The sequence below is a fragment of the Desulfosalsimonas sp. genome (assembly GCF_046483245.1).
Classification (GTDB): domain Bacteria; phylum Desulfobacterota; class Desulfobacteria; order Desulfobacterales; family Desulfosalsimonadaceae; genus Desulfosalsimonas.
On record NZ_JAWODO010000141.1, the window covers coordinates 1 to 51,765 of the forward strand.

The following is a 51,765-nucleotide window of genomic DNA, read 5'->3' on the forward strand; positions in this document are numbered from 1 at the left end:
CCGTGGTTCTTGATCTTGAGACCGGCGAAATCCTTTTTGTCAATGAAGGCAAGGACGCTGAGGCAGTATTGCCTTTCTTGTACAAACTCAAACGAAAAAAGGTTCGGCTATCTGCAGTGGCTATTGACATGTCCCCGGCTTACATCAAAGCTGTCCGTGAAGTGTTCCCGGATGTCGATATTGTTCATGATCCCTATCATGTGGTGGCCATGGTCAATCAGGCCATTGATGAAACCCGCAGGGATATCGCCCGGGATCTTTATGAAACCGAGCGTCAATGCATCAAGGGAAGCCGGTTTCTTTTGCTCAAGGGCATGGAAAACCTTTCGAAAAATGGCTTTGATCGGTTGATGGATTTAACGGAAATCAATGAACCCCTTTATCTGGCCTATCTTTTGAAAGAAGATCTCCGCATGTTCTGGGCTTTCGACAATGCAAAAAGTGGCCGGAATTTCCTGGATCATTGGATCTCGCAGGCCAAAGATTTAGGCATAAAGCATTTTACCAAACTGGCTGAAACCATAGAGCGGCATCGACAAGGGCTTCTTGCTTATTTTAATCATCGGATCTCTACCGCTCCGCTCGAAGGGATGAACAATAAAATCAAAACACTCAAACGCCAAGCATACGGCTTCAGGGATAATTGGTACTTCAAGCTCCGATTATATTTTATTCACGAATCCATCCCGGCATTTCCCGGATGAATCATAAAAATTGACCTGAAGAGGAAATTATATCATGATCAGATCGGCGGCTTTTGTCAAAAAGCACATCTGCCACCAAGATATAGGCCCTTCACATCATATGGCAAAAAGCATTTTTTAAAACCTTTGATATCACATAACAGATGAGCTTTCAGACTTCTTTAAATACTAATACCGGCGTAATTCAAGAAACCATCAGCGGCATTGTGGACCGGGTTACATTTCATAACCCGGAAAATGGATGGGCGATCCTGCGCGTCCGCCCGTTTGACAACCCCCACCAAATTGAAACCGTAATTGTTCATCAGATGAAAGTCTTTGCCGGTGCTACCATGGAATTTAATGGGGCATGGACCTACCATAAACAATACGGACGCCAGTTCAAGGCTGTTGAGGCAATTGAAAAAAAACCCGCAACAACCGCCGCCCTTGAGAAATATCTGGGCTCAGGGCTGATAAAGGGTGTCGGGCCCAAAACCGCAAAGAAAATCGTCAACCACTTCGGGGAAAATACCCTTGATATTTTTGAAAACGACATTGAAAAGCTCGTTGAGGTCCCGGGAATCGCAAATAAAAAACTTGAGATGATCAACACTGCCTGGGTTGAACACCGGGCAATCCGCAACGTGATGATGTTTCTCCAGTCTCATGGCATCAGTACCCTTTTTGCCGTTCGCATTTACAAGGAATATGGCGATGATGCCATACAATTGGTAAATGATGATCCGTATCGGCTGGCCAACGATTTTTACGGCATTGGTTTCTTTTCTGCCGACAAGGTGGCGCTCAGTATCGGACTGGACAAAGACAGTCCCCAGCGAATCACCGCCGGCATAAAACATGTTCTGGCAGCCAGCAGGGAATCCGGGCATTGTTTTTTGACAGAGTCCCAGATCCTGAGTCAGGTGCAGGAGCTGCTGGAGTTAGATTTAACGGACAGGCTTGGTGATTACCTAAAACAGATGGAGCAAGACAAGCTGCTGATGGTCCGGGAGCTTGAGCTTTCCGATAAAACAGAGCGCTGCTTTTATTCAAAGTCCCTTTATTTTGATGAACTCTATGTCGCCACAAGACTCAGAAACATCGGCAACCCGCCCCAAGTGGATAAACAGCGCGTTGAGGACTGGATAAACCGATACTGTCAGGCAAACAAGCTTTCCTTGAGTGATGAACAGGCCCGTGCCGTAAAAAACATCGTGTGTGAAAAATTCTCCATTCTGACCGGTGGGCCCGGATGCGGCAAAACAACAACCACCCTGACCATTGTACGCCTTCTTGAGGCGATGAAGTTGAAAGTATTGCTTGCTGCCCCGACCGGCAGGGCAGCTCAGCGCATGACAGATGTAATAGGGCGTGAATCAAAGACCATCCACAGGTTACTGGGATGGAAGCTTGGGGGTTTCCAGAAAAATGAAGAAGATCCTTTAGATGTTGATTTTTTGGTTGTTGATGAATGCTCCATGCTCGACATCAGCTTGACCGCAGCTTTGCTCAAAGCCGTGCCGGCTACCAGCCAGGTGCTATTCATAGGTGATGCAGATCAACTTCCCTCGGTCGGTGCCGGAAACGTGATCAAAGACATGATTGCATCCTCTAAAATACCCTGTTTCCGTTTGACTGAGATTTTCAGACAGGCGCAAGCATCCCAGATTATCAAATATGCTCATCAGATTAACAGGGGAAACATGCCCCGCATCGACTCCCCCTTTGATAAACCCGAAATATGGCAAAATGGTACCGACTGCTTCTTTATGGATTCCGATGAAGCCACAAAGGAGCAAATCACTTTTATAAATAGGGTCAAGCGGCTGTTTGATACCCATGATCAGGAACATAAACCGGATGACAACCTCTATGAATTTCGCGTTAATGATGAACTTGCCCCTTATGAGACGGAAGTAACAGTCCCGAAGAAATTTCAGCATGTGAACGTGGAGGAGGTATACAATTCCCAGACCAGGGTGGAAGAATTGATAGCGGTATTAGAAAAGGTTCACCCGTGGTCCTCTCTGCACTATAACCTCTCGGCTTCTGATGTGATCCGCAAGCTTTATACTGAATGGATTCCGAAGTATTTTGGCAGTGATTGTGAAATACAGGTCCTTTCGCCAATGACCCGCGGGAGTTTAGGGACTGTCAGTATGAACCGAGTGATTCAGGAAACAGCAAATCCTGCAAGAGAGGGGATCAGCCAGTTAAAAGTGGGGGAAAGAATTTTCAGGCAGGGGGACCGGGTCATTCATAGAAGGAATAATTATGACCTGGGTGTTTTTAACGGGGACATCGGTGTTATCACCAAAATTGACAACCAGGAGCTCACTTGCAGAGTTGAATTTTTTCCAGATAGCCGGTGTGTTTTATATCAGAAAGAAAATATTTTCGAGCTGGATCTGGCTTATGCCGTAACAATTCACAAATCGCAGGGCAGCGAATTTGAAATAGTGATTATACCGGTGCTGACTCAACACTTTAAGATGTTTTTCCGGAATCTTTTGTATACTGGACTGACAAGGGCCAGGAAATATGCATTTTTTGTTGGGACGCGAAAGGCGTTGGCAATGGCAGTCAAGAATCAGGATATCAGTCAACGGCAAACGGCTTTGAAGGAGCTGATCTCAGCTTGATCATGGTATTTAAAGGTGTGAATGAATCCAAATCCCTTTGAAAAACCCGTAGAGGGGATGCTGCAGACCCGGATGGTAAAGGATACGGCAGTTCTAATGCAAAAAGCAGTAGAGGATTGCATTGAAAGCAACATCCTTATCAACAACCAGGCCGGCGGCAAAGCCCCTTTTATTGCACAGCGTATTGTTGAAGAATATTTGGCAAAATAGTCACGGTGCATGCCGGTGGTTTTTATTATGCAGCAGTCTCACAGATTTTTGATCTTTTGAGACGCGACATGGAGCCAGTACCAACTCTGTTAGAATCCTGGTACTTTTGAACCAAATTGGCTGAATTTTTTGAACTCATTGAACCTATTGAAGGAACGAAAAATCTATATAATCGGCTGATTTTAAAGGTAAAGCCACGTGTATCAAGGATTTTGTTTTTTGGGGGCGGAGAATATTCGAGTCTCGCCTCCGGCACCATTTTTTTGTTTTAACTTCAATGTGTTCATTTTTAATCACCCTTGGCGCAGCCTTTTTCCCGGCACCACGCCATTTTCCATAGCCCGGCTCATGGGGCGGTCACGGTGTTTTGGGCTATGAAATCTTTTCCGTATTTCTGGGCGGAAAAAGGAATTCCCGGCACCTGTATCCGGTAGGCAATAATGAGCACAAACATAACCGCAGAAAGGAGCCTCATATGAAAGCACTGATTATCTGTTTTTCCCAGACCGGCAATACGCACAAAATCGCAGAATGCATTTACCAGGGCATCACAGCGGCAGGAAGCCAATGTGAGATGAAGACCCTGAATGAGACAGACCCCGAATCCCTGTCCGAATATGACATCATAGGACTCGGATCCCCGGTGTTCTGGTATAAGGAGCCGCTCAATGTGCAGGATTTCATTGAGACATTGCCGGATCAAAATAGCCGGCACTGGTTTGTGTTCTGCACCCACGCCAACGTGATCGGCAATTTTTTCCCTTCCATCACAGAGAAGCTGACCAAAAAGGGCGCCAAGGTCATCGGATTTCACAACAGTTATGCGGATCTCACGGTTCCGTTTTATCCCTATCCCAGCTACACCACCGGCCACCCGGATGAAATCGACTTTCAGGAGGCAAAAGCCTTTGGCCACAATATCGTGGAGCGCAGCGTGCAGATTCAAAAAACCGGTGATGATGGACTGATTCCCGAGCCCGGCCCGGTGTCCTCCGAGGAGTGGATCGAGGAGAGCAAAACCATGACCAGGGAGAAAATCAGCCGGATCATACCCGAATTTACCATTAACACGGAAACCTGTATCCAGTGCCGCCTGTGCGAGGAAAACTGCCCGGTCGGCGGCATCGACATTGATGCTGAGCCACCGCGCATTCAGGATCCCTGCATTTATTGCTGGCGCTGCGTGAGCATTTGCCCGACACTATCGGTGGAGGCCGACTGGGAGCCGCTTGTGGCAATGGCGCCGGCCAATTACGCCCGGTACAGAAAAGAGCTGGAAAAGGCCGCTGCCCGAGGGGAATTTCGATGGCTCATTGATCCGGATACCATTGATCTCAATGACCCGCTTTATAAGCAATGGCAGCGGCAATTGAAAAATAAAGAAAACAAAAAAAAGAAATAACACAAACCCGCGGCGCAGCTATTGCGCGCGCAGGCGCTCAAGCAGTTTTGCGGAAGGATAACCGTCTGCGGCCAGATTATGGTTTTTCTGGAAGGCACGGATGGCAGCCCGGGTGCGCGGGCCCGGCACGCCGTCTGCCCTGCCGGCGTCAAAGCCCAGGCGGTTTAAGTTCTGCTGGATTTCCATGATCTGATTTCGCGAAAGGGTTTCATCGGGCGCATTCGGGTGGAAAAAAACCGGCGGCAGGCCAACAATGCGGTCTGCCAGGTGGCCTACGGATATGGCATAGTTCACAGACCGGTTCCAGCGCATTATCGCGCGGAAATTGTCAAATACAAGAAATGCCGGGCCGTTTTCCCCCTGGGGCAGAACAATCGATCCCTGCGTGGCCGTATTGGCAAGCGCTGTGCCGTCTGCGGCCTGCACACCCAGGTTTTTCCATTTTTCCACGCTTTTTTTCTTGTCCAGGGTGGCAAGGGACAGGTCAAAGTCCTTTGGGAGTCGGACCTGACGGCCCCAGATCTGATCCGGCTCCCACCCGATGTGGGAAAGAAAGTTGGCTGCAGAGGCAAAGGCGTCGGGCAGGCTGTCCCAGATATCCTTGCGCCCGTTTCCGGTATAGTCCAGGGCGTACTGGTCAAAGGTGGATGGCATAAACTGCATGTGCCCCATGGCCCCGGCCCAGGAGCCGGTCATATCCTGCGGCCGCACATGGCCCTGGTCAATTATTTTCAGAGCGTGGATGAGCTCGGCGCGGAAAAAATCGGCCCGTCGCCGGTCATAAGCCAGTGTGGCCAAGGCTTCAACCGCCTGAAACCCGCCCATGTGATCGCCGAAATGGGTCTCCAGACCCCAGAAGGCAATAAGGTAGCGCGGGGCCACCCCGTATTCATCATAAATATTTTCCAGCAGGTCCCGGTGTTTTTCCAGCAGAGCCCGGCCCCGGTAGATCCGCTTCCGGGTGACCCGGCGACGCAGATAGCTTCGAAAGCTCCGGGTGAACTCCGGCTGGCGACGGTCTAACTCCACCACCCGGCGGACCGGAACAAGATCGCCCAGGGCTGCATCCAGGGTCTTTTCGGATATGCCCGCCTTTTTTGCCTCATTTCGCAGTCCGTCGAGCCATTTGTAAAAATCTCGGTCAGATACAGAGTCATTGACTTTTCCGGGCTGCCCGGCGCAGGCGGTCTGAAGGCCCGCAGCCGCAACCAAGGCCAGGCCGAGCACAGCTGCTGCGAGACCAAATGAAAACGTGCCGGCTGCACGCGTTTTGACGCATTGAAATATCATGTGTGCCGGTTCCTTTAGTTCTTCAGGGGGTTGCACCTGTGGCACTGGTTTTTTTGTCCTGGTTTTCAGAAAAAAGTTTTTTATAGTCCCCGTATCCTTCGGCTGCAAGCCGATGGGCCGGGATAAAGCGCAATGCCGCGGAGTTCATGCAGTAGCGTTTGCCTGTGGGCGGCGGACCGTCGTCAAACACGTGGCCCAGATGGGAGTCGGCAATGCGGCTGCGCACCTCCGTGCGGGTCATAAACAGGCTCACATCGGCTTTTTCCACCACTGCATCCGGGGCAACCGGCCGGGTAAAGCTGGGCCAGCCGGTACCGGACTTGTACTTGTCCGTGGAGGCAAAAAGCGGCTCGCCGGAGACGATATCCACGTACAAACCGGCCTCGGTGTTATCCCAGTAAGCGTTGTCAAACGGGTGTTCCGTGCCATTTTCCTGTGTAACGTGATATTGCAGCTTTGACAACCGGTTTCGGATCTCCTCGTCAGGGGGCCGGCTCCAGGACGTCGCGGGCGGGATGTCATCGGGTCCATGAGCTTTTGGTTCGTCATTTTTCTGCCAGTGCTTTTGAATGAATCGGTCCCGGCCGGATCCGAAACGGTACATCTTGTAGCGCAGGGGGTTTTTTTCGTGATAATCCTGGTGATAGGCTTCTGCCGGGTAAAATGCGGTATAGGGATGGATCTCGGTGGCCACCCGGGCCTGAAACCGGCCGGATGCGTCAAGTGCGGTTTTTGCGGCTTCTGCCCGGTCTTTCTGGTCATCTGAATGAAAAAAGATCACAGACCGGTACTGGGGGCCGCGGTCGGCAAACGAGCCGCCGGCGTCTGTGGGATCGATCTGGCGCCAGAAAATCTCAAGCAGCTGGTCATAGCTGATGAGCGCCGGATCATAGGTGATCTGCACGGCTTCCACGTGCGCGGTTGCACCCGAGCTGACCTGTTCGTATGTGGGGTTCTCCATACTGCCGCCGGCGTATCCGGAAACCACGGAACTCACCCCTTCAAGGTTTTCAAAGGGCGGGACCATGCACCAGAAGCAGCCGCCGGCAAATGTTGCAATGCGCGTTTCTGCGGGTTGATCCATTGTGTTCATTGCATGGGACTCCTTTTGTTGCGATGTCTCAAAACCGGCGAGAAAAACCGCAGCAGCCGTGATCACCAGCAGGCAGGTCAGTATTTGTTTTTTTGTTTTCATCAGCGGTCTTCCTTTGCCTTTTTGCATAAATCCGGGTCTGGACCAATAAGATAATACGGATGCAGCATCCGGCAATCTATGGTTTGATATTTTTGATCCGAATTGATATTTGAAAAGGAAAAAAAGGCGGGACAATGGCAAAAAACAAGACAGCAACCGATTGTATCGTGTTTCCCCTGGATCTGCCCACCGTGGCCAAGGCCGCCGGATATGCCCGGCAGCTTTCGGGCAGGGTGGGGATGTTTAAGATCGGCCTGGAGCTGTTTATCGCAGGCGGGGGGCAAATCATTGAAACCATCCGTGAATGCGGGGATTCAGATATCTTTCTGGACCTGAAACTCCACGACATTCCGGCCACCGTGGGCCGGGCCATGGAGTGCATTGCCGCATGGGACGGGGTGGTCTTTGCCACGGTGCACTGCGGGGAATCTCCCGCCATGATCAAAGCTGCGGTCAACGGCAGCAGCGGCCGGGTGGGCGTGCTGGGAGTAACCCTTTTGACAAGTGTTTCCGGAAAGGATTTGCAAAATGCCGGGTTTGATCCGACCTATGCCGATAATCCCGGGGCTCTGGTCATGAAGCGGGCGCAGATGGCCCGGGATGCCGGATGCGCCGGGGTTGTTTGCTCGGGCCACGAGGCTGCGGCTATCAAGGCCCAATTCGGCAGCGATTTTGTCACCATGGTGCCGGGCATCCGGCCGGACTGGTCGGTTGGAAAAGACGATCAAAAGCGGGTGGTCACCCCGGGGCAGGCCGTGGAAAACGGGGCGGATTACCTGGTCATCGGCCGGCCCATCCGGGATGCGGATGATCCCGGAAAAGCCGTGGAACAAATCGCCGCTGAAATCCGTGAAGCCGTGGGCGGCGGCCTCGCCTAAGCACTGGTCAGGCAGCGGTAAAGCCCGGGCTTAAATGCCGAAAAACAGCCGCTTGAAAACCAGGGCCAGGATCACTGCGGCCACGATGAGCACCACGATGAGCTGGTCAGGGGAAAAGCTTTTCATGGCCTGATTTGCAATGCCTCCTGGCGGCGCGTTACTCGTTGTCAAGATCAAATGCCGTGTGAAGGGCCCGAATGGCCAGTTCCGTGTATTTTTCCTCGATAACGCAGGAAATCCGGATTTCCGAGGTGGAGATCATCAGGATGTTGATGTTTTCCGCAGACAGGGTGGCAAACATTTTCGAGGCCACCCCGGAGTGGCTGCGCATGCCCACCCCGATCACCGAAACCTTGGCGATATCCTCGTCGCCGAGCACTTCCTCCGCCCCGATTTCTTCGGCCACCTTTTTTTCGATCTCCATGGCTGCGGCAAAGTCGGATTTGGGAACCGTAAAGGTCAGATCGGTCATGTGACTCAAACGGGTGTTCTGGATGATCATGTCCACCCCGATGCCGGCTTCGGCAATGGGGGCAAGGATCTTTGAGGCAATGCCCGGCTTGTCGGGCACCTTGCGCAGGGTGATGCGCGCTTCGTTCTTGTTGTGGGTAACCCCGGAGACCACGACCTTTTCCATATTGGCATCTTCATGAACCACCATGGTTCCTTCCTCCTCGTTAAACGATGACCTGACGTGCAGGGGCACGTTGTATTTTTTGGCAAACTCAACGGATCGGATCTGGAGGACCTTGGCCCCCAGGCTGGCCATTTCCAGCATTTCGTCGTAGGCGATGCGCGACAGCTTGCGCGCTTTGGCGCAGATGTTGGGATCGGCCGTGTAAATGCCGTCCACATCCGTGTAGATCTCGCACTGGTCGGCCTTTAAGGCCGCGGCAACGGCCACTGCAGAGGTATCCGAGCCGCCTCGGCCCAGGGTGGTGATATCGCCCTGGGCGTCCACGCCCTGAAATCCGGCCACCACCACGATGTTGCCCTGTCCCAGCAAATCCTTGATGCGCCGGGCGCCGATTTCCTGGATCCGGGCGCGGTTGTAGCTGCTGTCGGTGATGATCTCGGCCTGGTGGCCCAGCATGGAGCGGGCCTTGTATCCCATGGCCTGAAGCGTCATGGCCATCAGCGACACTGTGGTCTGCTCGCCTGTGGCCAGAAGCACGTCCATTTCCCGGCAGTCCGGGGTGCCGCAGATATTGCCGGCCATGGATATCAACTGATCGGTGACCCCGCTCATGGCAGACAGAATCACCACAACGTCGTTTCCCGCATCCCGGGTTCGGGCCACGCGTTTGGCCACGTTTCGGATCCGGTCCAGATCGCCCACCGATGTTCCGCCGTATTTTTGCACTATCAACGCCATATCGCGTTATCCTCGCAGAGATTGAAAGTCCTTTGTTTTTTGTAAGGCTCCTACCAGATTTGGGGCATCCGGTCCATAAAAATTCAGGACAAAATCCCGTCTGTTATTTCCGCAGACCCGGATCCGGATGAAGATATCCGGCCTGAGATCGGCAAAATCCAGGCGCTCAGCCCATTCCACGGCCACCACGTTTGAACCCTCAAATATGTCGTCAAAACCCAGGTCCTCGAGATCCCCGCTACCGTCAATGCGGTAGAGATCCACGTGAAACAGCCGGCGGTCTCCCGAGTATTCATTGATCAGGGTGTATGTGGGGCTGGTGACAGCCGCGCGCTCATCCACACCCAGGCCCCGGGCCAGACCCTGGACAAAAACGGTCTTGCCCGCCCCGAGATCTCCGCCAAGACCGATCACGCAGGGCTCCTGCCGATTCTGCTGCCGGATGCAGGCGCCCAGGGCCGCGCCCAGGTCAAAGCTTTGGGCGTGGCTTTGGGTGCTTGTCTTTAATACGGCCCGGGGTTCGGGAAAATCTTTTGGCAGATCAGAGCAGGGGTCGGCAGTCATGGGCCATGTCCGTAAATGCGCCGGAATCAATGGCGCCAAACGTTTCCGGCAAATAATTCATCACGTCTCCGGCCATGTACCCGACGGGTCCGCGCTTTTTGGCCAGCAGGTCTGCGGCGGCCCCCTGCAGGTAAACCCCGAGATGGCAGGCGGCATCAGCTGCCACCCCCTGGGCGGTAAATCCGGCGATCATGCCGGTTAACACATCTCCCATGCCACCGGAGGCCATGCCCGGGTTGCCCGTGGGATTTACGAAAACCCGGCCGTCCGGATGGGCGATCACGGTACGTGCGCCCTTGAGCACCAGGTGCACCCCGTGGCCCTCGGCAAAGCTCCGGGCTGCCCTCACCCGGTCGGCCTGGATTTCCGCCGAGGAAGTTTCTGTCAGCCGGGCCATTTCCCCGGGGTGCGGGGTAAGAATGATTTCGGCACGCTTTTTTTTCAGCACCTCCAGGCGCCCGGCCAGGTTGTTTAACCCGTCTGCATCCGCCACCACGGGAACAGGGCTTTTTTCAATCAGGGCGCACACCAGTTCCCGGGTGGTGTCTGCCGTGCCCATGCCCGGGCCCAGGGCCAGGCAGGCCTTGTCTGAAAGCATGGAAACAATGGGCTCCAGGCTGTCTTTGCCCAGAATTCCGCCCCGGGCTTCTGCCAGGGGGTGGGTCATGGTCTCCAGGCCCCGGGTCTCCACGATGGTGTTGATGCTTTCAGGCACGGCCAGGGTTACCAGGCCCGCGCCAGTGCGCATGGCCGCAGTGGCGGTCATGACAGCAGCCCCGGATTTGCCGGTGCTGCCGGCGGCCACCAGCACGTGGCCGGTCTGCCCTTTGTGGCTCTGTTGGTCCCGGACTGGCAGCCGGGAGCGGATCCAACCGGAGGTGAGCAGCTGGTGGCATGGATTTGCCGCCCGGACAATGTGTGTGGGGATGCCGATGTCGATGATAAACAGTTTTCCAGTGTATCGGGCACCGGGCAGCAGCATGTGGCCCAGCTTGGCAAAGGCAAACGTGGCCGTTGCATCGGCCTTTACGCAGATGCCGCATGGCTGGCCGGTTTCCGTGTGCAGGCCCGAGGCGATATCTACGCAAAATACCGGTGCAGCCACCTGATTGATGAAATCAATGACGTCTCTGAAATACCCCTTTACCTCGGAATCCAGCCCTGTGCCCAAAATCGCGTCAACTATCAGATGACACCCCGCAATTTCCTCCTTGCATCGGCTGAAGGTGAGGTCATCGGCCATTTCCGTGACTGGTATGCCCAGGGTTTCAAGGTGCTTGAAATTGGCGGCCGCATCCCCCCTGAGCCGGTCCCGGGAAGCCAGCAGATACACGGCCGCGTCCACGCCGTGTTGGGCAAGGTAGCGGGCGATCACAAATCCGTCTCCGCCGTTGTTGCCTTTTCCGGCGATAACCGCCACCCTGTGGCTGTAGATCTCCGGCCAGGTATTAAAAATGGCGCGCGCCGCGCCGCGGCCGGCGTTTTCCATAAGCACCCGGCCGGGCAGGCCGAAGGTTTTAATGGTCTGCCGGTCCATCTCCCGCATTTCATCGGCTGTCAGGATATACATCACAACTCCTTGATCAGTTTGCGCATTTCCCGCACGGCCTTTTCCATGCCCGCCAGGGCGGCCCTGGAGACAATGGAATGGCCGATGCTGAATTCGTCAATGGTTTGTGTGCCGGCAAACCACCCGATGGTGTTGTAGCAAAGCCCATGGCCGGCATTGACCCCCAGGCCCAGCTCATGGGCCAGGTGTGCGGCATCTGTTATGGCTGAAAACAGGGCCTTTTTATCCGCCGGATCACAGGCCTCGCAGAATGCGCCCGTGTGGATTTCCACCATGTCCGCACCGGTATAGGCGGAAGCGCGGATTTGTCCGGCATCCGGGTCGATAAACAAGCTTACCGGGATGGACGCACTGTGAAGGGATTCAACGGCTTTTTCAGTGGCTTCTGCCAAGCCGCGCACATCCAGGCCCCCCTCGGTGGTCAACTCGGCTCGCTTTTCCGGCACCAGGGTCACCAGATCGGGCCTGACGTCCGCAGCAATGGCGATCATTTCATTCGTGGCCGCCATTTCAAGGATCAGCCGCGATTGCACGGTTTTTCTCAGCAGATATACGTCCCGGTCCTGGATGTGGCGGCGGTCTTCGCGAAGATGTACCACAATGCCGTCAGCCCCGCCGAGTTCGGCCAGCACGGCCGCGTGCACCGGGTCCGGGTAAGCGGTGGCACCGCCCCTTGCCTGGCGCAGGGTTGCAATGTGATCCACGTTGACTGCCAGTCCGGCCATGGTTTTTTCCTTTCTTTATCTTTGTTTCTGCCCTGTTGCGGAAAACCGTTCAGGCCGGGGCTATCATCTGCCCCGGGTTTTCCGGAAGATTGTTTTTTTTCAGGTGCTCTGTCAGCGCCCGGCTTTTTTCCGCCATCTGCCGGGCGTCTGCATCGTTGGTTTCATGATCGTATCCCAGCAGATGCAAAATACCATGAATCAGGAGTTCAGTAAACCGCTCCGTCATGGTGTATTGCGCCTCCACGGCCTCTTTTTCCGCGGTTTGAAGCGAGATGATCACGTCTCCGAGCAATTCGGGCTGCACTTCCGGAAATTCCGGATCTCCCATGGGAAAGGCGATCACGTTGGTGGGCCCGGATCGGTTGAGGTATTGGTGGTTGATCTCTGCGATCTGCTCGTCGTCTGTGATCACAAGGGAGAGTTCGGCTTCAGCCTTGTCCAAGGCGTTTAAGAGTTCCCGGGCGGTCGTCTGTATTTGATCCGTTGATATTTTGTAAAGACTCTGGTTGTTTGTGATCAGAACGGCCATTTTTTTCCTTTGCACTGCCTGGGGTTGGCTTTTCCGGGTAATCGATTCTGTGATGATAGATTCCGGTCAGGATTTTCATGAAGCTTTTGGCGATATGGTGCAGGTCCTTTAATGTCAGGGGGCATTCATCGAGCTGGTTGTCTGAAAAGGTCTTGTTGATCAGCTGCTGCACCAGGCCCTGGATGCGCGAGGCCGTGGGATGCTCCACTGTGCGCGCGGCCGCCTCCACCTGGTCGGCAAGCATGACCAGCGCGGTTTCCTTGGTCTGGGGTTTGGGGCCCGGATAGCGGAAGTTGTCAATGTTGACCGGCTGGTCTTTTTTCTGTTTTTTGGCTTTTTCGTAAAAATAGCTGATCAGGCTGGTCCCGTGGTGCTGGCGGATGGCATCGATGATTTCCTGGCCCAGCTTGTTGGCCCGGGCCATCTCCACGCCGTTTTTCACGTGCGAGATCAGAATCAGACACGACATGGACGGGGCCAGCTTGTTGTGTATGTTTTTGGCCTCGCTTTGGTTTTCAATAAAGTGAAGGGGGTTTTTGAGCTTTCCGATATCGTGATAGTAGCCGCAAACCTTTGCAAGAAGGGGGTTGGCCCCGATTTCCGAGGCTGCCGCCTCCACCAGGGAGCCCACGATCACGCTGTGGTGATAGGTGCCGGGCGCTTCTAACATCAGCCGTCGCATCAGGGGCTGGTCCAGGTTGGACAGCTCCAGCAGGGTGCTGTCTGTGGTAAAACCGAATCCCATTTCCACCAGCGGGGCCACTCCGATGGTGACAATGCTTGCGCTGATGCCGCCGATAAAGGCAAATGTCCAGTCCCAGAAAATTTCCGGCACTCCGAGGTTGAGACTGTAGATATTGATGATGGCCACCAGCGCCATGTTAAACAGGCCCAGCTTGGCCCCGGCTTTGATCAAATCCCTGCGGTGCCGGCAGTGGCGCGACCAGTAGGCGCCCATCACGCTGTTGATCAGAAAATACAGGCTCATGAGATAGGCGTTTTCAAACAGCAGGCCCGTGAGCAGGGCCGTGACAACGGCTATGGGAAATGCCACGGAAAAACCCATGAACTGGCAGATAATCATGGCCCCGGCCGCCAGGGGAATGCCGTAGAACATGCAGGAGGCATTCAGGGAAAATGTCATCTCCTCTGACAGGGACACGGCCAGGGAAGCCGAAACCTGTGCGATCAGAAAGGCGCTGACCATGACCGCGGCCAGAAACAAAAGCCGGCCTGAGGGGTTGTGGGCTATTTCCGGGCGGTGGCGCAGATGGATGAGATAGGTGACCATTAGCAGGACAAAAATGATCAGCCCGGTGCCCAGGGCCTTTCCCAGAAGCTCCTTTTTTCCCCCCTGGTGGGCTATGGCCTGGAGTTTGAGCATGTCGGTTTCTGAGATGCGCTCGCCTTCCCGCAGAATCATTTCGCCCTTCTTGATCTGGTACATGATGGGCTTGATGGCTTCTTCCGCGGCATCGCGCCGTTTTTCGGTCTCGCTTTTATTTAAGGTGATATTGGGCTGCACCAGGCGCTGGGTAAAGTCCACGATCAGGTTGACCAGGTTGTATTCCATGCCCTTTAGCATGGGATCGCCGATGATGCGTACCATGGTCTTGGCCTGATCCAGGCTGTAGAACTGCCGCAAATTGGTAATGTGGCGCTCGTTTCCGCTTCCCACGGTTTTTAAGACAATGCCCCTGTGGTTTTCCCGCAGCAGCAGCTCCTTGTTGGAAACCACCCCGTTTGTCATCACCTCGGTGAGAATCCGGTTTATCAGTTCGGGGATCCTCGGGGAGAACTTTTCATTGACCAGGATGCTGTAGGCGCCGTTGCTGATGGAAATGCCCAAGGCTTTTTCAAAATCCTGCTTTTTCTGCCAGACTTGGTTTTGCAGATTCAGCTTCCGGGTGCGGGCCGCGGCCTCTGACACCGGCTCGCCTTCCTTTTCGCCAAGGGCCGGGGGTTGTTCAAAAACCGCCCGGGGGATGGGAAAGGCCCTGTTAACACGTCCTTTTAACTGGTCGATCAGGGAAACATCGTGGTCGTAGACCGTAAGAACCCGGTCGCGGCTTTCCTGCTGCTTTTTGCGGGTGGCCCGGCCGTCTTCAATAAAGAAGTCCCTGGCGGCCTTGATGTTTTCATCGGCAATGTCGCCAACTTGGTACGGGGTCTGGATGACAATGAGCTTGGGATAAAAGATCAGCGTGGAAACAAGGGTGGCCGCAGCCAGGATGCCAATGACGATCCAGGCCGTGAGATTGGGCTTTTTAACTGAAATATCGGTGCGTTGGAAGATGTTCATGGGCGTCCTGGCAAGGAAGGCTGTTATTGCCTGTGGGTACCAGCGGTTTGGTTGTCATTGCGTTCGTAGGCGTCAATGATTTTCTGCACCAGTTTGTGGCGCACCACGTCGCGTTTGGAAAAAAACACAAATTCAATGCCGGCGATTTCCGCCAGCAGTTCTTTGGCCTCCACAAGCCCGGAGGCCCGGTTCTTGGGCAGGTCGCTTTGGGTGATGTCTCCGGTGATCACGGCCTTGGAGTTAAACCCGATGCGGGTGAGAAACATCTTCATCTGCTCGGAGGTGGAATTCTGGGCCTCATCTAAGATGATAAAGGCGTCGTTTAAGGTCCGGCCCCGCATAAAGGCCAGGGGGGCCACTTCGATGACCCCTTGTTCGATAAGCCCGCCGGCTTTTTCAAAGGGCATCATGTCATGCAGTGCGTCATATAAGGGTCGCAAATAGGGATTGACCTTTTCGGCCAGGTCTCCGGGCAAAAACCCCAGGGCCTCGCCGGCTTCCACCGCCGGCCGGGTGAGGATGATCCGGCTGACCTTTTTCCTGGCCAGGGCGGCCACGGCCATGGCCATGGCCAGATAGGTTTTCCCCGTTCCTGCCGGGCCGATGCCGAAAACAATGTCGTGATTGCGCACCGCATCAATGTATTCTTTCTGAACCGGGCTTTTGGGGGTGATGGTGCGCCGGCCCGAAGTAATATAAACCGTATCCAGAAAGATTTCTTTTAATTTCACGCTGCAGTCCCGGCACAGCACATTGGCCGCGTAATCCACATCATTGGGATAGACCGGGTATCCCTCCTTTAGCAGGCCGTAGAGCTGGTTTAAAATCTCGCAGGCCAGCTCGGCTGAAACAGAGTCGCCTTCCACGAGCACGCCGTTTCCCCTGGCGTGGATCTTCGCCCCGGAGGATTCTGCGATTCGCTGCAGGTTGGCGTTATGGGTGCCAAACAGGCTCCGGGCCAGGGCCGGGTCTGGAAAGGTTAATTCTGTGCGGGTTTTTTCCTGGTAATTCATCATAAGGTGTCAGGCAGGGCCTTAAACGATTTCGTGTTTGGGTTGTTTTTTTTCTTCCGCTCCTATGCCGTGTATATCACGGAAGATTTATGTTTTGCAATTGCCAAAATAAGGCTTGTCCCATGGCAGAAGGAACTTGACGCCTTTTTTCGCCTCTGTTAGTCAACTAACTGAATCCAGCAGCAATTTTTTTAGGAAAACCAAGGTAATTATCCTGCCGGCCTTGTCAATGTCCGGGGCCTGTATGCAAGGAGTTGCGGATGAATCCGTTTGACATGGTCATTGTTGTGATTCTCAGTTACTGCATCATCCGGGGCGCGTTTCGGGGCGTGATTCGGGAGGTGGCGTCAATTGCCGCGGTGCTCGGCGGGTTTTATGCCGCCTTTATGCACCACGACGCTCTGGCGCCCCTGCTTTCCGGCTGGATCCAGAATATGCACTACCTATATATTACGTCTTTTCTGGTACTGTTTTGCGCGGTTTTCCTGGCGGTCACGCTGGCAGGGGTTCTGATCCGGACATTGCTCAAACTTATGCTGCTCGGGGTTATCGACCGGGTGCTGGGCTCGGTGTTTGGCGCCCTAAAGGCCGTGATCGTGATTTCCCTGCTGTTTTTTCTTCTCATTACGTTTTTGCCCGAAGGCGGGGCGCGTATGGTGCGGGACTCGGTTGTCGCGCCCCACATAAACGCCATTGCCTCCGGCATTGCCCGGGTGATCCCCCAGGAAGCGCGCGAAGCAGTGGACCGCAGGATTCGGGATTTGAAAACCCAATGGGAGAAAAATCAGACCGGCTCATAGCCCGGATTTTAGCCGAAACGCTTGCAATCAGGGACTGCTGCCGCATCAGGGGTGTTTGGCCGGTAGCCGGCATAATAAATCCGGATCAGGGACCGGTGGCTGTTAAATGCAATTTCCGGAAGCCGGTCTTTGTCAAACCAGACGGCATCATCTGCGTCATCACCGGCCCAAGCGGTTCCGGAAAAGCTTCTGACCAGAAAGCCGATCATCAGGATGGCTTTGTAGAACCGGCTCTCGTTTGTGAGCACACCCAGGAGCATGTCGATTTTCCCGCAAATACCGGTTTCCTCGCGCAGTTCCCGCAGGGCTCCTTCCTCCGGGCTCTCCCCGGTTTCCAGAAACCCGCCGGGCAGGCACCACCAGCCGGTTTTGGGCTCTATGTTGCGCTTTACCAACAGAATCCGGTCGTTTTGGTCTGCCACAACAACGCTGGTGGCGGGAACCGGGTTTTCATACATGGGAAGGGCGCATGCGCTGCAGTACTGCCGCATGCGCCCTTCGGTAAATTTTTCTGTGAGCCCCAATCCGCAGTAAGGGCAGAATTTTTTTTCTTTCATGGATCAGTCTTCAAAATTGCCGGCTTCGCCCCGGTCCCGCTCAATTGCTGCGCCGCGTTCCCGGATCCGGCTTTCACTCCAGTTTTCCGGATCTTCCAGGCGCTGTGCCTTGGGCCCCGGGTCGTGGGAGCCGGCTGCAAGGATTTCTTCAACCGCAACGGGCGCGGTGTCCTTGCAGTTTAACACGTTGACCAGCATGTTGTAGACAAACTGCTCCACCCGCTCGGCCATTCGCAGGCGCACTTTTCTGGGCTGGGCCAGCAGCCGGCTTTCAAACGGGAGGTTGAGTTTTTTGAAATCGCCCTTTTTCAGGCCCTTGGATTCAGCATAGGCGGTCATTTCCTTCCACGTGTCTTCAGTGACGCCCTGGCCTTCAACCTTGACGAAGTTGCCGTTGTCATCGAGCTTTGCATTGCCGTAATCGTTGACCTCCAGGCCCCAGGAAATCATCTGCAGGGCGGTGGCCACATTGGCCTTGGTGGTGCGGGTCTGCTCGGCGATTTTTCGCAGCCGGTCCGAGGAGTTTCCGGAAGTGCCGTGCTGGGCGCCCGATACCTTGTACGGGGCAAGGGCTTCGTGGATCCTTGCGGTGAGCTCTATCTGGATGCCTTCAGAGGCCGCCTCGATGCCGTGGGTGGTGCCGTTGTTCAAGGCGATCCAGTCCGGAAATACGTCATGGGCGTTTAGTCCCTGGGTCAAAAACAGGGCTTCCTCGGGGGTGGACAGGCCGGTTTTTCCCTTGATTTCGCCCACTTCGGTTTCATGTCCCGCCCATTTGGGCACATAGGGCCACAGTTGGAGGCTGGAAAGCAGGTTTTCCTCATCCGGCAGATGGGACGCGTCAATGGCAATGGAGGTCATGCCCGCGTCAAACACGCTGGGGATTTCGGTCCTGGCGGCCTCCACGTCTTCGGGGCCCTTGATGCCGTAATGGTCCGCATGCACGGCTACGGGCACGGTGATACCCATTTCATTGCAAAGATTGTCCACTATCCGGGCAATGTTCCAGAAATTCACCCCGCAGTAGTTGCTTTCAGACTTGGCAATCTCGATGATAATGGCGGCATTGGCCCGCTGGGCCGCCATGAGCGCCCCCCGGATGACAAAGTAGTTCCTTCCGTTGGCGGCCATGGCAATGGCTTTGCCCTTTTTGAGCATGGCCCGGTCAATGAACTTGCCGCTGACAATCAGGGCCCTGGAATTGGGAAACAGTTCCACCACGTTGGGCGGCCGTCCGACCTGCAATGCCTGCTCAAAAGCGTCCTGGTAGTTTTTCATTGGTATATCTCCCTTCTTATGGTCGCAAATAGGATTTCCTATGCATCATTATTAACACGAAGCATGCCGGACGCACGCACAAAAAAATTATCCTTCCGAATCCGGGTGTTTGCCGTTTTGACTCTCCTGCCGGATCTGCTCCAGGATTTCAAGAATAGGGCCGTGCTGCGGCTCCGGGGCAAACACTTCCCCCCAGCCCTTCTGCATTTGAAATAAACCGTCATAGGCCGTGTCATGATGAGAGCGCATGCGGTGGGGGATTTGGCGTTCTCTTAGAATCGATTCAAGCAGCTGGGCCTCAAACGGGTTTTCCAGGGCGGTGACATGTTTGTATTCGGCATGTCGGGAGTCTTGGGCGTTCATGACCACTTCCGTTGTATTTCCGTTGAAATCCGGGAGTTGAATATGGTATAAGATTTTTTGCACTGATTTTATTATAAGGGTCCGGTATTTTTGCTGTCAATACATATATTGGATGGGTTCATGGACAAGGTTCTGATTGTCGACGGAGACGAGGCCTTTCTGGAGCAGACAAAAACCGGTCTGGAAAAGGTTCGGCAGTTTGAGGTGCTCACCGCGGCTGACGGCCGTGAGGCCCTTTCACTCCTGTCAAAGCAGCCGGTTTCCGTGCTGGCCACAGATATTGAAACCCCGAGCCTGGATGCCCTGGAACTGCTTTCCTACATGTCCATCAATCACCCCCGGACTCCCTGCATTGTCATGACCGACCGGGGCAAGCCATGGTTTAAAAAGCGCATCAGCCAGCAGTCCTTTCTCTATCACCTGGAAAAGCCGTTCCAGGTGGGATCGCTGGTGTCGGCGATTTTTGTGGGGTTAAACCTGCGCGATGAAGGCGCCGGCGCCCAGGGCATGAACATGGCAACGCTTCTGCCCCTGCTGGAACTGCAGCAGAAAACCTGCCGCATGAAGGTCAAAGCCGCAGGCAAGCGCATGGGGTTTTTGTATTTTGAAAACGGTGAGATCATTGATGCCCATTGCGGGGATCTGTCAGTGCAGGAGGCGGCCGGCCAGATCGCATCCTGGAACCGGATTTCCTTTTCCTTTTCAGACCTGCCCCGCCGCCGCACCCGTAGAAGGGTCAAGACCAAGCTCATGGATTTTGCCGAAGCCACCTGGAGCACCACTGCAAAACCCGCTGATCCCAAACCGGCCTCCGAGGCCTGGGGCCACGGGGAAAAAGCCCGCACTTTTGAAGAGGACTTCGAGGTCATCGAGCTTGTGGAGGAAATCGAGCCGGATCAGCCGGAGCCCGGGGCTGGCGATGAGGCCGAGGTGGCGCAGAATTGCCGGGACGTGGTAAAACAGATTGTCTCCATCCTGAAGCAGTCCGAAGAAACCCGGGATTTTCAGATGATCGCGGTGGTCGACAGCCACCTGGCGTTTCAGGCCCTTCAATACGAGGACGCAAAAAAACCCGACACCCGCGCCCTGACACAAAAGCTGGCCCCGTTTTTCAACACTTCCGCGCCCGCAGCCAAAAGTGCGGGCCTGGGCCCGGTTTCCGGGCTGACCCTTCACGGGGAAAACGGCGTTCTGGTGCTTCAGGAACTGGCTGTGGAGCCCGGCCAGAGCCCGCTGTGGTCCCTGGTGCTGTGCGGTCCCCGGTGCAACTGGTATTTTGTCAAAACCTGTCTGGAATCGCTGATTTAACTTTTGACGGCGCCATAAAAAGTCCAATATCTGCGTTACGCGCAATTTCTCAGAATTTCACGTACGGATAAGTACGCTGCATTCTTCGAAATTGCGCAAGCCTTGATCTTGAACTTTTTATGGCGCCGTCTGAAATCAGACTTTCAAGGAAGTCCAAGGGCGGGGTCGGTTTGTAAGCGACATTGAGCGTTTACGGAAAAATTCAGCAAATGCCGGAGCGAAAAAACTGACCCCGGCCGCAGGGCTTCCTTCCTTTCAGCTCACGGTTACGGCAATAGCGTTTAACACGGCTGTGGCAGACAGGGGATCCACTGCCCCCGGCACAATGCGGTTGGTGTTGACACCCGGATTTGCGGCAGCCACCTGCATCTGCATTGCTTCCATGTCATGGCCCCATCCGTGGGGCAGGCTCACCACCCCTTCCATGACCCGGTCCGTGATTTCCACGAGCGCGTTCACGGTGCCGGCATTTGATGTGATCTGCGCTGTCTGCCCGTCTTTGAGCCTGAGCCGGGCGGCGTCTTCGGGGTTGACCTGCAGGGTGCATGGATTCTTTGCCGACAGGGCGGGGATGTTATGCATCCAGGAATTGTTGGTGCGCAAATGCCGCCGGCCGATCAGGCGCAGGGGCCGGCCCGTGTCTGAACCGGTTTCATCCGGATTTCCCAAGTCAGCCATGGCCTGTTGAATCACGCTGGCCCTGCGGGTGGATTCGTTGATGTAAAGGGCCCGGATTTGCCCGTCTCCCGGGGTTTCCATAGTGAAAATCAAAAGCGGAAAAAGACATGATGGGTTTTATGGCACTGACTTCGCAAAAAGACGTCTTCCCGGTTTTTCGCATGGGCGGGGGGTGGGGGCGGCTTTGTTTGCCTGCGGATCGCTTTGGCCGATTGTCCCGGGGCTTTGGCTGGAATTTCAAAAACTCAGGCTGATCGCCCTCAGACAGTTTGAAATTCCGGGCGCCAAAGCCCCGGGACAATCTTTTGGCCAAACCGCTCCAATGCAGTCAAACAAACCCTCCCCCACCCCTGCCCATGGACAACTCAAAGTAAGCTTGAAAAAATGCATTGTTGGTGGCCTGTCACAAGTGAAGTGCGCCGACACTTGGTTTGCAGGACTAATTTCAGCAGAAGATATACAGTGGTTTCCAGGTTGTGCATTTGCTCAGCGCTGCCAGGCAAGCTCGCGGCCGGGGGCGGTTTGTAAGCGACATTGACCGTTTCCGGGAAAAATTCAGCCAATGCCGGAGCGAGCAAATTTCAAATTGTTTGAGGCCGGCAGGCCGAGTTTTTGAAATTTCCGCGGAGGCATTGGATGAATCCCGGAAACGGTCAGGAGCAAAAAAACCGCCCCCGGCCGCGGGCTTGCCTCCCTATACTTATACTTGCGGAATTCCTGTGTTTTCGGTTGGGTTTGGCCGTCCGACAGCTTCCCCCGCAGGCGTTGCGTTTTGGAAAGGGGCGTATTATGATGGTTGGCGGTTTTTCAGCTTAATTTGCGACCGATTGTGGTGGATGAACATGCGTTTTTTCAGGAACGGAAATCTGCTGATCCTGCTTGCGGTGGTCATGTTTGCGGTCACCGGCGGCAGCCTTGTGGGCCCGATTCTGCCGGAGATGATCAACCTGGAGGGGGCCACGGGCAGAAACGTGGGCCTGGCCCTGAGCGCCTACACCTTTGCCGCCATGGTGGCCACCCCGCTTCTGGGGCCGGTGGCCGACCGATTCGGCAGAAAAAAGGTGATTGTTCCCTCGGTGATGCTGTTTGGGGCGGCCGGGCTGCTGATCACCTTTACCCGGTCATTCTGGGTTGTGCTGGTGTGGCGGGCCCTTCAGGGCATCGCTGTGGGGGGCATGATGAATACCGTGGTGACGGCCATCGGGGATATGTACGAGGAGCCGGATCGGAGCCGGGCCATGGGATACCGGATAACGGTGCAGGGGCTGACAAATGCCACCGTGCCGTTTGTCTCCGGGGCCATTGCCGTGTTTGCCTGGTTTCTGCCCTTCTACATCCACGCTGCAGCCATTGTGCTTGCAATTGTTGCGGGTTTTCGGCTAAAGGAGCCGGGCAGAGGCGCCCGGACCCCGGGATATATGATCAAGGCCCTGGCCGCCATTGCCAACATCCGGGCGGTCTGGCTGTTTTTTTCAAATTTCATGGGATTTGTTCTGCTCTACGGCATTGTGGTCTACATGCCGATTCTTGTGGTGCGCGACTTCGGACTCACCACCCTGCATTCCGGGCTGGCCATATCCGCTGCCGCCGGAGTGTCGGGCCTTGTGGCCTCCCGGGCCGGGACCGTGAGCCGGCATTTTTGCGAGCAAACTCGGGTGATTTGGGGATTTGCCTGCTGCGGGATCAGCCACCTGCTCACGGGCTTTTCCGGAAGTTATCCGCTTCTTCTGGTGTTTATGGGGGTGTGGGGCCTGGGATTCGGGGTCCTGATGCCCACGCTCAACTCCGCTGCCGCCGGTTTGGTGGCAACTGAGCTGCGCGCCGGGGTGCTGTCGGTGTTCACCCTACTGATTTACCTGGGCCAGACCGTATCCCCGCTGTTTCTTGCCCTGTTTGTAACAGATACCGCCGTACGGGGCGCATTTTTTGCCGGAAGCGCAATTGCGGTGATTCCGTTTTTGTTTGCCGTTTATATGCGCATGTTCGGCTCCCTGCCGGCCCGCAGCCCCTAAAGGCGTTTTACGGCACCGGCATGACCGCAAAGATAAATGTGCTCCAGATGCAGTGGGAGATGATCACCGGGGACAGATCCTTGAACCGCCAGTACATAACCCCCCAGAAGGCCCCGGCAACACCGGCTGCGGCCGTGAGCATGAAGTTGCCCGAGCTGATGTGAACGCCCGCGTAGCAAAGGGTTGCCAGCAGCCATCCGCCCGCCCCGCCGAAGCGCACCATGAGCTGGCGCTGCAGATAGCCCCGCCAGTAAATTTCCTCGCAAGGCCCGGTGATAAAAAAAAGAAGAAGGATGATAAGCCATTGGGGCGTGCCCTCGCCCTTGTCGTAAATGGCGCCGATCTGGTCGCCGGCAAAGGGCAGCAGGGCCGTGGAAAGGGTTTTTCCGGCCCAGAAAAGCAGATACAGCAAAGCCGCAGATACCAGGCCGATGGCAATGCTGCGCCAGTTGATGCGAAAATTTATGAGCCGGGCGGGCTGGAGGATAAACGAGAGCACGGCCAGGACAAAAGCGGAAAACGCGATTTTAAACCAGAACACCCCGAACTGCAGGTAAAAGGTCATCCACCACAGCAGGACGGCAATGACCACGGTTGCGGCCACGGGTTTCCAGGCAAAGCGGTACTGATTCATAAAAGGGCCTCGGCAATCAGGGAGATCAGCAGCAGCACGCCAAACACCGTGTCGAGCCGGGCTGTGCGCGCATCTGCGTCCTTGGGGATTTTTTCCGACATGATGCGAAGAATACTGACGGCAATGGGCACGGAGAAAAACACCATTAAAGACCACCACGAGAGAACACCGGCGAGAATCATCACCGGAATGCTGGCGTAGGCTGCGGCAATCAGGGCGGCATACAGGTAAAATCCCTTTTGCGCCCCCAGCACGATGGCGATTGTGCGGATGCGGCGGCTTTTGTCATGGGCGATATCGCGCAGATTGTTGGCCAGCAGCACCAGGGCCACAATGGTGCCAAAGGGGATGCTGATCCACAAGGCATGGGCGCTGAATTGCTGATGCTGGACATAATAGGTGCCCTCCACCATGAGCGGGCCCCACATGAGAAACACCGAAAATTCGCCCAGGGCGATGTACTTGTAGCTCACCGGCGGGGCCGTGTAGGCCAGGCTGGCCAGCACGCCCACAGTACCGATGGCCAGAATCGGCCAGCCCCTTTCGGCGGCCAGCCACAGGCCGATGCCCGCGCCAATGGCAAAAAGCAGAAAGGATGCCGCCAGCACACTTTTGGGCCGCAGCTTTCCCTCCACCAGTGGGTGGGGCCGGTACTGGGCCGTGGCGGCCTCAACCGTGTCCACGCCCTTTTGCACGTCATAATAGTCATTGATCAGGTTTGTGGCGGCATGCAGAAAAACCGCCCCCAGCAGAGTGGCGGCAAAAAGCCCCCAGGAAAAAGGCCCGTCAATGGCCGCCACAGCCCCTCCCACGCCGGTGGAAATGGCGGTCATGATAAACGACCAGGGCCGGCTGGCCAGAAACCAGTTGCGGTAAAGTTCCGTCACTTGCAAAAAACCTGTTATTTGTCGTCAATCCGGCAACATCCGGAAATCCCCGGATTTTTGATAAACAGGAAACATACGCCAAGCACACCCGGGCGTCAAGCGCAAAAAATCCCGAAACCTGAAAGCCTGCTTGCAGCTTCCGTGCTGGAGCCGGGGGAAACTTCCCATCCATAGGGAGTTTCTATGATTGTGAAAAGTTTGATCGAAATTAGCGATTTGACACATAAATAATTTTGATCATAGATATATCTCAAAACTCAGGGAGCCGCACTGCTCCAGTATCTGGGAAATCGGGCAACATGGGCATTTGCGTTGCCTGCTTTGAAAGAGATATTGCCGGGGCCGTGGGTTTTCACAGAGCTGCTTTGGTGCAATACATGCGACCGGAAATCATTGGTTTCGTGCTGGGGTCCCTGGCTGCGGCCCTGGCTTTTAAGGAATTCCGGCCGCGGGGCGGATCAGCGCCCATTGTCCGCGGCCGGACCCAGAAGCTCGCTCCTGCGGCGGGCTGGGTGCTGCCGGCTGTTTTTGCCGCTTTGTTTGTGCTCATGTTGATCTATCCCCGGGCAGAAGGCGCGGAGAAAATCGGGATTTTGTTTTACAGCGTCAAGGGCCCGGGTGCCATGTACGCCCCCCTGGCGGTTTCTGTTATCGCCGGCCTGGTCATTGAGTTTCCCCTGGTTTTTTGATGAATCCGCAAAAACGCTCAGGAGCGAAAAAACTGGCACTGACTGCAAGGCTTTTTCACTGTCAAAATAAGATTCAACATCAGAAAGGAGATTTTTTATGTTCCGCAGGATCACTTTTGTTTTTTGCTGTTTGTGCATGGCCGTTTTCAGCATTCAGCCGGTATGGGCCGGGTCATCTGACTTATCGGCATTTGACGGCTTGTCCGGCAGGTTGACCATTGCCGGCGGCACGGCGCATATCCCGGTGATGAAACAGGCCGCCCGGCAGATCATGGAACACAATCCGGATATCGCCATCACCGTGGCCGGCGGCGGCTCCGGGGTGGGGGTCCAGAAAGTCGGCGCCGGTCTGGTGGATATCGGCAACACCGGCCGGGCCTTAAGCGACGAAGAGCGCGACAAGTTCGGGCTCAAATCCTATGCCTTTGCCGTGGACGGTGTAGGCCTTGCTGTTCACCCGGACAATCCCGTAAACAATTTGAAAAAGAACCAGGTCAAAGCCATTTTTGCAGGCGAGATTGGCTCCTGGAAGCAAGTGGGGGGAGCTGACCGGCAGATCAACCTGTATACCCGGGATGAGGCCAGCGGAACCCGGAGCGTTTTCTGGAAAAAAGCCCTGGACAAGGGTCCGGTGGCCGTGGAGGCCAATGTGATCCAGTCCAATGGGGCCATGAAAGTGGCGATCTCCAGGGACCCTGATGCCATCGGCTATCTCAGCATCGGTCACATGGACGACTCGGTTTCCGGGGTGGCCATCGACGGTGTTTCCCCCACCCGGGAAAAGGCCAAAGACGGGTCTTATCCAGTGGTGCGAAAACTGTACATGAATACAAAGGGCGAGCCCGGCAAGCTGGCCAGGGCGTTTATTGATTATCTGCAGGGTCCCAGGGGCGCGCAAATCGTGTCTGAAAACGGCTTTATTTCCGTCGGGCAATAGAATTTCCATATCATCCGGATCGGGTTTGGCGTGCATTTGTCGGAAATCTTCAGCCGCATCCTGCTTTATGCAGCGGCAATTGTCAGCATGGCCTGCGTGCTCGCGGTGTTTGCCTTTCTGGTGTATTTTGCCTGGCCGGTATTTGCCGGGGGTGAATGGAAGGACCTGCTCAGCTTGAACTGGCGGCCTTTCCAGGGTCACTACGGGATCCTTCCCATGATCCTGGGATCAATGTATCTCACCGTACTGGCCATGCTGGTGGCATGCCCCCTGGCCGCCGGATTGTGCCTGTTTTGCTCCGGGCTCGGACCGGGGCCGGCGGCAGGGGCGGTCAAGGCCCTGGTGCGCTTTATGTCCGGCATCCCCACGGTGGTTTACGGGTTTGTTGCCGCCTTTACCCTGGTGCCGTTTCTGCGCAGTCATTTTTCAGGGAGTGCGGGCTACTGTCTGCTTGCCGCAGGCCTGACCCTGGGTTTTCTCATATTGCCCACCATTGTGCTCATCGGGTTAAGCGCCCTGGAGCGGGTGGATCAGGAGTTGTCTTTGACCTGCAGGGCCCTGGGGCTGTCCAGGGTGCAATCGCTGATCTATGTGATTTTTCCGGCTGCATGGCCCGGGCTTCTGGCTGCGGTGCTGCTTGGTTTTGCCCGGGCGGTGGGAGACACCCTGATTGCCCTGATGCTGGCCGGAAATGCGCCCCAGCTTCCGGATTCCCTGTTTGATTCCATCCGGACCCTCACCGCCCATATTGCCCTGGTAGTGGCCACCGACAGCCAAAGCCAGGCTTACCGCTCGGTTTTTGCGGCCGGATGCCTGCTGTTTTTCATTGCAGCAGCGGTCAATATCACGGTCTTCCGGGTGCAGCAAAAATTCGGGGGGCTTTCGCGTGACGGGTAAAGACAGGCTGATCTCCTTTTTTGCCTGGAGCTGTGCCCTGGTGACAACAGCAGCGGTCTGCAGTCTGCTGGGCTTTGTCGCCTGGCAGGGCGGGGCTGTGCTCGGCCCTGCGCTGTTTTTCGGAGATGCACCGGCATGGGCGGCCATTTCCGGTCAGGTACCGGTGTGGGACGGAATATGGCCGGCATGCGTGGGAACGCTTGTTCTGGTTCTGCTGGCCGCATCCCTGGCCCTTCCCTTTGGCCTGGGCTGCGGATTGTATCTGGCGGTTCTGGCAAAGGGGCGGAAAAAGGAGTTCTGCAGCCTTTGCATCAATCAGCTGGCCGGTACACCGTCCATTGTCATGGGCCTTTTCGGGTTTGCCATGATTCTTTTTCTGCGCCGGACCTTTCTGCCCGGGGCCAATACCTGTCTTTTGCTTGCAGGGGTTTGCCTGGCGGTTTTGATTCTGCCGTATATCGTGCGGGCCACCCAGAATGCCGTGGAATCCATTCCCCTGACCCAGCGGCTCATCGGCCCTTCTTTGGGCCTGACCCTGTGGCAGAACATGGTCCATTGTATCCTGCCCCAGGCTTCCAGGGGGATTTTGGGAGGTGTGATTCTGGCCGTGGGCCGGGCGGCCGAGGATACAGCCGTGATTCTTTTAACCGGTGTTGTGGCCAATGCCGGACTTCCCCGGGGAGTGCTGGGGCCTTTTGAGGCCCTACCGTTTACCATTTATTATCTGGCGGCTGAATACCGGAGCCAGTCTGAACTGCAGACCGGCTTTGGCGCCTGTCTGGTGCTTTTGGCCCTGACCGCTTCGCTTTTTGTGTCTGCACGATGGATTCAGCAGAAAATCGAAAAAACATGGTCTTAAAAACAAAAAAGCCGTTTCTTGAGACAAAGGACCTGACTGTCGGCTTTGGCCGGCAGGTGGTGCTCGACCGGGTCAGCCTGGCCGCGGATGCCGGGGGAATCGTCTGTCTGCTGGGTCGTTCAGGTTCCGGAAAAACCACGTTTCTGCGCACATTAAACCGGCTCAACGATGAAATGGGCGCTGTCACCAAAGGATCGGTGAATCTTTTTATAGACGGCAGGTGGTGTGATATTCTCGCACCCCGCACCGACCTGCTCAATCTCCGGCGCAAGGTGGGCATGGTGTTTCAGACGCCCAACCTGATGCCGGTCTCCATTGCCAAAAACATCCTTGTGCCCCTCGGGCTTACCTCCGGGCTGAGTAAACAGCAGTGCCGTGCCCGGATGCACAAGGTGCTGGAGCAAACCCGGCTTTGGCAGGAGGTCAGCCACCGGCTCGATGATCCGGCCCTTTCCCTGTCCGGCGGCCAGCAGCAGCGTCTTTGCCTGGCCCGCTGCCTGGCCCTGGAGCCGCAGCTCCTGCTTTTGGATGAACCCACGGCATCTCTGGATTTCAGAGCCGGCCGACGTATCGAGGATCTGCTGATCCCCCTGGCCAAATCCTATCCCATGCTGGTGGTCTCCCACAGCCCGGCTCAAGCAGAGCGCCTGGCGCAAGCCGCCTTTGTTTTTGAATCCGGGAAAGTCGCGCATAAACTTGAGAAAGCAAGCATTCACCGGCATCTGCTCGAAGAATGCATCACCGGCTCTGAGCAATGAGCCTGGCCGGTGAGATTGTCCTGCCTGTCGATGCCCGGTCTTTCTGCCGCCGGGAAAGAGGCCGTTGTATCGAAAGTTTCCATAACAGACGTTTGTATCATAGAAATTAACAATTTGAATCCATGAAAATATCTATGCTAAGGCATGAGCTCTCATCAAGCAGGTTTTAAGCAGGCAATTGGCGGAAACCAAAAGTTAAAAAGGTTCATAAGGGAGGTAGATATGAGCAACGATTACCGCCCCATGTGGAAAGAGCTGGGTTTGGATCTGGACGCGCACGACGCGCTGCTAAATGTTTTAAACCAGGGCTACGGCGATATTTACCTGGCCCAGGAAAACCGGCCCCAAACCATGGGATATTTTGATTTTGTCATGAGCGAGGTCCATGGCCTGCGCATCCGGGAGCTTCTGGATGAAAAGGACCAGGGCCGGAAAATCGTGGGCTCATACTGTGTGTTTGTGCCCGAGGAAATCGTGCTGGCTGCGGACGCCACCCTGGTGGGCCTGTGCTCGGGTGCGGATTTTGCCCTTGAGGAAGTGGAAAACTGGCTTCCCAGAAATACCTGCGCGCTGATCAAATCGTCTTTCGGGTTTAAGCTGGGAAAGGTGTGCCCCTACCTGGAATGCGCGGATATGATTGTTGGCGAAAACACCTGCGACGGCAAGAAAAAGGCCTATGAAACCTTTGCAAACCTGTTGGAAAACCTCTATGTCATGGATCTGCCCCAGGTCAAGTCAGATGCCGGAAAGGCGCTTTTGGCCGCTGAATTTGACCGGTTCCGGCAGGCCATGGAACATCTCACCGGAAAACCGATCACGGCCCAATCCCTGAAATATGGAATTGAAACCGTCAATGCCAAGCGCGCGGCCCTGCATCGCCTTTATACCCTGCGGCATGCCGATCCCGCCCCCATATCAGGCCTGGATGCCCTGCTGGCCAATCAGGTCTCGTTTTACGACAACCCGGCCCGGTTTACCGAATCCGTGCACAAGATCTGCGATGAACTGGAAAGCCGGATTGCGGAAAAAAAGGGGGTGTTTCCGGAAAAAACACCGCGGATCCTGGTCTCGGGCTGTCCCCAGGCCGTGCCCAACTGGAAGCTGCACCATATTGTGGAGACTTCCGGCGCGGTGATCGTGGGGGAGGAATCCTGCGTGGGCGAGCGCGGCACCCGCAACCTGACCGATGATACGGGCGAGGCCCTGGAGGAAATGATGGAAGCCGTCGTGGACCGGTATTTTCAAATCGACTGCGCCATTTTTACCCCCAACGCCGACCGGCTGGATCATATCCGGCAGATGGCCGCCGATTACAAAGCCGATGCTGTGATCCACTACAGCCTTCAGTCCTGCCAGCCCTATCTCATGGAATCCTTGCCTGTGGAAAATACCCTGAAGAACCAAGGCCTTCCGGCCCTGCGCATAGAAACCGACTACAGCATGCAGGACGCCGGCCAGCTCAAAACCCGCATCGAGGCATTTATCGAGCAGTTGAGATAAGATGCCCTGTGTCAATATTTACAAGGACCTTCATCCGGCCTATCAGTTGGGGCGCTGCGGCTGGAGCCCCAGGCTGCCCTTAAGTATTCTGACCGACTTTGAAGAGTTTGTCGTATATGCCTGACGGGCAAAGCCAGTAAAAACCGACAATGTCTGCCATTTCCGCATTTATGGTTTTGGCTTCACTCACCGGTCACAGCTTCTTTTTGGCAGCAGTGTACCGGTGAAACAGCTAGATGCCAAGCCCATGAGGGCCGGATCAGATTCCCCGGCCTTTCTCAGGTAGTCCCGGACATAATAGGGCAGGGCTAAACTGAAAAGGTAGCGGTTAAAATCGGATTCAACTTTGTGTCCGGATATGTCCCAGGCTTCGGCAGCGCGCCTGAACTGCTCGAATTCAGAGGTTTCAGTTGCCCTGGCCAGAAAAAAAAGCATTTCCTGTTCAGTGGGCTTCCGGGTTGCATTCCTGCGCTTTTCCATAAGGTGAAGCCCGATCAGAAGCCCGGCCATTGCCACGGCTGCTATTAAAAAGTCAAGGTTCATTGCATTTTATTTCTTTTTTTGCTTGTCCGGTCTTTCAACCTGCAATCAAATCTAAAATAGGAGCTTGAACCGGGCGCGTCAAGAGACAGGAGAGCAGCGGTTTTTCAACGACCGGATCGGTATCGTTGAAGAACTGGACGCAAGCGGCATCAAGGCGGGATTTGCCGGACAGAACCCCTCGGTTTGGGTGGAACCGCGTACCTGGGAAAACAGGCGCTATACTTTGAACAAGGAAACACCTGAAATTTGCTGCGGCTTTTTTCCGGGTTTTCAGGGTGATTCAGGACTTTTTGTTTGCGACATTGTTGGTTTCCAACGGGGTCGGGGCGTGCAATAAGGCGATGAAATCTGTATAGGAACGTGTCTGGACAATATTGTCAAGCATGGCCGGGTCCCGGAACAGCCGGCTTAGTTCAGATGTGATGGCAAGCTGCTCATCAGGGGCATCAACGGGCGTGAGGACAAGAAAAATGACATGGGCAATTTTGCCGTCAGGCGCATCAAAGTCAATGCCGAGACGCGATATGCCCATCACGACCATGGATTTTTTCAACTTCTCAATCCGTGCGTGGGGAAGCGCAACGCCTTTGCCGATACCGGTGCTCATCACATTTTCTCTTTCCCAGACAGCATCCCCCAGTGCCTGTGGATCCAAACCGGCGACATTTCCGGCTGCATCGGCCATTTCATAGATTACTTCCCGGCGGGAGGCAGACCTGAGCTCCGGCAGAAAAAGTTTCGGGGATAAAAGATCGAGCAGGCGTAATTTTTTCTCCGGACGAAGGATCAGGCGCATGCCCGGGCCGCTTAGCATTGATGTGACAATGGCCATTATAACCAGGGCCACAAACAGCTGTTCGCGAATAACACCGGCTTCCAGGGCGATGATGCCGACAATGATGCCCATTGCACCCACTGAAACCATGGCAAAGCCCACAACCCAGGATTCCCGGAACGACATTTTTCCCCACCAGGCCCCGGTTGTGCCGCCAGCCAGTTTGCCCACAAAGGTAACCACCAGTATCGCCAAAACCAGCCGAAGATCGAAGTGGGCTGCAAAATTGACCTTCAGGCCGATGCTTGCAAAAAAAACAGGGGCGAAAATAAATGAAATAAAATCACCGATAATTACCCGGCTGCGTTCGCGCAGGTGGGAGGAATCACCGATGGCCACACCCATGATAAAGGCGCCCAGAATTGCATGGATGCCGATCCATTCGGTGAAAGCGGCACCCAGAAGACCCAGGACCAGGGCAAAACTGAGTTCACCGGCCGGCCACCGGGTATAGGCCTGGATAAACGGCAGTATCCTGTGAATCAGCCAGCGGCCAACCGTCAGCATCGCCGCAATAAAAACCAGCGTCAGGATAATGGTGAGCATGACAGGCGTGTGGTTTCCTGACGCTTCGCCCATAAGCCCCAGTATTATGGCAAAAATGATCCAGCCGACAATATCGTTGAAAATGGCCGCGCTGATGACCACCATGCCCAGATCGCTGCGGTAAAGATCCATGTCTATGAGGGTTTTGGCGATAATGGGCAGGGCTGAAATGGACATGGCAATGGCCAGAAACAGGGCAAATATCATGGCGTCAGCATCCGCGTGGCGGCCCAGGGCCTCGGGAATGATCAACGCCGCGGTCAGTACAATAAAAAACGGGACGGCAATACTGGCCAGACCGACCGTAAAACCGGTTTTCCCCTGTTTCCAGACTGTAGACAGATCCACTTCCATTCCTGCGACCAGCAAAAACAGCCCGATGGCCAAAGTGGCGATGGTCTCCAGTGCAATGGCGTTGGGGCCCTGCAGCGGAAAAAGAAACTCACTTGCCCCGGGAGCGATGTTGCCCAGAATCGTGGGCCCGAGGATAACACCGGCAATGAGTTCTCCCAGAATCGACGGCTGATGGAGCCGCTGGGCGATTTCTCCCAGAATGCGCGCCGTGCCCAAAAGGATTCCCAGGGAGAAAAACAGCACCATGATTTGATGGGGGTTGAGGGTCTCCATATGGTTTTTTCGCTCAGAATCTTTTTAGGCTGAAAACCGGGGGGGTTTTCAATCGCATTGGCGAACAGCTTCCTTAACCTCTGGAATGGATGTCGGAACAACGCTGACGGTTGTAATGCCGCAATTGAGTATTTTTGGGAGGGTTTCCTCCCGGCCGGCCAGTTCTCCGCAAATCGACAGGGGCATCCGGGGTGCATCACGGCAGGCGATGTCAAGCAGCCGGAAAAGGACATCATGGGTATCATCAAAATAGGCCTCAACCGCTCCGTTTTCCCTGTCGGCGGCAAAGGTGTACTGGGTCAGATCGTTGGTGCCAAAACTCAAGAAATCCGAATGCTTGCTTATCTCAGAAGCAGACAGGGCTGCTGCCGGTGTTTCAATCATGGCACCTATCTTTGGCATGGGGCCGGCCTTTGTCTGTGATGCCGCCTTTTGCAGATAATCTTTTACCTTTTGCATATCAGAAGGCAGTGTGACCATGGGCACCAGCACATGGATGTCAAAAATCCGGTTCAATTGAAGAAACACCTCCATCTGAGTCAGCAGCAGTTCCGGATATTCCAGAAGAAAGCGGATGCCGCGCCGGCCCAGGGAAGGGTTGGACTCCCGCTGCTTTTTTTTAAACGGAAACGGCTTGTCAGCACCGATATCCAGCAGTCGGACAAATATCGGCAATTGCCCGGCGTCAAAAAGTGTTTCCCGGATTTCTTTAAAAAGGCGGTCAGAATCCGGCAGTCCCTGACGAGCCATGTATATGTTTTCAAGCCGGTATAGCCCTATGCCGTCAGCCCCGTTTTTTATGGCTTCCCTTACATCTTCTTTCTGCCCCACATTGGCAAAAACGGATACGGGTTTTCCGCTTCTGGTAATTGCCGGTTTGTGAGAATTCGACAAGGCTTTGGATCTGATCTGATGCCTTTGTTCCTGTTTTTGCCGGAAAAAAATTTTTTCCTTTTTTTTCGGATTGATAATGACCATGCCTTCATCTGCATCCACCAGCGCCGGCTTTCCGGATGGAACTTTATTTGTTGCGTCCTGAATGCCTGAAACGCATGGAAGACCCATTTCGCGTGCAAATAAAGCGGCGTGGGAAGCTTTTCCGCCGACTTCAAGAACCACGGCCGATGCCTTGCGGCCGGTTAGAAATATCGTATCCGAGGGCATCAAACGGTCGGTTACCAGCACGGCGCCATGAGGCAGATTTTCCTTAAGTTCGTGAGCCCCGACACCGGCGAGAGCTAAAACAAGCCGCTGGGCCAGATCATGAATGTCGTCTGCTTTTTCTCTGGCAATTTCTGCCTCCATTGCGCTGAAACGCCGTTCCCAGCGGCCGAATACAATGCTGACAGCACTGCCGGCGCTGAGCTGTTCTTGCCTGATTTTTTTCTTTATCTCTTCCTTCAGGCCCTTATCGCTGACCATCGCCATATGCGCATGGAAAATATTCGAAAGATCTTTATCAATTTCTTCGGCTACCTGCCCGGCAACATTTTCCAGATCCCGAAGGACTTCGGCAACAGCGAGTTCAAAACGTCTCACCTCGGCTTCAGTCTCAGATATTTTTATATCCTGGATTTCATTTAAACGCCACAAATTCCTTTGATAAACAAAAGTCCTCCCCTGACCCAGGCCGGGGGAAATGGTCTTGCCGAAAAATTTCTGGTTTGGTTCTTCATCGCGCATTTTTGAACTTACCTTATCAAGTATATGCAATTCAGATATACAGGCGCCGGCCAGAGCAGAGCCTGCCTCTGGCCGGCGCCGTTTCGCAATATTTAGCAAGACGAATGCAAGCTTTATTCCATCGGCAAAGATAAAGATTGATTTACAAGATGCCGGACTTGCGTGTTGTTCCCGGGCTCAACAAAACAGGAAAGATCTGAAGCAAAATGGATTAGTTGTGTCAGAAGCAGAATATAACCATTGTCTGCCGGCCAAGCCTGTGCTTTTTTTGTGATAGGGCAACACATGTGTCAGCTTGTCTGTCACAGGAACGGCGCCGGAAATGTTCCGAAGCCTTATTCCGGTTACGTTGAAAAGATTTTAAATATCGGTGGATTCTGCTTATAGATGCCCTGCTGCTATATTTTGGCACAATACATGATAGTTTTAGGTTAGAAAGCGACAGAGCAGAAGGTCGCTAAAACATAAACAGGCGGGTGACCCACAACGAATCCGGTTTCAGGGTGATCCGCCTTTTTTTGTGCAGGGTTAAAAAAGGCATTTTGCTGGCGGCTTTCGGTTCCACGCATCCGGAAGCGGAATCGGCGTTTGAAAACATCGAGCAAATGACAAAGCAGGCGTTTCCAGATACCCATGTTCGTCGGGCATACACTTCCGGAGTTGTTCGCAAAGCCCTGGACAAAAAGGGTCAGCACCATGACTCCGTACCCATGGCCCTTGCCCGCATGGCTGATGAAGGATTTACCCACGTGGATACCATTGCCGGAGCGGAATTTCACAGGCTCAGATCAGTGGTCGAGGGTTTCGACAGCATGGACGGCGTTTTCAAACGTGTACGCCTGGGCTCTCCGCTTCTGGCAACGCCCGGGGAAATGAAGCGCGTCCGGGATGTGCTGCTCAAAAGCCTGCCTGAAGGAAGAAAATCCGATGAAGCCGTCATCTGGGTGGGCCATGAAACGTATCATCCGTCCAATGCCTTTTACCCGGCCCTGGCCTACGAGCTCCAACAAAAGGATGAAAATGTTTTTGTTGCCACGCTGGGATGCCTGGGCGGCTCCCCCCGATTTGAAGATGTCAGGGAGGAGATCCTTGAAAAGAAAATTGACAAGGCATATGTCGCTCCGTTCATGTCCGTGGCAGGTACCCATGCCGTAAGGGATATCGCAGGCATCAGAGACCATGAAAGCGGAAACGCGCATGATCACGATAACGGGCATGATCACGGCCACGACCACCATCACCATCACAAAGATCCCTGGACAAAAAGGCTTTCCCGGGCAGGCATCGAGACCGAAATGGTGCTGAAGGGAACCGGTGAATACGACAAAATCGTCCAAATCTGGCTCAACCGGCTGGAAAAAGCCATGGAGGGATTGAATTAGGCCGTTTTCCTATTGGTCTGGGGATAATTTTTTCAGGAGGGATTATGCAAACATGGAAGCCATGGCCCGGCAGATGCGCACTGCTCATTGGAGATGAGCACAAGCCTGGGGACAAGACATCAGCTGGTGGGCGGGGTCGAGTTTGCGCGGGAGGAAACAGATTCTTCACTCCACCCGGGCGGGGGCAGTCAGGTGATCATCGGCAATCCATCTCTGGACCCGGAAGACTCCTACAATGCCGATGCAGGGATCAAGACCGGGTTTAACTGTTTTACGGGTGATGTGAATGTGCATTACAATCAGGTTCATAGGCGCCGGGTTGCGCATGTCTTCCTGTGGACCGGTGCGGGACCTGGGCCTGACCTTGCGAGTGGAAAACCATCTGGACAAATACTACCGATCCCATTTGCGAAAAGACGACCGGGACTATATACCGGAATCGGGCCGCAACGTGATGACTTCAATAAAGTTTTCTTTTTGACCCGGAGGCGTGCGGATCTGAAGGCCGGACAAGCCCGCCCACGGTCGGCACCGCGCAACCGGTTTCAGAGGTTGCTTTGGCCGCCATGAACAGGGTCCGTTCAGACGGGACGCCGGCCAGAGGCAGGCTCTGCCCTGGCCGGCGCATTGTTTCCAATCCTGGTGTAAAGATCAGGTGTCATTTTTAATTGATTTTGGAAAGCAAGTCTTTGTCTTCTTTTACATGATAGGCAATGCCGCGGTAGGTTTTTTCATCAAGGTCCTGATCCTCAATGGCTTCGACCATCTTTTCCACAGCCTCTTTTCTCAAATCCTCGTAATCGGAATTTTCGGCATCGCGGATTTTTTCGGCGTAATCCGCACGGATTTCCGAGACTTCGTTGGCCGCCGCAACAAAAGCTTCAATGTCTTGGCCTTTTATGTCTTCGGCGGACATTTCCGTGTTTTTGTCAATTTCGTTTTCGTAGACATCATCAGGGCTGCTGCCGGCAAAGGCCGGGCCATAGCCCACAGTGAGCGTCATGGCTGTAAAAAGAACCAGAATTGCCATAGATTTAAAGCCTTTCATGCTGTACCTCCTTTGCTTGTTTGTTAAAATGCAATCCGTACATGGAAAAAATCGTTTCCGGATTGTTAAAAACATAAAAGCAAGCTTTATGCCATCACCAAAGTTGATGGTGCCGTAAAAAGTCCAATATCTGCGTTACGCGCAATTTCTCAGAATTTCACGTACGGATAAGTACGCTGCATTCTTCGAAATTTCGCAAGCCTTGATCTTGAACTTTTTACGGCACCATCTGAAATCAGACTTTTTACGGTGCCATCAAAGTTAAAGGTTGATTGACAGGTGCCGGTTTTGTGTGCTGTTATTGTGTGCAACCAAACAGGAGGGCCCTGGAGCAACAAGCAGGATTAGCCTCAGAAAAAACACACAACCAGTGCGTGGGGGAAATGTTCACCTTTTTTTCTGTAACACAACAAAACATGTGTCAACTTGTCAGTCACAGAAGATCCCCGGGCATATTCCGAAACCCTGTCCCTGTCACTTTGAACCTTTGATAAATATCAAAAGGTTATCTTCACACATGCCCTGCGTTTATATTTTGGCACAATACATGCTATTCAGATTAAAAAGCGACAAAAAAGAAAGTCGCTAAAATATAACAGGCGGATCACCCCCGCGAATCCGGTTCCGGGGGAATCCGCTTTTTTTTGGAATTGTTATGGCAAAACAGGGCCTTGCCGGCCAGGCCGGAAGCATTGGCGCAATGTGTAAAAAAGATCCGGAGCAAAAAAAACCGCCCATGCCCCGCGGGTCGCTCTCCTTCCGGACTTGCTGTCCAGAAATATGGCAGGACCCGGGGGCATAAGCGTGTTGTCATGAAGCGCAGGTTTTTGTATGGTGGCAGAAATCGGTCGATTTTTTTTGATTTTTTCAGGGGGCGCTTCAATGGTTGAATGGAAAGACAAGGCCGCGCACCTGGCCTCAAAATACATCAACGGCACCGGCTGCCATGTTTTTTTGACCGGCCGGGCCGGCACGGGCAAGACCACGTTTTTGCATGACATCCGCAAACGCACCCACAAAAACACCATTGTGGCCGCGCCCACGGGCATTGCCGCCATCAACGCCGAAGGCGTGACCCTCCATTCCCTGTTCCAGCTGCCCTTTGGCGCGTTTATACCCACGGACCGGCCGCCCGGGGATGCCGCTCCGGACTTTGAGCTCAACACGCCCCAGTCTTTGCGCCAAAATCTCAAAATGCACACCACCAAGCGCAACATGCTCAGGAAACTCGAACTGCTGATCATCGACGAGGTCAGCATGCTGCGCGCCGATCTGCTCGACGCCATTGACGCGGTGCTGCGGATGGTCCGAAGGCGGCGCGACGAGGTCTTTGGCGGGGTGCAGGTCCTTTTTATCGGCGATCTGCAGCAGCTGCCGCCGGTGGTCAAAAAAAACGAATGGCAGGTGTTAAACGAATTTTATGCAACCCCGTTTTTTTTCGGAGCCCGGGCCCTGCAGCAAAGCAATCCCGTTTATATCGAGCTTTCCCATATTTACCGGCAAAGCGACGAGACCTTTATTTCCGTTTTAAACCACCTGCGCGACGGCCGGCTAACGGATGGCGACATCGAATGCCTCAACCGCTGCTGCCGGCCCGGATTTGCGCCTGAAGCCGATGAAGGCTACGTGTTTCTGACCACCCACAACCGCAAGGCAGACCGGATCAACCAGGCCGAGCTGGAAAAGCTGCCCGGAAAACCGTTTGAATACAGCGCCCGGGTCAAGGGCACATTCGATACCCGCACCTATCCGGTCGAACCGGTGCTGGCGCTGAAAAAAGGCGCCCAGGTCATGTTTATCAAAAATGATCCCACAGGAGAGCAGCGGTTTTTTAACGGCCGGATCGGCACGGTTGAAGAACTGGACGCAAGCGGCATCAAGGTGGGCTTTGCCGGCCAGAGCCCAGCGGTATGGGTGGAGCCGCATACCTGGGAGAACAAGCGCTATGCCCTGAACAAGGAAACAAATGAAATTGCCGAAAAAACCGTGGGCACATTTGTCCACTTTCCCCTGAAGCTGGCCTGGGCCATTACCATTCACAAAAGCCAGGGCCTGACCTTTGACCGGGCGGTCATTGACGTGGACGGGGCCTTTGCCGCCGGCCAGGTCTACGTGGCCTTATCCCGGCTCACCTCCCTGGAGGGCCTTGTGCTGACCAGCCCTTTCCGGTTCCGGGAAATGGACCGGGACCCGGCCCTGGATGCATTTGTCCGGCAGAAAAAAGAACCCGAAGACCTGGAGCAATACCTGCACCCGGCGTGCCTGGATTATCTGGCCCGCACCGTCAGAGATGCCTTTGATTTTTCCGGCCTGGTGCGGGAAATGGATTTTCATGTGCGCACCTACACCAAGGATGCAGCCCATTCCAAAAAACAGGCGCACCTGGACTGGGCCCGGTCGCTGCAGGCGGATCTGGGGCCGGTCCGGGAGGTGGGCGGCAAGTTTTTAAGACAGCTGGACCGGATACTGGCAGACGATGGTGCCGATGGCGGCCTGGATTATCTCAGTCAGCGGGTGGAGGCTGCCAAAGGATATTTTGAGCCGGTTTTCACCGGGTTCTGCGACCGCATCCGCGGCCACCTGGCCGAACTCAAGGCCCAAAAAACCGGGCTGAAAAAATATATCACGGAAATCGAGACCGTGGATCAGCTATTTTCTGGCCAGATGCAGAAAATTGAAAAAGCAGCCGCCTTAATCGATACCTTTGGCGGCGGAAAGGAGCTCACAAGAGCCGATCTGCCCGGGACCGGCCCGGAAAAAACAGAGGCCGGCCCGGGATCCAAGGCGGCTGCAGCCAGAAAAGAAAAAGGAAAAAAAATCTCCACGAAAAAAACCGGCACCAAAACTGCAAGTCTGCAGCTTTTCAACCAGGGAAAAACCATCGAGGAAATCGCCCAAGAACGCTCGTTAAACCCCCGCACCATCCAGGGTCACCTGGCCTACTGGATCGAGCAGGGCGAAATTGCGGCCACCGACCTGGTGGCCAAGGAAGATCTCAATGAAATCCTGTCCGCCATCAGGCAGCTGGAAACCCCTTATCTCAAACCCGTGCATGAATTTTTCTCCGGCAGATACGACTATCCCGCCCTCCAGTTTGCCATGGCCTGTTTCCGGCTCCGGACCAATGCGGACTCCGGCGGAAATTGATTCCGGCGGGATGGTTCAATCACAATATTCTCCTTCACCATGTTGATGCGCCTGTAAAAAGACCGGCTGTGTATCTGCCTGGATCAGTAAATCAATTGACAACCCTGCTGCCGGGTTGCTATAAAATTTTGAACAATTACGGGGCTGAAGCCCTTTGTTGCTGTAGATTTTAAAAAACGCTGTGAACACGGCAGTTCACCGCATTTCAACAAAAAGCCGGATCCCAATTGCGGCCACGAAGGTCAGGGTTTTTCCGTGACACGGAAAAATTGTCTTTCGTGGCCTTTTTTATGCCCGAAAGATCCTCAAAGAATTTTTGATGCCGGCCAAAAAACACGGTTTGAAAAAATGAAAGGAAAAAGGGCATGAAAAAATTACGGGCAGTTTTATTTTTGGCAATTCTGATATTGCCGGCAGATGTTTTGGCCACTGAAGAAGGCAGCAGGTCTCAGCGCCTGGATGAAGTGGTGGTGTCGGCCACACGGTCGGAAATCGCTGTGGTTGATGCCCCCCAGAGCGTAACGGTGATTTCGGAAAAAGAAATCATGGCCTCTCCGTTTGAGCGGGTGGAAGACATTTTAAGATTTTCCGCAGGCATTTACAATACAAGCCATTACGGCTGGCAGACCGGCGGCCGGATCAGTCATCTGAGCATGCGCGGCACCGGCCGCAACCGTATGCTGATGATGATCGACGGGGTGCCCTTAAACGACAATTTCAACAATACCATTGCCTGGGTGGCCTGGGGACTGATTCCCCGGGAAGCCATCGAGCGGATTGAAATCGTGCGCGGGCCCACATCGGCTGCTTATGGTTCGGAAGGACTGGGCGGGGTCATCAATATTATCACCAAGAATCCCGCCAAAAAAAGGCAGAGCAGTGTTAAGGCAACAGCCGGTTCCGGCAAAACCTATGGCGCTTCCGCGTTTCATTCCCAGACCATATCCGATGCAGGTTTTCTGGTTTCGGCAGATTATGAGCAAAGCGACGGATTCTACATGGTGGATCCCGAAGGAATCGAGGCGTATACAACCAAAAGACATCGTGATTCCCTCAAAGGCTTTGGAAAAGCAACGTATATGCCGGGCGACAGAACAAATATTGTCAATACGACAAAAGGCAAGCGGCTTATGGGCAGAAAGCAGGCCGAAGAAGAGGGCTTGGCTGTGCTGTCGGCTTTTTTCTCGACCCACTATGCCAAATCACTTTTTTCGCCATCTGATGCGGCAAAAAAGTCCGCAGGTTTGCGATTTGAGATCCTTCCCCTTAAAGACCCCATGCGGGCAAAACCCGGTGATGAAATTGCCTTTAAAGTGTTATTTGATGAAAAACCGCTTTCAGGCTTATCCTTATACACGCAAAACGGGGATAAAGCCACAACCGATGCCGCCGGAACGGCCAGGCTGACCATGCCTGACACTGACAAGGTGCTTTTGTATGCCAGACATCGGATCGACGTTAAAGGCGACGATCAAAAGGATTATGAAATTTTCACCACTTTTCTGACATTTGAGGCAAACCATGAGATCTAAGATATGGCCGGTTTTTTCAATTTTGAGCCTTTTGTTTTTGTTTGCGCTCGGGCCCTGCCCGGCAGCCGCCCACGGCACAGACCACCGAATATTGAACCCGGAATCGGCCATTGCCGTGGAATTTGTCTATTCGGACAATGAGCCCCTCCGCTATGCGGAAGTTCTTGTTTTTTCTCCTGAAAACGATGAAGTTGAGTATCAGAACGGGCGGACAGACAGAAACGGCAGATTTGTCTTTTACCCCGATCAACCGGGCAGTTGGCATGTCCAGGCCAATGACGGCACCGGGCATCAGGAAAAAGTCTCTGTTGATGTTAAAGGGGGCAACGACACCCATGCAGACCTGGCTGCCACAGGCAATGATTCCGGAGACCATGTGCAGGATCATTCCCATGACCGGATCACGCGCCTGTGGGCCATTATTCTGGGAATAAGCCTGATTGCAAATATGTTTCTGGCGTTTTATCTGTCAAAAGCCCGGAGAAAATAAATCCTTTATCATAACGTGGGAAATTTGCTCATGCGAAACAAAAAGATCCTCTGCAGCATTGCCATGGCGGGCCTGATGATCCTGCTTCTGGCAATGGGTGCTGCAGCGGCAGAAAAAGAAAAGGGTAAGCTCTACGTGAATGGCTGGGGCTTTTTGTCGCCGGCCCCATTGCCGGAAAATAACCATTGAAAAAGCGCCCGCCGCCCGGATGCGTTGCGGGCGCAGTGGCGGCGGGGTTTTTTGCACTGGACAGACATTTGTGGCAGGCAAAGGAAATCTTAGGGCAATGCATATATCTGAAGGTATTTTATCGGCTCCGGTGCTCACCGGGGGCGCAGTTATAGCCGTGGCAGCAACTGCTGCGGGCTTAAGAAAACTTTCACCGGAAAAAATTCCCCAGGCGGGCCTGCTTTCTGCGGCATTTTTCGTGGCTTCCCTGGTGCACGTGCCCCTCGGGCCGGCAAGTGTTCACATGGTCTTAAACGGCATTGTTGGATTGCTGCTGGGCTGGGCTGCTGTTCCGGTCATTGCGGTGGCACTTTTGCTGCAGGCGGTTTTATTTCAGTTCGGGGGAATCACGTCGCTTGGCGTAAACACGATCATCATGGCCGCCCCGGCGGTTTTGTGCCATTACCTTTTCAAACCATTTTTGTCAAAAAGTCATACCCTTGTTATGGCCGCTGCATTTGCCTGCGGCGCTGCAGCGGTGTTTTTGTCCGCACTGATTGCAGCAGCCGCCCTGGTGCTCACGGGCGAGGCGTTTCGGGAAGTATCTGCGGCACTGGTTGGCGCCCATGTTTTTGTGATGATCATTGAAGGCATTGTCACCATGTTTTGCGTGGCGTTTTTAAAAAAAGTGCAGCCATCCATGTTAAACTTGGACTAAACTGGGTGCGCAGCGAAACCCCCTAAAAAATGAAACAAGATTTTAAGCGCCTATGATCAGCGAAATTTTTGCTTTTGGCAGCAGCCCGGTCCATCTTCTGGACCCGCGGATTCGGGTGATGTTTGCCGTTTTGTTCAGCGTGGTGACAGCTGTATCCGATCGTTTTCCGACAGTCTGCCTTGCCCTGCTGATGGCCCTTGCCCTTCCCGTCCTTGCCCGGCTGCCCCTTCGTCCGGTGCTCACACGGCTTTTTATCGTCAACGGCCTGGTCCTTTTTATCTGGCTGGTGCTGCCCTGGTCATATGAGGGGACACCGGTTTTTTCCATGGGGCCCCTGGTCATATCCCGGGAAGGGATCGGGCTTAGCGCACTGATTACCATCAAATCCAACGCCATTGTTCTGGCGCTGATTGCCATGGTGGCCACCATGCCGGTGGCCGTATTGGGCCAGGCCCTTGACCGGCTGCATATACCCGAAAAATTGGTTCATCTACTGCTGATCACCTATCGTTATATTTTCGTTATTGAAAGCGAATACCATCAGCTGCTCCGGGCGGCGCGTATTCGCAGTTTTACCCCCAGGACGGATTTGCACACCTATAAAACATATGCCTATCTTTTGGGCATGCTTTTTGTCAGGGCCGCAGCCCGCGGAGAGCGGGTTCATCAGGCCATGATCTGCCGGGGGTTTAACGGAAAATTTCTCTGTCTGTATAATTTTGCAATAAAACAAGGGGATCTTGTATGGATGCTGGTCATGGCAACCGGCTTGATTGGATTGGGGGTGCTGGAATGGGCTCCGGTGATTTGGTGATCGAACTGGAAAATATTTTTCTGAGCTACCCCGACGGCCGAAATATTTTTTCGGATCTGTGTTTTAAACTGCCAAAAGGCGCACGGACCGGATTGATCGGCCCCAACGGCAGCGGAAAAACCTCGCTTTTCCACCTGATTATGGGCCTTGTCCCCAGGACATCAGGCCGCATTGGGCTTATGGGACAGGAAATGGAAACCGAGAAAGATTTCCGCCAGGCGCGCAAAAAAATCAATCTGGTATTTCAAAATGCCGATGACCAGCTGTTTTCCCCCACAGTCCTGGAAGACGTGGCCTTTGGCCCTCTAAACCTGGGTGCCAGTGTCGGGGAGGCAAAAGACATCGCGCAGAAAACCCTTCAAGACCTGCATCTCTCCGGCTTTGAAGACCGAATCGCCTACCGGCTCTCCGGGGGGGAGAAAAAACTGGTGGCCCTGGCCACCGTGCTTGCCATGGATCCGGAAGTCCTTTTAATGGATGAGCCCACCACAGGCCTTGACGACGTTACCCGGGAGCGGATTATGAATATACTCAACTCCCTTGACAAAACCCTGCTTATTGCGTCCCATGAATACGATTTTCTGGCCCGGACCACAAAAAATATCTATAAAATGGAGCAGGGCCAAATTTTTTTCGCCGGCGATGCGGCCCGCCTCCATCCGCATTACCACATCCATGCAGCCGGAGATGTTCCCCATCAGCACGATGGATCATCCGGCCCCTGATACACTTTCAGGGGAGGGGCAAAGCTTTCCGGGCAGCTGAGCTTTTGCAGAATTCAGTTTGACGGGCGCCCAGACATCCTGGAATGGACATGTAAATCCACCTTTCACCCTGTATCTGCGGCAGTGGTCTCTGTCCATGATGTCATGGCCGAAACGCTTCCGCAGGTTAAGGTCATTTCGGAACTTTTGGAGCAGATGGCGGTTTTTCCGGCAGCGCTTCCGGTAGTGCCCGGCCGGCGCTGGTCCCGCCTTGATTGGTCAGGGAATTATCTTAAGGGCTCCGCACGCGGCTTGTCCTGTGACCTCACCGATGACGGCCGCATCAATGTTTTGTTGCCGCAAAATCCGTATCAGCTCTGATGCGGGTGGTTCGGGCAGAGAGAAAAGCAGCCCCCCCGAGGTCTGGGGGTCAAAGAGAAGATCGGTTAAAACGGGATCCAGATCCGGGGCAAAGCCGACACTGGGCTCGAAAAATTTCTTGTTGGCATAGGCCCCGGCCGGAAACAGCCCCATGCGCCCGAATTCAACGGCTGACGCGATTACCGGGACCGCTGACACGGACAGGGAAATTTCTTTTTTCGAGGCCCGGGCCATTTCCAGCAGGTGTCCGGCAAGGCCAAATCCGGTTACATCGGTGCACGCCCGCGGATAAAATTCTTCTGCGGCCAGCGCTGCGGTTTTGTTTAACCGGGTGGTGATGGCAATGAGTTCACTGATTGTTTTATCGTCTGCCAGTTTTCCCTTGACAGCCGTGGCCAGAATTCCGGTTCCAATGGGTTTGGTCAGGATGATCTTGTCACCAACAGCCGCCCCGCTGTTTTTCCACACCGCATCCGGGTGCACCACACCGGTTACGGACAATCCATACTTGAATTCCGGATCATCCACGGAATGGCCGCCCACGAGCACGGCGCCGGATTCATGGATCACTTCCAGGCCCCCGGCCAGGGTGTCTTTTAGCACGCTTTCAGGCAGGTCATCGGATGGAAAACACACGATGTTCATGACCGTCAGGGGCCGGCCGCCCATGGCGTAAACGTCGCTCAATGCATTGGCTGCGGCAATCCGGCCGAAATCATAGGCCGAGTCAATAATGGGCGTGAAAAAATCCAGGGTCTGGATCAGGGCCGTATCATGGCTTAACTGATAGACGCCTGCGTCATCCGAGGTCTCCATGCCCACCAGAAGGCGCGGATCGGTTTTGACGGGCAATTGTTGCACCACCCGGTCCAGCAACTCCGGACCCAGCTTGCCCGCTCAGCCCGAAGCCCGGGTTTTTTCGGTCAGCAGATATTTGGGAGTTGCGTTGTCAGCCATTGGCATTCCCGCAGAGTTTCAGCATTGATGGCACCGTAAAAGTCCAATATCTGCGTTACGCGCGATTTCTCAGAATTTCACGTACTGATAAGTACGCTGCATTCTTCGAAATCGCGCAAGCCTTGATCTTGAACTTTTTACGGCGCCATCTGAAAATCGACTTTTTACGAGCGCGTCAGCATTAAGATCATTAAAAACAATAAAACGGCAGCGGCATGATTGTAAAATAAAATATTTCAGGAAAATCGTAGCCGGCAATGGGTTTGGATGTAAAATGGATTATTTCAATAACATTTTAAGTATTCATTTAAAACATCGATTCAAAGCTTGTTATAGTTAATTATAGATAATCTAAATAATTTTCCAATAATATATCGATATTATCAAATTGACATCTTTTTTGTGTTTTTATAGGAATTGATGACACCGTAAAAAGTCTGATTTCAGATGGTGCCGTAAAAAGTTCAAGATCAAGGCTTGCGCAATTTGGAAGAATGCAGCGTACTTATCTGTACGTGAAATTCTGAGAAATTGCGCGTAACGCAGATATTGAACTTTTTACGGTGCCATCAATAATAACTGTCTGAGGGCGGCGGTTTCTTGATTAAAGGAAAGCGGCTGTCCGGACGCATTTCAGAGAGCAATAGATATGGGCTACTGGTTTTTGCACGGCACATGACACTTCAGCAGCGATGCTGCCCGGTGCGGGCAGCCATGGGGTGTCAGCCGGAAAACCGGTAACAGCTGATTTCTGATCACTTTTTCTTTTACCCGGTATTGACCCCCCTGCTTTATTACCCGGATTAACTCCGTCCTAAACCGAGCGCGCCATTGAAGTTTGTCTGCAGCCTGATGTTGCGCAGACTTTTCTGCCCCTGGCCCTGCCTTCCGGCCCTTGTGTACAGGCAAGGTCGCCGATGGGTCCGGAAAGCGGCTGTGTGGATTTTGGCAAAATCAAATAAACCTGAGTGAGGAGGGAAAATGCCTGACCGATCAGTTGGCAGTGTAATGATTGTCGGAGGGGGCGTCTGCGGTGTTCAAAGCGCTCTGGATCTGGCCAATTCAGGATATAAAGTCTATCTGGTGGAAAATAAGCCCGCCATAGGCGGTGCCATGTCTCAGCTGGACAAAACCTTTCCCACAAATGATTGTTCCATGTGCATTTTGTCTCCCCAGCTTGTGGAAGCCGGCAGGCACAGAAATATAGAGCTTTTGACCCTTTCTGAACTGGAGTCTGTTTCCGGCGGGGCCGGATGTTTTACCGTAAGGGTGCGGAAACGGGCCCGGAGCGTGGATGCTCAACTGTGCACCGGCTGCGGAAACTGTATTGAAGCTTGTCCTGTGCAGCAACATCAACTTTAAGAAAGGATTTCTTATGTCCAAATGGGAACCAAAAATAGCGGCCTTTTTTTGCAACTGGTGTACCTACGGCGCAGCTGATCTGGCAGGTGTCAGCCGTATGCAGTATCCCACGGGTATCCGGGTGATCCGCCTTCCCTGCAGCGGCCGGGTCAGTCCGAAGTTCATTCTTGCGGCATTCCGCAGCGGTGTGGACGGGGTCTGGGTGTCCGGATGCCACCCCGGCGACTGCCATTATATAGAGGGCAATTATTACGCCAGGCGCAAATTTGCACTTCTTAAAAATCTTCTGGAGCACATGGGAATTGAGCCCGGCCGTCTGCACTTTTCCTGGATCTCTTCGGCCGAGTCCACCAAGTTCGTGGAGGTTGCTGAGTTTGTCGTTGATTCTGTGAAAAAACTGGGGCCGGCCAATCGGATGATCAAGGAGGCGCCCGCAGCTGTTTTGTTTTAAAAGAGCCGTCTTTTTTGCGGCAAATCCCTTTTGGGGCAGAAGCTCAAATACAGGGGCAATGGTGCTGGGCACCCCGCGGTCTTCAAAACCGCCGGCTTCGTCTGAAAAACGAAGAGGAGGTTCGATTCCCCTTGCCCCTTCCACTGGCTGGAAAACACAATGAACAGGTATTTTACCATCGGGGTTGCCGGTCATGCAGGTCACGGGAAAACTGCACTGGTGCAATCTCTGACAGGCATGAAATCAGATAAAGTCAGAGAAGGAAAAGAAAAAAATCAATCCTCTCAATGTCTGATTGCCCCTTTGCAGTTTGCGTCCGGAGTTCAGGCGGCCTTCGTGGATGTGCCGGCAAATCCGTCATATCTCAAAAACATGGTCCGCGGGCTGTATCCGGTGGATATGGCAATAATTGCTGTGGCCGCAGATGAAGGGGTCATGCATCAAACCCGGGAGCATCTTCAGATTGTTCAATGTCTGGGCATTCATGCAGGAGTGGTTGTACTGACCAAAACCGATCTGGCCGACGAAGAGATCTGCTCGCTGGCTGAAATGGAAATCAACGATTTAACGGAAAACACATTTTTTGCGGATGCTCCGGTTTGCCGGTTTTCAACAGCCCGGCCGGACAAATGGGGGCACCTTCTTGAAACCATAGAATCAGGTGCTAAAAAAGTGCCGCCCCGACAAGCTGACCTTCCCTTTCGTCTCTGGATCGATCAGGTCAAGCAGTCAGCCGGTTTTGGAACAATAGTGACCGGAACCATTCTTCAGGGCAGTATCCGGGTAAATGAAACGGTGAAGATAGAACCCGAAGGCCGGCAAAGCCGGGTCCGGTTTATGGAAACCCATGGCATAAGAACAGGTTCGGCCGCAGCGGGTCAGCGGGTTGGAATCAATCTGCATAAAATCGCCTTTCAGTCGGTAAAAAAGGGAATGGTGCTCACGTCTCCGGAAACCGGAAGTGTTTGCCGGTTTATTAACGCGGAAACGGGGCTGTGGGAAAACGCCGGCCGGCCTGTAAACAGTCGAATCCGCATGAGGCTTTTTATCGGAACTGCCGTTGTAAGCGCCATGCTGGTTTTTATGGATACTGATTTTCTGGAGCCCGGCAGGAAATGTCTGGTCCAGTTTCGTCTCAACCGGCCTGTTTCATGCATGCCGGGAGACAGATTTGCAGTGTCTTTTTTAAATGACAACAGGCTGGTCGGAGGCGGGCGGGTGCTTGCGCCAAGTGATGAAAAATTCCGCAAAGCCAAAGCTTCCAGCCAGATCGCATGCCTGAAGGCCCTTCAGGAAAATGACAGCTCCGGATACCTTGGTGCAGTCCTTGACCGTTATCCGAATACACCGTTTTCCCCCGCAGACCTGGCTGATCGGTCCTTGTTCCCGGAATCCGTGTTTGAGGATGAAATCAGGCGCGGGCTTGGAAAAGACAAACTGATCCGGGTGGGTGACGGCGTGGTTAAAAGGCAGCAATATGAAAAACTGCTGCGAGAGGTAAGGGCTCTTTTTAAAAAACCGTCAGTCGGTCAAAAATCTATACAACCACGGTTTCATATCAGAGAGGTGGCTGACCGGCTGGGAATTTTGGCGGAATCGGAGGTTTTACATCATGTGATGGCCCGGCTGTGCGCTCAGGGGCATCTTTGCCTGTTTAAAGGTTATTATCAGGTTCCCGCCCATTCTGTAAGGTTGTCCGCTGATTATAAAAACCTGGCTTCAAGCGTCATGGAGTTTGCCAATGAGTGCGGATTAAAACCTTTTACAGCCGGCCATTTCAACAAAACTCACCATGATCAGTATGAAAAAGCAAGGGTGGAAAAAATCCTGCGGTTTTTGGTTTCGCAAAATAAATTGATTCCACTTGAAGGAGGAAAGTTTATCACTCCGGATGCTGTCAGGCAGATTCGGGAACGGATGGTGTCGTTTATCAAAGAGCAGGGAAAATTTTCAATCCGTGATTGTCACGATGTCTTCGGCTACGGCCGTTCCCAGGCCGTGGCGGTGCTGGAATACCTTGACGAAACAGGCATGACAAAGCGGCTGGAAAATTTCAGGGTCCTGGGCCCTGATGCCGGTTTGCCTGAATTTCAGCAGCAGAAATAAATTGATTATGGCCAAAATGCTTTAAGGAGATTTTAAATGGAACCCTTTGTTCTGGAAAAAGAAAAAAAAGAGCGATTCCTGGATCGTATTCGTGACATGGTGCCCGGCGGCGACCGCCTGGATCTTTGTCTGACCTGCGGCGCATGTGCATCAGGATGTCCGGCCACCGGCCTTGAAGGAATGGATCCGCGTAAATTTTTGCGCCTGGCGGTTCTGGGCCTTGATGATCAGATCGCCGGCCACCCGTGGGTATGGATGTGCTCCATGTGCATGCGCTGTACTCATGCCTGTCCAATGGGGATCAATATCGGGGCCATGGTATATGAAGCCCGCAATCTATGGCCCCGGGACCAGAGACCAAAGGGTATCCTGGGGTCCTGCGACATGGCCCTTCGCAATTCCAGCGGCAGTGCCATGGGCATTTCAGAGGATGATTTTGAATGGGTGATCGAAGACATCCTCGGGGAAGTCCGGGAAACCCAGCCGGCATGGAAAGACCTGCAGGCGCCTGTGGACAAAAAAGGGGCGCATTTTTTCCTGAGCCAGAATTCCAGGGAACCCGGAATTGAGCCAGAGGAAATGGTTCCTTTATGGAAAATCCTCCACATTGCCGGTGTTGACTGGACATACAGCAAACGGGGCTGGGGCGGAGAAAATTACTGCATGTTTCTGGCAGATGACCAGAGCTGGGAAAAAGTTACCCGAAACACCATAGAGTCTGCAATGGATCTGGGCTGCAAGGTGTATCTCAACACCGAATGCGGCCATTCCACTTATTCAGTGTGGATGGGGCAGAAAAAATTCAATATTGACACGCCTCTTCAGATCGAACCCATTGTGCCCCATTATGCCCGATGGATTCGGGAAGGCAGGCTAAATCCAAACTCTGAGTGGAACCGGGATCTGAAAATCAAGTTTACAGTGCAGGATCCCTGCCAGCAGGTCAGAAAAAGCTTTGGTGATCCCCTGGCCGAAGATTTGCGATTTGTTGTCAAAGCCTGTGTGGGTGAAGAAAATTTCATTGATATGGTCCCGAATCGTTCCAATAACTATTGCTGCGGCGGGGGCGGCGGTTACCTGCAGTCCGGGTATAACGAGGCGCGCCTGAAATATGGGGAGCTCAAAAAAGACCAGATTCTGGCAACCGGCGCACATTATTGTGTAACCCCCTGTCATAACTGCCATGACCAGATCCATAAACTCGCAGAGCATTACCAGTGCGGATACCATACCATTCATCTCTGGACCTTGCTCGCCTTGTCCCTGGGCGTTCTGGGAGAAAATGAACGCACCTACCTGGGAGAGGATCTGCAGGATGTCAATCTGCCGGGAGCCTGATGCCGGAAGCGTTGTCAATAACGTGTAAAAACGAATGCAATGGAGGCTCTTGTGACTCATCAGGACCAGCCCGTCGGAGCTGTAATGGTCATTGGGGGAGGAATAGCGGGAATCCAGGCTTCTCTGGATATGGCTGATTCAGGTTTCCGGGTATACCTTGTGGAGGAAAAGCCGGCAATAGGCGGGGTTATGGCCCGGCTGGATAAGACTTTTCCCACAAATGACTGTTCAATGTGTATTCTTTCGCCCAAACTGGTCGAGGTGGGCCGGCACATAAACATAGAGCTTCTGACCCTCTCAGAGGTAAATTCCATATCTGGCGAAGAAGGCGATTTTGAAGTAAGCATAACTCAGCATCCGCGCTATGTGGACATGGACAAATGCATAGCATGCGG

Annotated in this window: 49 protein-coding genes, 1 tRNA gene and 1 pseudogene; 30 read left to right on the forward strand and 21 right to left on the reverse strand. The window is 53.9% G+C overall.

Annotated elements, in window-relative coordinates; genetic code table 11:
- The 4 genes from R6U41_RS11975 to R6U41_RS11990 all read left to right on the forward strand — a co-directional run.
- A partial coding sequence (locus tag R6U41_RS11975) for an ISL3 family transposase (protein ID WP_410270067.1) occupies nucleotides 1-704 on the forward strand: 704 nt, incomplete at its 5' end.
- A gap of 143 nt (nucleotides 705-847) precedes the next feature.
- Nucleotides 848-3,328 carry an AAA family ATPase gene (locus R6U41_RS11980; RefSeq protein ID WP_410270068.1) on the forward strand — a complete coding sequence of 827 codons (2,481 nt, stop codon included), beginning with the start codon at nucleotides 848-850 and terminating at the stop codon, nucleotides 3,326-3,328.
- Between the two features lie 21 nt (nucleotides 3,329-3,349).
- Complete coding sequence (locus R6U41_RS11985; protein WP_410270069.1) at nucleotides 3,350-3,538, forward strand: hypothetical protein; 189 nt, start codon at nucleotides 3,350-3,352, stop codon at nucleotides 3,536-3,538.
- Between the two features lie 475 nt (nucleotides 3,539-4,013).
- Nucleotides 4,014-4,940 (forward strand): EFR1 family ferrodoxin, encoded by a 927-nt coding sequence (locus tag R6U41_RS11990; RefSeq protein ID WP_410270070.1) that lies wholly within the window; start codon nucleotides 4,014-4,016, stop codon nucleotides 4,938-4,940.
- An 18-nt stretch (nucleotides 4,941-4,958) separates the two neighbouring features.
- Here the strand turns inward: R6U41_RS11990 and R6U41_RS11995 are convergent, their stop codons facing one another.
- The gene (locus R6U41_RS11995; protein ID WP_410270071.1) at nucleotides 4,959-6,275 is read right to left on the reverse strand and encodes a lytic murein transglycosylase; all 1,317 of its coding nucleotides are present in this window, start codon (nucleotides 6,273-6,275) and stop codon (nucleotides 4,959-4,961) included.
- A complete protein-coding gene (msrB, locus tag R6U41_RS12000) occupies nucleotides 6,253-7,314 on the reverse strand; it encodes a peptide-methionine (R)-S-oxide reductase MsrB (protein ID WP_410270115.1) in 1,062 nt (353 codons plus the stop codon). Before msrB ends, R6U41_RS11995 begins: the two co-directional genes overlap by 23 nt.
- Before the next feature lie 245 nt (nucleotides 7,315-7,559).
- Between msrB and pyrF the strand changes: the two genes are divergently transcribed.
- The gene (pyrF, locus tag R6U41_RS12005) at nucleotides 7,560-8,303 is read left to right on the forward strand and encodes an orotidine-5'-phosphate decarboxylase (RefSeq protein ID WP_410270072.1); all 744 of its coding nucleotides are present in this window, start codon (nucleotides 7,560-7,562) and stop codon (nucleotides 8,301-8,303) included.
- Between the two features lie 157 nt (nucleotides 8,304-8,460).
- On the opposite strand, the gene R6U41_RS12010 is transcribed toward pyrF, so the two are convergent.
- From R6U41_RS12010 to R6U41_RS12040, 7 genes are read right to left on the reverse strand one after another with little or no spacing between them, the layout of a single operon-like run.
- Complete coding sequence (locus tag R6U41_RS12010) at nucleotides 8,461-9,678, reverse strand: aspartate kinase (RefSeq protein ID WP_410270073.1); 1,218 nt, start codon at nucleotides 9,676-9,678, stop codon at nucleotides 8,461-8,463.
- Nucleotides 9,679-9,684: 6 nt separating this feature from the next.
- Nucleotides 9,685-10,242, reverse strand: a complete 558-nt coding sequence (gene tsaE / locus R6U41_RS12015) for a tRNA (adenosine(37)-N6)-threonylcarbamoyltransferase complex ATPase subunit type 1 TsaE (RefSeq protein ID WP_410270074.1) — start codon at nucleotides 10,240-10,242, stop codon at nucleotides 9,685-9,687.
- The gene (locus R6U41_RS12020) at nucleotides 10,220-11,812 is read right to left on the reverse strand and encodes an NAD(P)H-hydrate dehydratase (protein WP_410270075.1); all 1,593 of its coding nucleotides are present in this window, start codon (nucleotides 11,810-11,812) and stop codon (nucleotides 10,220-10,222) included. Before R6U41_RS12020 ends, tsaE begins: the two co-directional genes overlap by 23 nt.
- Nucleotides 11,812-12,537 carry a pyridoxine 5'-phosphate synthase gene (locus R6U41_RS12025; RefSeq protein ID WP_410270076.1) on the reverse strand — a complete coding sequence of 242 codons (726 nt, stop codon included), beginning with the start codon at nucleotides 12,535-12,537 and terminating at the stop codon, nucleotides 11,812-11,814. The genes R6U41_RS12020 and R6U41_RS12025 overlap by 1 nt, the downstream gene beginning before the upstream one ends.
- 49 nt (nucleotides 12,538-12,586) lie before the next feature.
- Entirely contained in the window at nucleotides 12,587-13,066 is a 480-nt protein-coding gene (ybeY, locus tag R6U41_RS12030) for an rRNA maturation RNase YbeY (RefSeq protein WP_410270077.1), read from the reverse strand.
- The gene (locus tag R6U41_RS12035) at nucleotides 12,966-15,368 is read right to left on the reverse strand and encodes an HD family phosphohydrolase (RefSeq protein WP_410270078.1); all 2,403 of its coding nucleotides are present in this window, start codon (nucleotides 15,366-15,368) and stop codon (nucleotides 12,966-12,968) included. The genes ybeY and R6U41_RS12035 overlap by 101 nt, the downstream gene beginning before the upstream one ends.
- 23 nt (nucleotides 15,369-15,391) lie before the next feature.
- Entirely contained in the window at nucleotides 15,392-16,384 is a 993-nt protein-coding gene (locus tag R6U41_RS12040) for a PhoH family protein (protein ID WP_410270079.1), read from the reverse strand.
- A 257-nt stretch (nucleotides 16,385-16,641) separates the two neighbouring features.
- Here R6U41_RS12040 and R6U41_RS12045 point away from each other — a divergent pair, with 257 nt between their 5' ends.
- On the forward strand, nucleotides 16,642-17,181 hold the full coding sequence (locus R6U41_RS12045) for a CvpA family protein (RefSeq protein WP_410270080.1): 540 nt from the start codon (nucleotides 16,642-16,644) through the stop codon (nucleotides 17,179-17,181).
- A gap of 8 nt (nucleotides 17,182-17,189) precedes the next feature.
- On the opposite strand, the gene R6U41_RS12050 is transcribed toward R6U41_RS12045, so the two are convergent.
- The 3 genes from R6U41_RS12050 to R6U41_RS12060 all read right to left on the reverse strand — a co-directional run bounded on the left by R6U41_RS12050 (nucleotide 17,190) and on the right by R6U41_RS12060 (nucleotide 19,379).
- Nucleotides 17,190-17,738: an NUDIX hydrolase gene (locus tag R6U41_RS12050; RefSeq protein ID WP_410270081.1), complete on the reverse strand. Its 549-nt coding sequence runs from the start codon at nucleotides 17,736-17,738 to the stop codon at nucleotides 17,190-17,192.
- A gap of 3 nt (nucleotides 17,739-17,741) precedes the next feature.
- A complete protein-coding gene (locus R6U41_RS12055; RefSeq protein WP_410270082.1) occupies nucleotides 17,742-19,016 on the reverse strand; it encodes a class II fructose-bisphosphate aldolase in 1,275 nt (424 codons plus the stop codon).
- Nucleotides 19,017-19,103: 87 nt separating this feature from the next.
- Nucleotides 19,104-19,379 carry a hypothetical protein gene (locus R6U41_RS12060; protein WP_410270083.1) on the reverse strand — a complete coding sequence of 92 codons (276 nt, stop codon included), beginning with the start codon at nucleotides 19,377-19,379 and terminating at the stop codon, nucleotides 19,104-19,106.
- Between the two features lie 120 nt (nucleotides 19,380-19,499).
- On the opposite strand from R6U41_RS12060, the gene R6U41_RS12065 reads away from it, so the two are divergent.
- Entirely contained in the window at nucleotides 19,500-20,687 is a 1,188-nt protein-coding gene (locus tag R6U41_RS12065; RefSeq protein WP_410270084.1) for a response regulator, read from the forward strand.
- A gap of 255 nt (nucleotides 20,688-20,942) precedes the next feature.
- On the opposite strand, the gene R6U41_RS12070 is transcribed toward R6U41_RS12065, so the two are convergent.
- On the reverse strand, nucleotides 20,943-21,446 hold the full coding sequence (locus R6U41_RS12070; protein WP_410270085.1) for a molybdopterin dinucleotide binding domain-containing protein: 504 nt from the start codon (nucleotides 21,444-21,446) through the stop codon (nucleotides 20,943-20,945).
- 1 nt (nucleotide 21,447) lies between these two features.
- Here R6U41_RS12070 and R6U41_RS12075 point away from each other — a divergent pair, with 1 nt between their 5' ends.
- Nucleotides 21,448-21,903: a hypothetical protein gene (locus R6U41_RS12075; RefSeq protein ID WP_410270086.1), complete on the forward strand. Its 456-nt coding sequence runs from the start codon at nucleotides 21,448-21,450 to the stop codon at nucleotides 21,901-21,903.
- A gap of 304 nt (nucleotides 21,904-22,207) precedes the next feature.
- Complete coding sequence (locus R6U41_RS12080; protein ID WP_410270087.1) at nucleotides 22,208-23,377, forward strand: MFS transporter; 1,170 nt, start codon at nucleotides 22,208-22,210, stop codon at nucleotides 23,375-23,377.
- Nucleotides 23,378-23,384: 7 nt separating this feature from the next.
- Here the strand turns inward: R6U41_RS12080 and R6U41_RS12085 are convergent, their stop codons facing one another.
- Nucleotides 23,385-24,011, reverse strand: coding sequence for a CPBP family intramembrane glutamic endopeptidase (locus R6U41_RS12085; protein WP_410270088.1), 627 nt, complete (start codon nucleotides 24,009-24,011; stop codon nucleotides 23,385-23,387).
- Nucleotides 24,008-24,898 (reverse strand): 1,4-dihydroxy-2-naphthoate octaprenyltransferase, encoded by an 891-nt coding sequence (gene menA, locus R6U41_RS12090; protein ID WP_410270089.1) that lies wholly within the window; start codon nucleotides 24,896-24,898, stop codon nucleotides 24,008-24,010. Before menA ends, R6U41_RS12085 begins: the two co-directional genes overlap by 4 nt.
- A gap of 299 nt (nucleotides 24,899-25,197) precedes the next feature.
- Between menA and R6U41_RS12095 the strand changes: the two genes are divergently transcribed.
- From R6U41_RS12095 to R6U41_RS12120, 6 genes are all read left to right on the forward strand, one after another.
- The gene (locus tag R6U41_RS12095; protein ID WP_410270090.1) at nucleotides 25,198-25,587 is read left to right on the forward strand and encodes a hypothetical protein; all 390 of its coding nucleotides are present in this window, start codon (nucleotides 25,198-25,200) and stop codon (nucleotides 25,585-25,587) included.
- A 97-nt stretch (nucleotides 25,588-25,684) separates the two neighbouring features.
- Nucleotides 25,685-26,524, forward strand: a complete 840-nt coding sequence (locus R6U41_RS12100; protein WP_410270091.1) for a phosphate ABC transporter substrate-binding protein — start codon at nucleotides 25,685-25,687, stop codon at nucleotides 26,522-26,524.
- A gap of 30 nt (nucleotides 26,525-26,554) precedes the next feature.
- Complete coding sequence (locus R6U41_RS12105) at nucleotides 26,555-27,421, forward strand: PstC family ABC transporter permease (RefSeq protein WP_410270092.1); 867 nt, start codon at nucleotides 26,555-26,557, stop codon at nucleotides 27,419-27,421.
- On the forward strand, nucleotides 27,411-28,280 hold the full coding sequence (locus tag R6U41_RS12110; protein WP_410270093.1) for a PstA family ABC transporter permease: 870 nt from the start codon (nucleotides 27,411-27,413) through the stop codon (nucleotides 28,278-28,280). The genes R6U41_RS12105 and R6U41_RS12110 overlap by 11 nt, the downstream gene beginning before the upstream one ends.
- On the forward strand, nucleotides 28,271-29,038 hold the full coding sequence (locus R6U41_RS12115) for a phosphate ABC transporter ATP-binding protein (RefSeq protein WP_410270094.1): 768 nt from the start codon (nucleotides 28,271-28,273) through the stop codon (nucleotides 29,036-29,038). The genes R6U41_RS12110 and R6U41_RS12115 overlap by 10 nt, the downstream gene beginning before the upstream one ends.
- 222 nt (nucleotides 29,039-29,260) lie before the next feature.
- Nucleotides 29,261-30,538: a double-cubane-cluster-containing anaerobic reductase gene (locus R6U41_RS12120; protein ID WP_410270095.1), complete on the forward strand. Its 1,278-nt coding sequence runs from the start codon at nucleotides 29,261-29,263 to the stop codon at nucleotides 30,536-30,538.
- A 186-nt stretch (nucleotides 30,539-30,724) separates the two neighbouring features.
- On the opposite strand, the gene R6U41_RS12125 is transcribed toward R6U41_RS12120, so the two are convergent.
- From R6U41_RS12125 to ptsP, 3 genes are all read right to left on the reverse strand, one after another.
- Nucleotides 30,725-31,081 (reverse strand): hypothetical protein, encoded by a 357-nt coding sequence (locus R6U41_RS12125; protein ID WP_410270096.1) that lies wholly within the window; start codon nucleotides 31,079-31,081, stop codon nucleotides 30,725-30,727.
- Nucleotides 31,082-31,361: 280 nt separating this feature from the next.
- Nucleotides 31,362-33,089 carry a cation:proton antiporter gene (locus R6U41_RS12130; RefSeq protein ID WP_410270097.1) on the reverse strand — a complete coding sequence of 576 codons (1,728 nt, stop codon included), beginning with the start codon at nucleotides 33,087-33,089 and terminating at the stop codon, nucleotides 31,362-31,364.
- 48 nt (nucleotides 33,090-33,137) lie between these two features.
- Complete coding sequence (gene ptsP, locus R6U41_RS12135) at nucleotides 33,138-34,772, reverse strand: phosphoenolpyruvate--protein phosphotransferase (protein WP_410270098.1); 1,635 nt, start codon at nucleotides 34,770-34,772, stop codon at nucleotides 33,138-33,140.
- Between the two features lie 476 nt (nucleotides 34,773-35,248).
- On the opposite strand from ptsP, the gene R6U41_RS12140 reads away from it, so the two are divergent.
- Entirely contained in the window at nucleotides 35,249-36,154 is a 906-nt protein-coding gene (locus R6U41_RS12140) for a sirohydrochlorin cobaltochelatase (RefSeq protein ID WP_410270099.1), read from the forward strand.
- Between the two features lie 165 nt (nucleotides 36,155-36,319).
- On the opposite strand, the gene R6U41_RS12145 is transcribed toward R6U41_RS12140, so the two are convergent.
- Nucleotides 36,320-36,481: a hypothetical protein gene (locus R6U41_RS12145; RefSeq protein WP_410270100.1), complete on the reverse strand. Its 162-nt coding sequence runs from the start codon at nucleotides 36,479-36,481 to the stop codon at nucleotides 36,320-36,322.
- Here R6U41_RS12145 and R6U41_RS12150 point away from each other — a divergent pair.
- On the forward strand, nucleotides 36,480-36,635 hold the full coding sequence (locus R6U41_RS12150) for a hypothetical protein (RefSeq protein ID WP_410270101.1): 156 nt from the start codon (nucleotides 36,480-36,482) through the stop codon (nucleotides 36,633-36,635). The two genes, R6U41_RS12145 and R6U41_RS12150, sit on opposite strands and share 2 nt — an antisense overlap.
- Nucleotides 36,636-36,818: 183 nt before the next feature.
- On the opposite strand, the gene R6U41_RS12155 is transcribed toward R6U41_RS12150, so the two are convergent.
- Nucleotides 36,819-37,202, reverse strand: coding sequence for a DUF4168 domain-containing protein (locus R6U41_RS12155; protein WP_410270102.1), 384 nt, complete (start codon nucleotides 37,200-37,202; stop codon nucleotides 36,819-36,821).
- An 882-nt stretch (nucleotides 37,203-38,084) separates the two neighbouring features.
- Between R6U41_RS12155 and R6U41_RS12160 the strand changes: the two genes are divergently transcribed.
- The 7 genes from R6U41_RS12160 to R6U41_RS12190 all read left to right on the forward strand — a co-directional run bounded on the left by R6U41_RS12160 (nucleotide 38,085) and on the right by R6U41_RS12190 (nucleotide 44,796).
- The gene (locus R6U41_RS12160) at nucleotides 38,085-40,349 is read left to right on the forward strand and encodes a helix-turn-helix domain-containing protein (RefSeq protein WP_410270103.1); all 2,265 of its coding nucleotides are present in this window, start codon (nucleotides 38,085-38,087) and stop codon (nucleotides 40,347-40,349) included.
- A 422-nt stretch (nucleotides 40,350-40,771) separates the two neighbouring features.
- Nucleotides 40,772-41,881 carry a TonB-dependent receptor plug domain-containing protein gene (locus R6U41_RS12165; protein WP_410270104.1) on the forward strand — a complete coding sequence of 370 codons (1,110 nt, stop codon included), beginning with the start codon at nucleotides 40,772-40,774 and terminating at the stop codon, nucleotides 41,879-41,881.
- Nucleotides 41,871-42,371 (forward strand): hypothetical protein, encoded by a 501-nt coding sequence (locus tag R6U41_RS12170; protein WP_410270105.1) that lies wholly within the window; start codon nucleotides 41,871-41,873, stop codon nucleotides 42,369-42,371. Before R6U41_RS12165 ends, R6U41_RS12170 begins: the two co-directional genes overlap by 11 nt.
- A 30-nt stretch (nucleotides 42,372-42,401) precedes the next feature.
- The gene (locus tag R6U41_RS12175; RefSeq protein WP_410270106.1) at nucleotides 42,402-42,560 is read left to right on the forward strand and encodes a hypothetical protein; all 159 of its coding nucleotides are present in this window, start codon (nucleotides 42,402-42,404) and stop codon (nucleotides 42,558-42,560) included.
- A gap of 97 nt (nucleotides 42,561-42,657) precedes the next feature.
- Nucleotides 42,658-43,257 carry a cobalt transporter CbiM gene (cbiM, locus tag R6U41_RS12180; RefSeq protein WP_410270107.1) on the forward strand — a complete coding sequence of 200 codons (600 nt, stop codon included), beginning with the start codon at nucleotides 42,658-42,660 and terminating at the stop codon, nucleotides 43,255-43,257.
- Nucleotides 43,258-43,309: 52 nt separating this feature from the next.
- Nucleotides 43,310-44,071 (forward strand): cobalt ECF transporter T component CbiQ, encoded by a 762-nt coding sequence (gene cbiQ / locus R6U41_RS12185; protein ID WP_410270108.1) that lies wholly within the window; start codon nucleotides 43,310-43,312, stop codon nucleotides 44,069-44,071.
- Nucleotides 44,050-44,796, forward strand: coding sequence for an energy-coupling factor ABC transporter ATP-binding protein (locus R6U41_RS12190; protein WP_410270109.1), 747 nt, complete (start codon nucleotides 44,050-44,052; stop codon nucleotides 44,794-44,796). The genes cbiQ and R6U41_RS12190 overlap by 22 nt, the downstream gene beginning before the upstream one ends.
- 258 nt (nucleotides 44,797-45,054) lie before the next feature.
- Here the strand turns inward: R6U41_RS12190 and selD are convergent, their stop codons facing one another.
- A complete protein-coding gene (gene selD / locus R6U41_RS12195) occupies nucleotides 45,055-46,113 on the reverse strand; it encodes a selenide, water dikinase SelD (protein WP_410270110.1) in 1,059 nt (352 codons plus the stop codon).
- 981 nt (nucleotides 46,114-47,094) lie between these two features.
- Here selD and R6U41_RS12200 point away from each other — a divergent pair.
- The 6 genes and pseudogenes from R6U41_RS12200 to R6U41_RS12225 form a co-directional block, all read left to right on the forward strand.
- Nucleotides 47,095-47,460 (forward strand): annotated as a pseudogene (locus R6U41_RS12200) (FAD-dependent oxidoreductase); the annotation flags it as partial.
- 28 nt (nucleotides 47,461-47,488) lie between these two features.
- Nucleotides 47,489-47,926, forward strand: a complete 438-nt coding sequence (locus R6U41_RS12205; protein WP_410270111.1) for a hydrogenase iron-sulfur subunit — start codon at nucleotides 47,489-47,491, stop codon at nucleotides 47,924-47,926.
- Between the two features lie 51 nt (nucleotides 47,927-47,977).
- Nucleotides 47,978-48,069: transfer RNA gene (locus R6U41_RS12210), tRNA-Sec, on the forward strand.
- A 16-nt stretch (nucleotides 48,070-48,085) separates the two neighbouring features.
- Nucleotides 48,086-50,032, forward strand: coding sequence for a SelB C-terminal domain-containing protein (locus R6U41_RS12215; protein WP_410270112.1), 1,947 nt, complete (start codon nucleotides 48,086-48,088; stop codon nucleotides 50,030-50,032).
- Nucleotides 50,033-50,068: 36 nt separating this feature from the next.
- Nucleotides 50,069-51,370, forward strand: a complete 1,302-nt coding sequence (locus tag R6U41_RS12220) for a (Fe-S)-binding protein (RefSeq protein ID WP_410270113.1) — start codon at nucleotides 50,069-50,071, stop codon at nucleotides 51,368-51,370.
- 39 nt (nucleotides 51,371-51,409) lie between these two features.
- On the forward strand, nucleotides 51,410-51,765 hold a 356-nt coding region (locus tag R6U41_RS12225; protein WP_410270114.1), incomplete at its 3' end, for an FAD-dependent oxidoreductase.

What these genes read in the sequence shown, in the direction of transcription:
- R6U41_RS11980 (WP_410270068.1), top strand. Translation starts at nt 848, where the DNA reads ATGAGCTTTCAGACTTCTTTAAATACTAATACCGGCGTAATTCAAGAA.
- R6U41_RS11985 (WP_410270069.1), top strand. Translation starts at nt 3,350, where the DNA reads ATGAATCCAAATCCCTTTGAAAAACCCGTAGAGGGGATGCTGCAGACC.
- R6U41_RS11990 (WP_410270070.1), top strand. Translation starts at nt 4,014, where the DNA reads ATGAAAGCACTGATTATCTGTTTTTCCCAGACCGGCAATACGCACAAA.
- msrB (WP_410270115.1), bottom strand. Translation starts at nt 7,314, where the DNA reads ATGGATCAACCCGCAGAAACGCGCATTGCAACATTTGCCGGCGGCTGC.
- pyrF (WP_410270072.1), top strand. Translation starts at nt 7,560, where the DNA reads ATGGCAAAAAACAAGACAGCAACCGATTGTATCGTGTTTCCCCTGGAT.
- R6U41_RS12010 (WP_410270073.1), bottom strand. Translation starts at nt 9,678, where the DNA reads ATGGCGTTGATAGTGCAAAAATACGGCGGAACATCGGTGGGCGATCTG.
- tsaE (WP_410270074.1), bottom strand. Translation starts at nt 10,242, where the DNA reads ATGACTGCCGACCCCTGCTCTGATCTGCCAAAAGATTTTCCCGAACCC.
- R6U41_RS12020 (WP_410270075.1), bottom strand. Translation starts at nt 11,812, where the DNA reads ATGTATATCCTGACAGCCGATGAAATGCGGGAGATGGACCGGCAGACC.
- R6U41_RS12025 (WP_410270076.1), bottom strand. Translation starts at nt 12,537, where the DNA reads ATGGCCGGACTGGCAGTCAACGTGGATCACATTGCAACCCTGCGCCAG.
- ybeY (WP_410270077.1), bottom strand. Translation starts at nt 13,066, where the DNA reads ATGGCCGTTCTGATCACAAACAACCAGAGTCTTTACAAAATATCAACG.
- R6U41_RS12035 (WP_410270078.1), bottom strand. Translation starts at nt 15,368, where the DNA reads ATGAACATCTTCCAACGCACCGATATTTCAGTTAAAAAGCCCAATCTC.
- R6U41_RS12040 (WP_410270079.1), bottom strand. Translation starts at nt 16,384, where the DNA reads ATGATGAATTACCAGGAAAAAACCCGCACAGAATTAACCTTTCCAGAC.
- R6U41_RS12045 (WP_410270080.1), top strand. Translation starts at nt 16,642, where the DNA reads ATGAATCCGTTTGACATGGTCATTGTTGTGATTCTCAGTTACTGCATC.
- R6U41_RS12050 (WP_410270081.1), bottom strand. Translation starts at nt 17,738, where the DNA reads ATGAAAGAAAAAAAATTCTGCCCTTACTGCGGATTGGGGCTCACAGAA.
- R6U41_RS12055 (WP_410270082.1), bottom strand. Translation starts at nt 19,016, where the DNA reads ATGAAAAACTACCAGGACGCTTTTGAGCAGGCATTGCAGGTCGGACGG.
- R6U41_RS12060 (WP_410270083.1), bottom strand. Translation starts at nt 19,379, where the DNA reads ATGAACGCCCAAGACTCCCGACATGCCGAATACAAACATGTCACCGCC.
- R6U41_RS12065 (WP_410270084.1), top strand. Translation starts at nt 19,500, where the DNA reads ATGGACAAGGTTCTGATTGTCGACGGAGACGAGGCCTTTCTGGAGCAG.
- R6U41_RS12070 (WP_410270085.1), bottom strand. Translation starts at nt 21,446, where the DNA reads ATGGAAACCCCGGGAGACGGGCAAATCCGGGCCCTTTACATCAACGAA.
- R6U41_RS12080 (WP_410270087.1), top strand. Translation starts at nt 22,208, where the DNA reads ATGCGTTTTTTCAGGAACGGAAATCTGCTGATCCTGCTTGCGGTGGTC.
- R6U41_RS12085 (WP_410270088.1), bottom strand. Translation starts at nt 24,011, where the DNA reads ATGAATCAGTACCGCTTTGCCTGGAAACCCGTGGCCGCAACCGTGGTC.
- R6U41_RS12095 (WP_410270090.1), top strand. Translation starts at nt 25,198, where the DNA reads ATGGGCATTTGCGTTGCCTGCTTTGAAAGAGATATTGCCGGGGCCGTG.
- R6U41_RS12100 (WP_410270091.1), top strand. Translation starts at nt 25,685, where the DNA reads ATGTTCCGCAGGATCACTTTTGTTTTTTGCTGTTTGTGCATGGCCGTT.
- R6U41_RS12115 (WP_410270094.1), top strand. Translation starts at nt 28,271, where the DNA reads ATGGTCTTAAAAACAAAAAAGCCGTTTCTTGAGACAAAGGACCTGACT.
- R6U41_RS12120 (WP_410270095.1), top strand. Translation starts at nt 29,261, where the DNA reads ATGAGCAACGATTACCGCCCCATGTGGAAAGAGCTGGGTTTGGATCTG.
- R6U41_RS12125 (WP_410270096.1), bottom strand. Translation starts at nt 31,081, where the DNA reads ATGAACCTTGACTTTTTAATAGCAGCCGTGGCAATGGCCGGGCTTCTG.
- R6U41_RS12130 (WP_410270097.1), bottom strand. Translation starts at nt 33,089, where the DNA reads ATGGAGACCCTCAACCCCCATCAAATCATGGTGCTGTTTTTCTCCCTG.
- ptsP (WP_410270098.1), bottom strand. Translation starts at nt 34,772, where the DNA reads ATGCGCGATGAAGAACCAAACCAGAAATTTTTCGGCAAGACCATTTCC.
- R6U41_RS12150 (WP_410270101.1), top strand. Translation starts at nt 36,480, where the DNA reads ATGTCTTCCTGTGGACCGGTGCGGGACCTGGGCCTGACCTTGCGAGTG.
- R6U41_RS12145 (WP_410270100.1), bottom strand. Translation starts at nt 36,481, where the DNA reads ATGCGCAACCCGGCGCCTATGAACCTGATTGTAATGCACATTCACATC.
- R6U41_RS12155 (WP_410270102.1), bottom strand. Translation starts at nt 37,202, where the DNA reads ATGAAAGGCTTTAAATCTATGGCAATTCTGGTTCTTTTTACAGCCATG.
- R6U41_RS12160 (WP_410270103.1), top strand. Translation starts at nt 38,085, where the DNA reads ATGGTTGAATGGAAAGACAAGGCCGCGCACCTGGCCTCAAAATACATC.
- R6U41_RS12170 (WP_410270105.1), top strand. Translation starts at nt 41,871, where the DNA reads ATGAGATCTAAGATATGGCCGGTTTTTTCAATTTTGAGCCTTTTGTTT.
- R6U41_RS12175 (WP_410270106.1), top strand. Translation starts at nt 42,402, where the DNA reads ATGCGAAACAAAAAGATCCTCTGCAGCATTGCCATGGCGGGCCTGATG.
- cbiM (WP_410270107.1), top strand. Translation starts at nt 42,658, where the DNA reads ATGCATATATCTGAAGGTATTTTATCGGCTCCGGTGCTCACCGGGGGC.
- cbiQ (WP_410270108.1), top strand. Translation starts at nt 43,310, where the DNA reads ATGATCAGCGAAATTTTTGCTTTTGGCAGCAGCCCGGTCCATCTTCTG.
- R6U41_RS12190 (WP_410270109.1), top strand. Translation starts at nt 44,050, where the DNA reads ATGGGCTCCGGTGATTTGGTGATCGAACTGGAAAATATTTTTCTGAGC.
- R6U41_RS12205 (WP_410270111.1), top strand. Translation starts at nt 47,489, where the DNA reads ATGTCCAAATGGGAACCAAAAATAGCGGCCTTTTTTTGCAACTGGTGT.
- R6U41_RS12215 (WP_410270112.1), top strand. Translation starts at nt 48,086, where the DNA reads ATGAACAGGTATTTTACCATCGGGGTTGCCGGTCATGCAGGTCACGGG.
- R6U41_RS12220 (WP_410270113.1), top strand. Translation starts at nt 50,069, where the DNA reads ATGGAACCCTTTGTTCTGGAAAAAGAAAAAAAAGAGCGATTCCTGGAT.